General features: G+C 36.2%; 62 protein-coding genes (2 of these 62 cut by a window edge). All 62 read left to right on the top strand.

Features of this window, described 5'->3' with window-relative positions; genetic code table 11:
- Nucleotides 1–709, top strand: partial view of a type I DNA topoisomerase gene (gene topA, locus D8M05_RS04960; RefSeq protein ID WP_121129250.1) — the 3' end only. It extends 1,367 nt beyond the left edge of the window; only the last 709 of its 2,076 coding nucleotides appear in the window; the start codon falls outside the window, past its left edge; its stop codon occupies nt 707–709.
- A gap of 475 nt (nt 710–1,184) precedes the next feature.
- Nucleotides 1,185–2,111, top strand: a complete 927-nt coding sequence (gene xerC / locus D8M05_RS04955; RefSeq protein WP_121129249.1) for a tyrosine recombinase XerC — start codon at nt 1,185–1,187, stop codon at nt 2,109–2,111.
- 5 nt (nt 2,112–2,116) lie between these two features.
- On the top strand, nt 2,117–2,662 hold the full coding sequence (gene hslV / locus D8M05_RS04950; protein ID WP_121129248.1) for an ATP-dependent protease subunit HslV: 546 nt from the start codon (nt 2,117–2,119) through the stop codon (nt 2,660–2,662).
- Between the two features lie 18 nt (nt 2,663–2,680).
- Nucleotides 2,681–4,072: an ATP-dependent protease ATPase subunit HslU gene (gene hslU, locus D8M05_RS04945; protein ID WP_121129247.1), complete on the top strand. Its 1,392-nt coding sequence runs from the start codon at nt 2,681–2,683 to the stop codon at nt 4,070–4,072.
- Between the two features lie 27 nt (nt 4,073–4,099).
- Nucleotides 4,100–4,879, top strand: a complete 780-nt coding sequence (gene codY, locus D8M05_RS04940) for a GTP-sensing pleiotropic transcriptional regulator CodY (protein ID WP_121129246.1) — start codon at nt 4,100–4,102, stop codon at nt 4,877–4,879.
- Between the two features lie 337 nt (nt 4,880–5,216).
- Nucleotides 5,217–5,606 carry a flagellar basal body rod protein FlgB gene (flgB, locus tag D8M05_RS04935; protein ID WP_121129245.1) on the top strand — a complete coding sequence of 130 codons (390 nt, stop codon included), beginning with the start codon at nt 5,217–5,219 and terminating at the stop codon, nt 5,604–5,606.
- 2 nt (nt 5,607–5,608) lie between these two features.
- On the top strand, nt 5,609–6,064 hold the full coding sequence (gene flgC, locus D8M05_RS04930) for a flagellar basal body rod protein FlgC (RefSeq protein ID WP_121129244.1): 456 nt from the start codon (nt 5,609–5,611) through the stop codon (nt 6,062–6,064).
- A gap of 11 nt (nt 6,065–6,075) precedes the next feature.
- Nucleotides 6,076–6,384 (top strand): flagellar hook-basal body complex protein FliE, encoded by a 309-nt coding sequence (gene fliE / locus D8M05_RS04925; RefSeq protein ID WP_121129242.1) that lies wholly within the window; start codon nt 6,076–6,078, stop codon nt 6,382–6,384.
- A gap of 69 nt (nt 6,385–6,453) precedes the next feature.
- Nucleotides 6,454–8,046 (top strand): flagellar basal-body MS-ring/collar protein FliF, encoded by a 1,593-nt coding sequence (gene fliF, locus D8M05_RS04920; RefSeq protein WP_121129240.1) that lies wholly within the window; start codon nt 6,454–6,456, stop codon nt 8,044–8,046.
- Nucleotides 8,047–8,059: 13 nt separating this feature from the next.
- Nucleotides 8,060–9,073: a flagellar motor switch protein FliG gene (gene fliG, locus D8M05_RS04915; protein ID WP_121129238.1), complete on the top strand. Its 1,014-nt coding sequence runs from the start codon at nt 8,060–8,062 to the stop codon at nt 9,071–9,073.
- Nucleotides 9,066–9,824 carry a flagellar assembly protein FliH gene (gene fliH / locus D8M05_RS04910; RefSeq protein ID WP_183072701.1) on the top strand — a complete coding sequence of 253 codons (759 nt, stop codon included), beginning with the start codon at nt 9,066–9,068 and terminating at the stop codon, nt 9,822–9,824. The genes fliG and fliH overlap by 8 nt, the downstream gene beginning before the upstream one ends.
- Nucleotides 9,821–11,140, top strand: coding sequence for a flagellar protein export ATPase FliI (gene fliI / locus D8M05_RS04905; protein ID WP_121129234.1), 1,320 nt, complete (start codon nt 9,821–9,823; stop codon nt 11,138–11,140). The genes fliH and fliI overlap by 4 nt, the downstream gene beginning before the upstream one ends.
- Nucleotides 11,140–11,586 (top strand): flagellar export protein FliJ, encoded by a 447-nt coding sequence (gene fliJ, locus D8M05_RS04900; protein ID WP_121129232.1) that lies wholly within the window; start codon nt 11,140–11,142, stop codon nt 11,584–11,586. Before fliI ends, fliJ begins: the two co-directional genes overlap by 1 nt.
- Nucleotides 11,587–11,591: 5 nt before the next feature.
- Nucleotides 11,592–12,185 carry a MotE family protein gene (locus D8M05_RS04895; protein ID WP_121129230.1) on the top strand — a complete coding sequence of 198 codons (594 nt, stop codon included), beginning with the start codon at nt 11,592–11,594 and terminating at the stop codon, nt 12,183–12,185.
- A 33-nt stretch (nt 12,186–12,218) separates the two neighbouring features.
- Nucleotides 12,219–14,501, top strand: a complete 2,283-nt coding sequence (locus tag D8M05_RS04890; RefSeq protein ID WP_121129228.1) for a flagellar hook-length control protein FliK — start codon at nt 12,219–12,221, stop codon at nt 14,499–14,501.
- Between the two features lie 9 nt (nt 14,502–14,510).
- Nucleotides 14,511–14,984 (top strand): flagellar hook assembly protein FlgD, encoded by a 474-nt coding sequence (gene flgD / locus D8M05_RS04885; protein ID WP_121129226.1) that lies wholly within the window; start codon nt 14,511–14,513, stop codon nt 14,982–14,984.
- An 11-nt stretch (nt 14,985–14,995) separates the two neighbouring features.
- Entirely contained in the window at nt 14,996–15,370 is a 375-nt protein-coding gene (locus D8M05_RS04880) for a TIGR02530 family flagellar biosynthesis protein (protein WP_121129224.1), read from the top strand.
- An 82-nt stretch (nt 15,371–15,452) separates the two neighbouring features.
- Nucleotides 15,453–16,247 carry a flagellar basal body rod protein FlgG gene (gene flgG, locus D8M05_RS04875; protein WP_121129222.1) on the top strand — a complete coding sequence of 265 codons (795 nt, stop codon included), beginning with the start codon at nt 15,453–15,455 and terminating at the stop codon, nt 16,245–16,247.
- A gap of 43 nt (nt 16,248–16,290) precedes the next feature.
- Complete coding sequence (locus D8M05_RS04870) at nt 16,291–16,509, top strand: flagellar FlbD family protein (RefSeq protein WP_121129220.1); 219 nt, start codon at nt 16,291–16,293, stop codon at nt 16,507–16,509.
- Nucleotides 16,496–16,921, top strand: a complete 426-nt coding sequence (gene fliL / locus D8M05_RS04865) for a flagellar basal body-associated protein FliL (protein WP_342772239.1) — start codon at nt 16,496–16,498, stop codon at nt 16,919–16,921. Before D8M05_RS04870 ends, fliL begins: the two co-directional genes overlap by 14 nt.
- Nucleotides 16,922–16,965: 44 nt before the next feature.
- A complete protein-coding gene (fliM, locus tag D8M05_RS04860) occupies nt 16,966–17,961 on the top strand; it encodes a flagellar motor switch protein FliM (protein ID WP_121129216.1) in 996 nt (331 codons plus the stop codon).
- Entirely contained in the window at nt 17,951–19,138 is a 1,188-nt protein-coding gene (gene fliY / locus D8M05_RS04855; protein WP_121129214.1) for a flagellar motor switch phosphatase FliY, read from the top strand. The genes fliM and fliY overlap by 11 nt, the downstream gene beginning before the upstream one ends.
- A 25-nt stretch (nt 19,139–19,163) precedes the next feature.
- On the top strand, nt 19,164–19,526 hold the full coding sequence (locus tag D8M05_RS04850; RefSeq protein WP_121129213.1) for a response regulator: 363 nt from the start codon (nt 19,164–19,166) through the stop codon (nt 19,524–19,526).
- 13 nt (nt 19,527–19,539) lie between these two features.
- On the top strand, nt 19,540–20,184 hold the full coding sequence (locus tag D8M05_RS04845) for a flagellar biosynthetic protein FliO (protein WP_245985197.1): 645 nt from the start codon (nt 19,540–19,542) through the stop codon (nt 20,182–20,184).
- The gene (gene fliP, locus D8M05_RS04840; RefSeq protein ID WP_121129209.1) at nt 20,177–20,842 is read left to right on the top strand and encodes a flagellar type III secretion system pore protein FliP; all 666 of its coding nucleotides are present in this window, start codon (nt 20,177–20,179) and stop codon (nt 20,840–20,842) included. The genes D8M05_RS04845 and fliP overlap by 8 nt, the downstream gene beginning before the upstream one ends.
- A 36-nt stretch (nt 20,843–20,878) precedes the next feature.
- Complete coding sequence (gene fliQ, locus D8M05_RS04835) at nt 20,879–21,148, top strand: flagellar biosynthesis protein FliQ (protein WP_121129207.1); 270 nt, start codon at nt 20,879–20,881, stop codon at nt 21,146–21,148.
- Nucleotides 21,149–21,150: 2 nt separating this feature from the next.
- Nucleotides 21,151–21,930 (top strand): flagellar biosynthetic protein FliR, encoded by a 780-nt coding sequence (fliR, locus tag D8M05_RS04830; protein ID WP_121129205.1) that lies wholly within the window; start codon nt 21,151–21,153, stop codon nt 21,928–21,930.
- A gap of 1 nt (nt 21,931) precedes the next feature.
- On the top strand, nt 21,932–23,017 hold the full coding sequence (flhB, locus tag D8M05_RS04825; RefSeq protein ID WP_121129203.1) for a flagellar biosynthesis protein FlhB: 1,086 nt from the start codon (nt 21,932–21,934) through the stop codon (nt 23,015–23,017).
- Between the two features lie 20 nt (nt 23,018–23,037).
- Entirely contained in the window at nt 23,038–25,071 is a 2,034-nt protein-coding gene (gene flhA / locus D8M05_RS04820; protein WP_121129201.1) for a flagellar biosynthesis protein FlhA, read from the top strand.
- The gene (gene flhF / locus D8M05_RS04815; RefSeq protein ID WP_121129199.1) at nt 25,068–26,189 is read left to right on the top strand and encodes a flagellar biosynthesis GTPase FlhF; all 1,122 of its coding nucleotides are present in this window, start codon (nt 25,068–25,070) and stop codon (nt 26,187–26,189) included. Before flhA ends, flhF begins: the two co-directional genes overlap by 4 nt.
- Nucleotides 26,179–27,048: a MinD/ParA family protein gene (locus tag D8M05_RS04810; protein ID WP_121129197.1), complete on the top strand. Its 870-nt coding sequence runs from the start codon at nt 26,179–26,181 to the stop codon at nt 27,046–27,048. Before flhF ends, D8M05_RS04810 begins: the two co-directional genes overlap by 11 nt.
- A gap of 6 nt (nt 27,049–27,054) precedes the next feature.
- Nucleotides 27,055–28,122 carry a protein-glutamate methylesterase/protein-glutamine glutaminase gene (locus D8M05_RS04805; protein WP_121129195.1) on the top strand — a complete coding sequence of 356 codons (1,068 nt, stop codon included), beginning with the start codon at nt 27,055–27,057 and terminating at the stop codon, nt 28,120–28,122.
- A 164-nt stretch (nt 28,123–28,286) separates the two neighbouring features.
- Nucleotides 28,287–28,751 carry a chemotaxis protein CheW gene (locus D8M05_RS04800; RefSeq protein WP_121129194.1) on the top strand — a complete coding sequence of 155 codons (465 nt, stop codon included), beginning with the start codon at nt 28,287–28,289 and terminating at the stop codon, nt 28,749–28,751.
- A 4-nt stretch (nt 28,752–28,755) separates the two neighbouring features.
- Nucleotides 28,756–29,388 (top strand): chemotaxis protein CheC, encoded by a 633-nt coding sequence (locus D8M05_RS04795; protein ID WP_121129192.1) that lies wholly within the window; start codon nt 28,756–28,758, stop codon nt 29,386–29,388.
- Nucleotides 29,381–29,878 carry a chemotaxis protein CheD gene (locus D8M05_RS04790; RefSeq protein ID WP_121129190.1) on the top strand — a complete coding sequence of 166 codons (498 nt, stop codon included), beginning with the start codon at nt 29,381–29,383 and terminating at the stop codon, nt 29,876–29,878. The genes D8M05_RS04795 and D8M05_RS04790 overlap by 8 nt, the downstream gene beginning before the upstream one ends.
- Before the next feature lie 107 nt (nt 29,879–29,985).
- Nucleotides 29,986–30,756, top strand: a complete 771-nt coding sequence (locus D8M05_RS04785) for a FliA/WhiG family RNA polymerase sigma factor (RefSeq protein ID WP_121129188.1) — start codon at nt 29,986–29,988, stop codon at nt 30,754–30,756.
- A gap of 80 nt (nt 30,757–30,836) precedes the next feature.
- A complete protein-coding gene (locus tag D8M05_RS04780; protein WP_121129186.1) occupies nt 30,837–31,139 on the top strand; it encodes a hypothetical protein in 303 nt (100 codons plus the stop codon).
- 28 nt (nt 31,140–31,167) lie between these two features.
- Nucleotides 31,168–31,596 (top strand): DUF6115 domain-containing protein, encoded by a 429-nt coding sequence (locus D8M05_RS04775; RefSeq protein WP_147405154.1) that lies wholly within the window; start codon nt 31,168–31,170, stop codon nt 31,594–31,596.
- Nucleotides 31,597–31,786: 190 nt separating this feature from the next.
- Entirely contained in the window at nt 31,787–32,530 is a 744-nt protein-coding gene (gene rpsB, locus D8M05_RS04770; RefSeq protein ID WP_121129183.1) for a 30S ribosomal protein S2, read from the top strand.
- Nucleotides 32,531–32,617: 87 nt separating this feature from the next.
- On the top strand, nt 32,618–33,502 hold the full coding sequence (gene tsf, locus D8M05_RS04765; protein ID WP_121129181.1) for a translation elongation factor Ts: 885 nt from the start codon (nt 32,618–32,620) through the stop codon (nt 33,500–33,502).
- 279 nt (nt 33,503–33,781) lie between these two features.
- Nucleotides 33,782–34,504 carry a UMP kinase gene (pyrH, locus tag D8M05_RS04760; RefSeq protein WP_121129179.1) on the top strand — a complete coding sequence of 241 codons (723 nt, stop codon included), beginning with the start codon at nt 33,782–33,784 and terminating at the stop codon, nt 34,502–34,504.
- 2 nt (nt 34,505–34,506) lie between these two features.
- A complete protein-coding gene (gene frr, locus D8M05_RS04755; RefSeq protein WP_121129177.1) occupies nt 34,507–35,064 on the top strand; it encodes a ribosome recycling factor in 558 nt (185 codons plus the stop codon).
- Nucleotides 35,065–35,304: 240 nt separating this feature from the next.
- Nucleotides 35,305–36,066, top strand: coding sequence for an undecaprenyl pyrophosphate synthase (locus tag D8M05_RS04750; protein ID WP_121129175.1), 762 nt, complete (start codon nt 35,305–35,307; stop codon nt 36,064–36,066).
- Nucleotides 36,067–36,080: 14 nt separating this feature from the next.
- Nucleotides 36,081–36,869 (top strand): phosphatidate cytidylyltransferase, encoded by a 789-nt coding sequence (locus D8M05_RS04745; protein WP_121129173.1) that lies wholly within the window; start codon nt 36,081–36,083, stop codon nt 36,867–36,869.
- 80 nt (nt 36,870–36,949) lie between these two features.
- Nucleotides 36,950–38,224 carry an RIP metalloprotease RseP gene (gene rseP / locus D8M05_RS04740; RefSeq protein ID WP_121129171.1) on the top strand — a complete coding sequence of 425 codons (1,275 nt, stop codon included), beginning with the start codon at nt 36,950–36,952 and terminating at the stop codon, nt 38,222–38,224.
- Between the two features lie 144 nt (nt 38,225–38,368).
- A complete protein-coding gene (locus D8M05_RS04735) occupies nt 38,369–42,661 on the top strand; it encodes a PolC-type DNA polymerase III (RefSeq protein WP_121129169.1) in 4,293 nt (1,430 codons plus the stop codon).
- Between the two features lie 516 nt (nt 42,662–43,177).
- A complete protein-coding gene (locus tag D8M05_RS04730; RefSeq protein ID WP_245985196.1) occupies nt 43,178–44,038 on the top strand; it encodes an STAS domain-containing protein in 861 nt (286 codons plus the stop codon).
- A gap of 256 nt (nt 44,039–44,294) precedes the next feature.
- Nucleotides 44,295–44,765 carry a ribosome maturation factor RimP gene (gene rimP / locus D8M05_RS04725; RefSeq protein ID WP_121129167.1) on the top strand — a complete coding sequence of 157 codons (471 nt, stop codon included), beginning with the start codon at nt 44,295–44,297 and terminating at the stop codon, nt 44,763–44,765.
- A gap of 15 nt (nt 44,766–44,780) precedes the next feature.
- Nucleotides 44,781–45,872: a transcription termination factor NusA gene (nusA, locus tag D8M05_RS04720; protein ID WP_121129165.1), complete on the top strand. Its 1,092-nt coding sequence runs from the start codon at nt 44,781–44,783 to the stop codon at nt 45,870–45,872.
- Nucleotides 45,873–45,885: 13 nt separating this feature from the next.
- The gene (gene rnpM, locus D8M05_RS04715) at nt 45,886–46,164 is read left to right on the top strand and encodes an RNase P modulator RnpM (RefSeq protein WP_121129163.1); all 279 of its coding nucleotides are present in this window, start codon (nt 45,886–45,888) and stop codon (nt 46,162–46,164) included.
- Complete coding sequence (locus D8M05_RS04710; RefSeq protein WP_121129161.1) at nt 46,157–46,462, top strand: L7Ae/L30e/S12e/Gadd45 family ribosomal protein; 306 nt, start codon at nt 46,157–46,159, stop codon at nt 46,460–46,462. Before rnpM ends, D8M05_RS04710 begins: the two co-directional genes overlap by 8 nt.
- A 16-nt stretch (nt 46,463–46,478) precedes the next feature.
- Nucleotides 46,479–48,587: a translation initiation factor IF-2 gene (gene infB, locus D8M05_RS04705; RefSeq protein WP_121129159.1), complete on the top strand. Its 2,109-nt coding sequence runs from the start codon at nt 46,479–46,481 to the stop codon at nt 48,585–48,587.
- Complete coding sequence (locus D8M05_RS04700) at nt 48,584–48,862, top strand: DUF503 domain-containing protein (protein ID WP_121129157.1); 279 nt, start codon at nt 48,584–48,586, stop codon at nt 48,860–48,862. The genes infB and D8M05_RS04700 overlap by 4 nt, the downstream gene beginning before the upstream one ends.
- 43 nt (nt 48,863–48,905) lie before the next feature.
- The gene (gene rbfA / locus D8M05_RS04695) at nt 48,906–49,247 is read left to right on the top strand and encodes a 30S ribosome-binding factor RbfA (protein ID WP_121129155.1); all 342 of its coding nucleotides are present in this window, start codon (nt 48,906–48,908) and stop codon (nt 49,245–49,247) included.
- 89 nt (nt 49,248–49,336) lie between these two features.
- The gene (gene truB / locus D8M05_RS04690; protein WP_121129153.1) at nt 49,337–50,227 is read left to right on the top strand and encodes a tRNA pseudouridine(55) synthase TruB; all 891 of its coding nucleotides are present in this window, start codon (nt 49,337–49,339) and stop codon (nt 50,225–50,227) included.
- A 23-nt stretch (nt 50,228–50,250) separates the two neighbouring features.
- Nucleotides 50,251–51,189, top strand: coding sequence for a bifunctional riboflavin kinase/FAD synthetase (locus tag D8M05_RS04685; RefSeq protein ID WP_121129151.1), 939 nt, complete (start codon nt 50,251–50,253; stop codon nt 51,187–51,189).
- A 134-nt stretch (nt 51,190–51,323) separates the two neighbouring features.
- Complete coding sequence (gene rpsO / locus D8M05_RS04680; RefSeq protein ID WP_121129149.1) at nt 51,324–51,593, top strand: 30S ribosomal protein S15; 270 nt, start codon at nt 51,324–51,326, stop codon at nt 51,591–51,593.
- Between the two features lie 167 nt (nt 51,594–51,760).
- Complete coding sequence (locus tag D8M05_RS04675; protein WP_121129146.1) at nt 51,761–53,875, top strand: polyribonucleotide nucleotidyltransferase; 2,115 nt, start codon at nt 51,761–51,763, stop codon at nt 53,873–53,875.
- A 608-nt stretch (nt 53,876–54,483) separates the two neighbouring features.
- Entirely contained in the window at nt 54,484–55,437 is a 954-nt protein-coding gene (locus D8M05_RS04670) for a polysaccharide deacetylase family protein (RefSeq protein WP_121129144.1), read from the top strand.
- An 85-nt stretch (nt 55,438–55,522) separates the two neighbouring features.
- The gene (locus tag D8M05_RS04665; RefSeq protein ID WP_121129142.1) at nt 55,523–56,743 is read left to right on the top strand and encodes a M16 family metallopeptidase; all 1,221 of its coding nucleotides are present in this window, start codon (nt 55,523–55,525) and stop codon (nt 56,741–56,743) included.
- Nucleotides 56,744–56,815: 72 nt separating this feature from the next.
- On the top strand, nt 56,816–57,061 hold the full coding sequence (locus D8M05_RS04660) for a YlmC/YmxH family sporulation protein (protein WP_183072700.1): 246 nt from the start codon (nt 56,816–56,818) through the stop codon (nt 57,059–57,061).
- Nucleotides 57,062–57,193: 132 nt separating this feature from the next.
- On the top strand, nt 57,194–57,671 hold the 5' portion of the coding sequence (gene dpaA / locus D8M05_RS04655; protein ID WP_121129140.1) for a dipicolinic acid synthetase subunit A. It continues 407 nt past the right edge of the window; the window shows 478 of its 885 coding nt (coding positions 1–478); it begins with the start codon at nt 57,194–57,196; its stop codon lies off the right edge, out of view.

Below are 57,671 nucleotides of genomic sequence, written 5' to 3'. Positions count from 1 at the left end.
ACCTCCAAGATATACAGAAGCTAGGTTAGTAAAAACGATGGAGGAGCTTGGGATTGGTAGACCATCCACATATGCTCCAACCCTTGATACCATCCAGCGCCGAGGATATGTGACACTTGATAATAAACGTTTCATGCCAACCGAATTAGGAACGATTGTTAACGAAATAATGGAAGAGTTCTTCCCTGAAATTATCGATGTAGAGTTTACTGTGAAGATGGAAGGTGATCTCGATTCAATTGAAGAAGGGGAGAATAACTGGGTAAATATTATTGATGAATTCTATCAAGGTTTCCATAAACGGTTGGAAAAAGCTGAACAAGAAATGGAAAAAATAGAGATTAAAGATGAACCAGCTGGAATCGATTGTGAAAATTGTGGCCATGAAATGGTATATAAGATGGGACGATATGGGAAATTCCTAGCTTGCTCAAATTTCCCAGATTGTCGTAACACGAAACCAATACTCAAAGAAATTGGTGTAAAATGCCCGAAATGTAAAGATGGCAATGTTGTGGAGAGAAAGTCGAAAAAGAGAAGAACATTTTATGGTTGTGATAATTTCCCTGATTGCGATTTTGTTTCATGGGACAAACCGATAGCAAGGCCGTGTCCAAAATGTGATTCTTTACTTGTTGAGAAGAAGAACAAAAAAGGAGCACAGGTAGCTTGCACGAATTGCGATTACAAAGAAGAAGTACAAAGCTAATTTTTTGCTGCTTATCAAAATGATAAGCAGCTCTTTCTTGTTTTTTAGGCTCTATACGTAAAATTTTTTGCTGTTGATATAAAATGTTACATAACGAGAAATAAAATAATGCCTTTAGAAAACAGCCTTATTAAAAACTTTTCAGTAATTTTGCGAAAGATAAGAATAGTTTTTAGAGAACTTGTCTATAACGGTAATATTGCTTTATTCACAAAATATTCACGGAATCCAAATCTTAATAAAAAATCGATTTTCATTTAATTGACTTGCTATTTTTTTAGAGATATAATTACGATTTGTTGAGGAAGGTATCGATTAGTATTTAAAACATCTAATTGCATGACAAATCAAATAATTGTGTTATAATCACAATAGTAACTATGATTCAGAATCTTGCTATTTTTCAGTTTTAAACATTGCAAATAACTTATCCGTATGATATGATGTGTTAGCTGTTTAATTGGGGGCTATAAACATGAAGGCTTTCGTCGATGTATGTGATGAATTTATAGAGTATTTGCAAATAGAAAAAAATGCCTCACCATACACCGTAGCGTACTATCATGATGACTTAAAAAATTTTTTTGCCTTTTTAGAACAAGAGGGTATCGGGGACATAGCAGAAGTTGATCCAAAAGTAGTTCGCGTATTTCTAACTACACTCTATAGTAATCAATTAAGTAGAAGATCCGTATCAAGGAAGATATCATCGATTCGAAGCTTCTACAAATTTATGGAGAGGGAGAAACGAGTTTCTAGCAATCCTTTTATTCATTTGACCTTACCTAGAATGAGTAAAAAAATACCGTCATTTTTATATATGGAAGAACTCGAAAAACTGTTTGAAGTAAACGATACGACTCCACTTGGTCAAAGGAATCAAGCGTTGATTGAGACTCTATATGGGACTGGGATTAGGGTTAGTGAGTGTCAGGGACTGAGGTTAGCAGATATCGACTTTTCGATAGGTACAATGTTCATTAAAGGAAAAGGTCGGAAAGAACGATATGTTCCATTTGGAAGATTTGCAGAAATAGCCTTAGAAACATACATAAATGAAACTAGACCTAAACTACTCTTAAAGTCAAAGAATCATACAGATACGGTCTTTTTGAATGCAAGAGGAAACCCGCTTACAACAAGAGGAATAAGAGACATCCTAAATAAAATGGTAGAAAAAGCGGCATTAACGGTTCATGTCCATCCGCATAAGATTAGGCACACCTTTGCAACGCATCTATTAAATGAAGGTGCTGACTTACGAACTGTACAAGAATTACTTGGACATAAGAGACTTTCCTCTACACAAATTTATACACATGTAACCAAAGATTACATGCGTGATGTTTATATGAATAGCCATCCAAGGGCAAATGATTCGTATAATAGTTCAGAGGGGTGAAACCATTGTCAAATGAGATGCATGCAACAACAATATTTGCTATCAATCATAACGGCGGGAGCGCTATGTGTGGTGATGGACAGGTAACATTAGGTAACGCTGTTGTTATGAAGCATAAAGCAAAAAAAGTTAGGCGATTATTCAACGGTCAAGTGTTAGCTGGTTTTGCTGGGTCTGTTGCGGATGCTTTTACACTTTTTGAGAAATTCGAAGGGAAGTTACAAACGTATAATGGAAATATTACGCGTGCTTCCGTTGAGTTGGCAAAAGAATGGCGTAGTGATAAGGTGCTTCGGAAATTAGAAGCAATGCTTATTGTGATGAACAAAGAGCAAATGTATCTTGTTTCTGGTACTGGTGAAGTAATCGAGCCGGATGATGGAATTTTAGCAATTGGCTCTGGCGGTAATTTCGCTTTAAGTGCTGGTCGCGCATTAGCTAGACATTCCTCAGCGTTATCTGCTAAAGAAATTGCTCGAGCTTCTCTTGAGATTGCTGGTGAAATTTGCGTTTACACGAATGATCAAATCACGTTAGAGGTTCTCGAATAATTGAAGGGGGTAATCAACATGGGAATTGATTACACACCAAGACAAATTGTGGATCAATTGGATAAATATATTGTGGGACAGAAAAATGCAAAAAAATCTGTAGCCGTTGCTTTAAGAAATCGTTACAGACGGATGCAACTTGATGATTCATTAAAGGATGAGATTAATCCTAAAAATATATTAATGATTGGTCCTACAGGCGTAGGAAAGACGGAGATTGCAAGACGGTTAGCGAAACTAGTCGGTGCTCCTTTTGTAAAAGTTGAAGCAACAAAATTTACAGAGGTTGGTTACGTAGGTCGTGACGTTGAGTCCATGGTTCGTGATCTTGTTGAAATGGCGATGCGAATGGTGAAGGAAGTGAAAATGAGTGAAGTAAAAGATCAAGCGGAACGAGAGGCTAATAAAAAGCTTGTTCATTTACTACTTCCCGAAGTAAAAAAGCAGCCATCTATGAAAAATCCGTTTGAGCTTCTGTTTTCGAATCAATCCTCTGAAAACGATGAAGATTCATCGGATAAAGATGACGAGATTGTAACAAAACGCAAACAAATAAAGCAAAAGCTTGAGATGGGTGAGCTAGAAGATCATCTAGTAACAGTAGAATTGGAAGAAGTACCACCTTCTATGTTTGATATGCTTCAAGGTTCGGGTATGGAACATATGGGGATGAATATGCAAGATGTCTTTGGTCAATTTATGCAGGCGAAGAAGAAAAAAAGAAAATTATCTGTATCGGAAGCGAGAAAGTTACTGACACAGCAAGAAGCACAGAAGCTAGTAGATATGGAAGAAGCAGCACAAGAGGCAATAGAGCTTGCTGAGCAATCTGGTATATTATTTATTGACGAAATCGATAAAGTAGTAGGGAAGGATAGCAGTTCCGCTAATGTCTCTAGAGAAGGTGTGCAGCGTGACATTCTCCCAATTGTTGAAGGCTCAACTGTTGTGACGAAGCATGGACCAGTAAAAACGGACCATATGTTGTTTATAGCAGCAGGTGCTTTTCATATGGCGAAACCATCTGACTTAATACCTGAACTACAAGGACGTTTCCCAATTAGAGTGGAATTAGAAAAATTAACCGTCCATGATTTCAAGCAAATATTAACAGAGCCGTCTAACGCATTAATCAAACAATATCAAGCATTGTTACAAACAGAAGGTATAAATGTCGTATTTACTGACGATGCTATTGTTAGACTGGCAGAAATTGCATATCAAGTAAATCAGGAAACGGATAACATTGGTGCAAGAAGGCTTCATACTATTTTAGAAAAACTATTAGAAGATTTATCATTTGAAGCACCAGACATAACAATGGAGGAAATTAAGATTACTTCTAGCTATGTCGATGAAAAATTAAAATCTATTGCACAAAATAGAGATTTAAGTCAATTTATACTATAATGTTAACGAATGAAATGGAGGATTATCATGGAATTATTAGACAGAGCAAGAAAAATTAACGCAATGCTACAAAAAGCAACAGGGAAATCGGTGAACTTTAACGATATGTCCGCTTCTTTACGAGATGTAATCAGAGGGAATGTATATATTCTTAGCAGAAGAGGGAAATTGTTAGGATTTGCAGTAAATCAGGAAATTGAAAATGAACGCATGAAGAATATGTTGGAAGAAAGACAATTCCCTGAAGAATACACAGCAGGTCTTTTTAACATTCATGAAACAACAGCAAATCTTGATGTTGATAGCCAATATTCCGTTTTCCCAGTTGAAAACAAAGATTTATTTAAAAATGGTTTAACAACAATAGTACCGATTATCGGTGGTGGAGACCGTTTAGGAACACTTATTATTGGGCGTGTGGATGAAGACTTTAGTAATGATGATCTATTACTTGCTGAATACGGTGCAACTGTAGTAGGTATGGAAATTCTACATGAAAAAACAGAAGAAATTGAAATGGAAGCAAGAAGTAAAGCTGTAGTTCAAATGGCGATTAGTTCATTGTCTTATAGTGAATTAGAGGCAATTGATCATATTTTTGAAGAATTAAATGGTAATGAGGGACTTCTAGTTGCAAGTAAAATCGCAGATAGGGTTGGAATTACAAGATCTGTAATTGTAAATGCTTTAAGAAAACTGGAAAGTGCTGGAGTTATAGAATCACGTTCACTAGGAATGAAAGGTACGTACATTAAAGTATTAAATGATAAATTCTTAGTTGAATTAGAAAAACTACGTTCAAGATAATGAAAAACAATAAAAAAGAGCTAGACATATAGCTCTTTTTTTATTTGTAAATTTTTTGGAGTAATTCTTTACATATAATTCGATAATTCGACACAATATGTCATGCTAATACTTGTTAGAATATAGGAAGTTAGACAGCGTCTTGTTTTAAATATACTGAATAGATAGTCCATATGGAATGATGAAGAAGTCCTAGACTTATTTATCTATTTTATATGTAAATTGAAGGAAATTGTCGGATTTAGGTGGACTTTGACGAAAGTGTAAATTACAATTAGATTACATGAAATTAAAATGTAGTATTTTGTAATATTGGCAAGAGGCAGGAGGGATTAAAGTGGATATTTTTGGGAATACAATACGAACGTTAGAAAATTCACTTGATTACGCGTCAGCAAAAAATCAAACAATAGCAAATAATATTTCTAATGTGGATACCCCGAACTATAAAGCAAAAGATGTCATATTTAAAGACGCGCTAAATGATGCGGCAAACGCATTAGTAGTAAAGAAAACAAATGAAAAGCATATGTCATTAAATCAATCAAATTCCTCATATCAAACCATTACGCAAAATAACACCATGTTTAACCACAATGGGAATAATGTAGATATTGATAAAGAAATGGCGGAACTAGCTAAAAACCAAATCTATTATAATAGTTTAGTAGAACGCATTAATGGGAAATTTGGTAGTCTTCAGAAGGTAATAAGAGGAGGGAACTAAGTATGTCAATTTTTAATTCGATTAATACGAGCGCAAGCGCCTTAACGGCTCAACGTTTACGTATGGATGTCGTTTCCTCCAATATTGCTAATGCAGAAACGACACGTGCGACGATTAATGAAGATGGTCAATACGAAGCTTACAGACGCAAATTAGTTACATTAGAAGAACAGGGAACTCGGTTTGGCTCTTTTTTAGATAAAGCCTCTGGTACAAGCTCAGCAAGAAATGCAGGGGTGAAAGTTTCAGCGATAACGGAAGATGATGCACCATTTAAAGTGGTTTATAATCCTAACCATCCTGATGCCAATGAAGCTGGTTATGTTGAAATGCCAAATGTTGACCCACTTCAAGAAATGGTAGATTTAATGAGTGCTACTAGATCTTATGAAGCGAACATCACTTCATTAAATGCTAGTAAAAGTATGTTGATGAAAGCATTGGAAATAGGAAAATAGAGGAGTATTAAATGATGATTCCATTAATAAATGATGCATCACAGATTACGATAAATGAAACGACTAATCCTAAAAAGACAATAACTCCAGGGGCAGCTCAAGCGAATTTTGCTGACACATTAAAAGGTGCAATAGACAACCTTAATGATATTCAAATGGAGTCTGATAAAAAAACACAGGGGCTTGCCAGTGGGAAGGTAGATAATCTTCATGATGTCATGATTACTTCGCAAAAAGCTGGTATTGCACTTGACATGACTGTACAGGTTCAAAAAAAGGTAATCGATGCGTATAACGAAATTATGCGAATGCAAGTCTGATTTTGTTTATCCTACAGGCACAGTATATACAATGATAATATTACTTAATGCAATATGGTGGGTGACTTAATGAATGAAAATCTAACTAAATGGAAGAACTCGATTGTTTCTTTTTGGACGAAACGAACAAAAAGCCAAAAAGGAATTTTTATAGGATCTATCCTTTTGGTTTTGTTAATTATTGTAGGAACAGTATTGCTTACTACGAAAACGAATTTTGTAACGTTATATAGCAATCTTTCGTTACAAGAAGTAAATCAAATAAAAACAGAATTAGACGCTAGGGGTATTCCTTATGAATTGCAAAATGGTGGCACAACGATTTCAGTGCCGGGAGAACAAGTTGATGCATTGCTTGTTGACTTAGCAGGGCAAGGAATTCCGAATAGTGGTAACATTGATTATTCATTTTTTAGTGAAAACTCCTCATGGGGTGTAACGGATAATGAATTCGATGTGATGAAGCTTGATGCAATGCAGACTGAACTTGCAACCTTAATGAAGGGTATTGAGGGTATAAATGATGCGCAGGTAATGATTAATATGCCTGAAACACCAATATTTGCAAGTGAAACAACACAGGAAGCAAGTGCATCTATCGTATTAAATACAAAACCAGGATACCAATTTCAAGGTAATCAAATAGGCGCACTGTATCACTTGGTTTCAAAGGCTGTCCCGAATTTACCTGAAGATAATATCGTCATTATGAACCAGAATTTTGAGTATTTCGATCAGAATGCAACACAATATGGTACACAGGATGTTCATTCTTATCAGCAATCTGTAAAAAAAGATGTTGAAAAGGACCTTCAGCAACGAATACAACAGATGCTTGGTACGATGCTAGGTGCGGGAAATGTAATTGTTTCGGTAACAGCTGATGTAGATTTCACTCAAGAAAATAGAACGGAAGAACTGGTAGAGCCTGTTGATATTGAAAACATGGAAGGTCTCCCTGTAAGCATACAGTCTATACAAGAGTCGTATACAGGAGATAATGCAGCAGCAGGTGTGGCTGGAGCTGGTGAAGAAGACGTTACCAACTATCCAGGCACAGAAGACGGTTCGAACGGGGATTATGAGTTAGATAATGAAACGATTAATTATGAGTTCAATAGAATTCGTAAAGAAATTGTCGAAAGTCCGTATAAAATCCGTGACCTAGGAATCCAAGTCGTCGTTGATAATGCGCAAGATACGACTGATAGTGAAGTAGTGTACCTTACTCAGCAAGAACAGACGAATGTTGAAGAAGGCATTTCTTCGATTTTAAGTTCGATTATCGATACGTCCATTGATGGGGCGTATGGAGAAGTAGTTCCAGATGAGAAACTATCCATTGTATTCCAGGAATTTAATGGGGAACCAACAATTGCAGAAACAACAACCCCAGTCATCCCAACATGGATGTATATCGCAGGCGCTGGTTTACTAGTAATTATCATTATATTAATCTATCTATTAGTTCGAAATAGGAAACAAAAAGAAGAAGTTATCGAACAAACAGCGATTACACAAGAACCATCTAATGAAATCCCAGAAATGGAACAAAATCAGGATTCTGAGTCTATTATTCGCAAAAAGCAACTTGAGAAAATTGCTAAAGAAAAACCAGAAGACTTTGCGAAATTACTAAGAAGCTGGATCGGTGAAGATTAGGAGGAATGACGGTATGGCAAGGCAAAAAGGTGCATTGACTGGAAAACAAAAAGCTGCAATTCTTTTAATCTCCCTAGGTCCCGACGTTTCAGCTCAAGTATATAAACATTTATCTGAAGAGGAAATCGAAAAATTAAGTTTGGAAATTTCCTCTGTAAAAAAAGTAGATGCTAATTTAAAAGAAGAGATCATTGAACAATTTCATAATATTATACTTGCTCAAGACTATATTTCTCAAGGTGGAGTCGGTTATGCAAAGACGGTATTAGAAAAAGCTTTCGGAAAGCAGGAAGCCTCGAATATAATTAATCGTCTCACTTCTTCATTGCAAGTAAGACCATTTGACTTTGCTAGAAAAGCAGACCCACAACAACTTTTGAACTACATTCAAAATGAACACCCACAGACTATTTCTCTTGTTCTATCCTACTTGGATCCAGAACAAGCAGGGCAAATTCTATCAGCTCTTCCACAAGAGATGCAAGCAGATGTAGCAAAGCGTATTGCAACGATGGATTCAACTTCGCCTGAAATCATTAGTCAAGTAGAGCAAGTGCTAGAAAAGAATTTGTCTATGTCCTTGACAGAGGATTATACGCAAACTGGTGGAATTCAAGCTGTTGTAGAAGTATTAAATGGTGTTGATAGGAGTACGGAAAGAACGATCATTGATGCTCTAGAAATACAGGACCCTGAGCTAGCAGATGAAATTAAAAAACGGATGTTTGTATTTGAGGATATTGTTATCCTTGATAACCGTGCAATACAGCGTGTAATACGTGAAGTAGAAAATGATGACTTACGTTTAGCATTGAAAGTTGCAAGTGATGAAGTGAAAAATGTTATTTTCTCAAACATGTCAAATCGAATGGCAGAAACGTTCAAAGAAGAAATGGAATATATGGGACCTGTTAGGTTACTTGACGTCGAAGAAGCGCAAACAAGAATTGTTTCTACGATTCGTAGATTAGAGGATATTGGAGAAATTGTAATTGCTCGTGGTGGAGGGGACGATATTATTGTCTAATTTCCATAAATCAGTAAACAAAGATAAAAAAGTTATTGCAATTAAACCAATCGATTTTCTTATTAAAGAGAAGCAATTGGATCCGTCTTCTTATGAAGAAGAGTATCAAAGTATAGAAGATAAAATTGCTAAAGCGATAGAGCAATTGACCACTCTAGAGACACAACAGAAAGAATTGTTACAAGCTACTAAAACACAAATAGAGAAAGAGAAAAGTAATTGGCAAACGGAAAGAGCAAAATGGATCGAGGAAGCAAAAGAAGAAGGGTACAAGTCTGGCTATCTTTCTGGTCAACAAGATAGTATTAGTGAGTATAAAGGCTTATTAGAGAAAGCCAATACCATTACAGAGCAGGCTACGAAAGATTACCATACTACATTAGATAAAAGTGAAACAACGATTCTTCAGCTATCTATTTCCATTGCTGAGAAGGTAATGAAGCAAAAAATTACAGATGACCCATCGGTATTTTCGAATCTCGTTAAGACGGTAATTAAAAGTATAAAAGACAAGTCAATGATCACTATCTATACGCATCCAGATAACTATGAAATGATTCTAGAACAGAAGGATGAATTAATTCGTCTATTAGAAAATGATACCAAGCTTTCTATTTATGTTAAAGATGAGCTTTCTGAAAATGCATGCATTATTGAACATCCATTTGGTCGAGTAGATGCAAGTGTTGATTCACAACTAGAGCAAATTCGTAATATCTTACTCGATTTCCATGAGGAGAATAAGCAATGAATGTAGAAGCTTACCTTTCTTGTATCGAACAGGCTGATTCTTACAAATATTATGGGAAAGTCTTACGAGTAGTTGGGCTGATGATTGAGTCAGAGGGACCACAAGCAAATATTGGTGAAGTATGTTATATCCATCCTTCAAAGAAAGACAAAGAACCGATTTTATCAGAGGTAGTGGGGTTTAATAACGAGAAGATCATTCTCATGCCTTATGCTGAGGTAAATGAAATTGGGTCAGGATGTCTTGTTCAAGCAACAGGGAAAGCCCTAACGGTAAAAGTTGGCCGAAGTCTAATAGGGAATGTTGTTGATCCATTGGGAATGCCGCTTGATCGTACTCCCCTACCAAAAGGTCTCTCAAATTATGTAACAGAACAAGCGCCACCAAACCCCATGTTACGTCCTCCAATTTCTGAACCGATTCAAGTTGGTGTAAAAGCAATTGATGGATTATTAACAGTCGGTAGAGGACAGCGTGTTGGAATGTTCGCTGGTAGTGGGGTAGGTAAGAGTACCTTACTTGGAATGATTGCCCGGAACAGTGATGCAGATATTAACGTTATCGCACTGATAGGAGAACGTGGGCGTGAAGTTAGGGAATTTATTGAAAAGGACCTTGGTGAAGCAGGGTTGAAGCGCTCCATTGTTGTTGTGGCAACTTCTGACCAGCCAGCACTGATGCGTATTAAAGGTGCATATACGGCTACAGCAATTGCTGAATATTTCCGTGATTTGGGTTACCATGTGAACTTGATGATGGATTCTGTAACTCGTGTTGCAATGGCACAAAGGGAGATCGGCCTAGCAATCGGTGAACCTCCAACAACAAAAGGATACACGCCATCTGTATTTTCGATATTACCTAAACTGCTTGAACGCACTGGAACAAATGACTGTGGAACAATTACTGCCTTTTACACGGTGTTAGTTGATGGTGACGATATGAATGAACCAATCGCAGATGCGGTAAGAGGGATATTAGATGGTCATTTTGTGATGGACCGAAAAATAGCTGAACGAGGGCAATATCCAGCAATAAATGTACTGAAATCGGTTAGTCGGGTAATGAATCAAATTACGGGCGAAGAGCATCGAACCATAGCTAATGAGATTCGTTCATTAATGTCCATATACGAAGATAATCGAGAGTTAATCAATATCGGGGCATATAAACGTGGTACGAACCAGGAAATTGATCGTGCAATAGCTTTTCATCCAAAAATTCAAGCTTTTTTAAAACAGGATGTATTTGAATATAAGACACTAGAAGAGTCAGTTAACTTGATGACTTCTTTGCTTAATGGAGGCATTCACTAATGACTGGGACAGCGACTTTATCGAAAGTTTTAACGATTAGAGAAAACGAAAAAAAAGTTGCACAAAAAGCATACCACCAATCGATGGGTGTGTTTGAGGAAGTTGCTAAAGAACTCTATTTACTATTAAAGAAAAAAGAAGAAGCAGAACAGCAGTATGAACGATTTATTCAATCAACGGCACCAATAAATCAGATTAAGCAACTCGTTGACTATCTAGAGGTATTAACAACAGAAATATTATTTGTTCAACAAAAAGTAGAGGTTGCAAGAAATGATATGGAAAAAAAACAGGTGAAATTGTCTGATTCATACGTTGAAGTGAAAAAGTTTGAAAAAATCATCGACATTCGTAAACAAGATGAACGCGATGAGCTAAAGAGGAAAGAAGACGCTTTTATGAATGAAATTTCAATGAATCAATTTTTAAGCCACAAAAATAGGTGAAAATCATGGCAAAGAAAACAAATGATGAAAAGAGAAAAATGAATCCTTTTTTATGGTTCCTTTTCGCAATCGTCATCCCAATTTTAATCGTTATAACGCTTTTAATCATTATATTAAATATTGCAGGTTTTGATGTTACGAACTGGGCGAAAGAAAAAGGGAATGATGTTCCTGTTCTATCCAATGCAATTACAACGGAAGAAGAAGCAAATGTTGAGAAGAAAGAACAGCAATTTGAAGAAACGATTGTTAGTAAAGATGAAGAAATTGCTGGGTTACAACAGAATGTAACTGACCTTGAGTCAACAATTGCTAATTTGAATGAAAAAATAACACAATTAGAAAATGACCAAAATGTAAATGCAACAGTGGAGCAAGATGCTACAAAATCAGTAAATGAAGAAGTAAAGCTGGTTGCTAAATCTTATGAAGAAATGGATAGTAAGCAAGCTGCTCGAATTCTAGAAAATTTAAATAGAGGTTCTGCGGTTACAATCATCAAAGAAGTACCCAATGAGGTACGTGGAGCTATTTTGGAAGAGATGAATCCAGAGGTGGCAGCAGAAATCACGGAACAACTCATGATTACAGAACACTAAGATGAAGAAGTCACCTTGAAAGGAGGTGAGAAAATGAACGCAGTTGGAACGCTTATACCACGATTGCAATTTACAAATAGTAAAACAGACTCATGGAATAATGGTTCGAATTTATCTGATTCTTTATCATTTAAAAAAACATTGTTTGATAAAGAGTACACCGTATTAGCTGGTTTGCAGGATGAGCATAATCGGTCCCAAGATGGAACGTCAAATGTACAAAGTCCAGAGGAGGCAATTCATTTACTTGTTGAAAAGCTAATCAATGATATGGAGTTAATGAATGATACAAATGAACAGGACAATCTTATCGCCAAGTTTTCAACACTAGAGAATTTGGACGATGAAGTACTTGTAGCAATGCAAAAGTTAACAATGTTGATCACTAGTAATGCGAATGAAATGCATAATGGACTAGACAATGTAGAGGATAAAGGGAACCGAGTCCAAGAATTGTTTTCACATATGATAATAGAAGATGATACTCGTAGCATAATACCATACCTCGTTCAAATACTGAATCAGTTGGATACGACTGGTGCTTTAGCAGGTGTTAATGAAAATCAAAATCCTGTTATAGAAACGGTGGTAAAAAGTAATACAGTAGTGGAGATGAATCAAACTTTTCCTACATTGAATAGAAGGCAATATACGCTTTTGAATAATGGCGAGATATCCATTCCTGGTGAAACGATTATACCAGATGAGTCAATGACGAATCTGTTTCAGCAAAATCCTTCTTCAAATCAAATAGAACAACGATTTTATACAGATGATATGACACAATTACCAACTAATGTAGTGTCTAATGTGGAACGAATAAACACAATTTTGACGAAGGTAGAAAATGTAGTATCCAATATTAACCAAGAAGAAGATATCCTTAAGGCTGCCCCAGAAATATTAGCGCTTTTGAAGCAATGGACAAATGTAGCGAAAAGTACTGAAGCGGATTCACAAAGCATGAAACATACGGATCCCATAGAGAATACTGAAATAAAAAGTTTGCCAGTTTGGAAAGAAATTGTTCAAGCATATGAAAAAAGAGAAAAAATTGCCTCTAAAAATCTTTATCACATGGATGCAAGTGTTACTACAAAAGATGTAGTTAGATGGCTTGATAATGCTATAAATTTTGATTCCCAGCGCTCTAATCTAGGGAGTAATGTGAAGGAATTGGGAATAGCGAGTGCTTCTAATGTCCAACAAGAAAAGATAAATATCGATTTGTCTAATCAATTGTCTTACGTACAATCTGAAGCAGAGGAAATACTGTCTCATATTAAGACAGAACAAGATATTAAAAATGCCGCACCAAAACTTTTACAATTATTAGACCGGTGGAATGGATTCGTAGGAAATAGCGACGAGGAAACATTTCCAATCAAAACTCCTGAAACATGGCTAAGAGTAGATTCTAAAGAACAATCGGTATGGAAAGAATTTGTCCATGCAATAAAACAACAAGAACAGGCTATTGGTTCACAACAAAATGTGAGCAATGACGTAAGAATATCAAACATTGTAGCAGTTATCACAAAAGAAATGGATACTCAAAATAAGGTGAATATTAGTAATAATATCACACGATTTAATGAGATTTTTAGACAAGTAGAAGAAGTGATCAGTCAAATAAAAATAGAAGAAAACATTAAATCTGTTTCACCAAAACTTGAGGAACTGTTAAATAAATGGACTGATGTAGCGGAGAATAGCGAAACCGATCATCCCTTTGAATTGAAAAAATGGATCGAGAAATCAATTGAGAATCAACTGAAAATAAACACTGTATCAACTACAAATCCGAGTTCAGGTAATATTCATCCGATTTCTCAACTAGAACAATATGCTATTCACATAAACCAATCAAACAGTACCCTTGCGGTAGATCAGGAGTTTATGGAGAGGTTTGAGGGGATTGTTAAGAACAGTCAATTTCTAACAAAACCTTTTGCAATGAACCAATTATCGATTCGATTGAATCCGACTAACTTAGGTGATATGGTTGTTCGGTTCACACAAATGAACGGTGAAATGGCTGTCAAGATCATAGTAACGACGCAGGCCGCTAAAGAAATGTTGGAAGGAAATATTGGTCAACTGAAGCATATGTTTGCACCACAGCAAGTTGTTATTGAAAAGCAAGATGGAAATATTGTATTTAATCAAGAAACACAAAAGAATAATCAAGATCAACAATCACAAAAACATGACAATGAAGAGCAGTCAGATCAATCAGATGGACAAAGTCGTCAATCTACTGAATCTGAATTCAGGTCTTATTTTCAAGAATTATTAGTGAATGAGAAAGTGTAGGTGACCACAATGACTAGTATTGATCCATCATTGTATCTATCTAATCAAAGAACTACTAGAGAACCTAGCCCTACTCTGGATAAGGATGGATTCCTAAAAATATTAATGACCCAACTACAAAATCAAGATCCTACAGCGCCAATGGATGATAAAGCAATGGTTGAACAAATGGCAACTCTAACTTCATTGGAACAGATTACGAATATTGCAAGTACTATTGACAATTTTGTTCAAAGTCAATTAATGTCTCCGGTCATTGAGTATAGCCACATGATTGGAAAAGAAGTTTCCTATCAAGCTTATGATAAAGAGACTGGGGAAGAACTAGAAGTGACTACATCTAAAGTTGTTGCTGTTACACAAAGTGAGGGTTGGGCTATTTTGAAATTAAAAAATGGAGAAGAAATATATGCGGATGCCATATTAGAAGTAAGTGATGCTAATTCAGATACACCAAATTCTGATGAGGATGTACGAGAGTAAGGGGGGATCGTATGGACCCACGTATACATCAGGTGGCCGGGGAATATGCCTTGAAAAATCCTACGGTAGTTAAACCGAAGAATACACAAACATTACAGTTCAAGGATATTTTATCTGAGCAAAACCAAAAATTAAAAATTAGTAAACATGCAAGTGAAAGATTAAATGAAAGAAATATTCATATTGATGAGCATCAATGGCAGCAAATTGAAGCAAAAATGAGAGAGGCAAAGAAAAAAGGGATCACGGATTCATTAGTCGTAATGAATGACGCTGCATTATTAGTAAGTGCTAAAAATAATACCGTTGTCACCGCTATGGATAGAAAGGAAGCAACTAGTAGGATTTTCACAAATATTAATGGAACAATTTTAATGAATGATTAGGCTGGACCCATATGGGAGGCCGTTATAGCTGCCGATTGAATGAAGCAGCTCATATAAATTTAAAAATAAAGGGGAAAATAAAATGTTACGATCAATGTATGCAGGAATATCTGGAATGAAAAACTTTCAAACGAAATTAGATGTTATAGGGAATAATATTGCAAATGTGAATACTTCAGGTTTCAAAAAAGGTCGGGTTACATTTCAAGAAATGATGAGTCAAACTACTTCTGGAGCACAAGGCCCTACTGGCACAAAAGGTGGAATTAATGCTGTACAAGTAGGTCTAGGTGCACAGACAGGTTCCATTGATAATATGCATACCCAAGGTTTCTTGCAAACAACGAATAATCCATTAGACCTATCAATTGAGGGGGATGGAATGTTTGCTTTAACAGATGGGGAAACAACGTTTTACACACGTGCAGGGAACTTTTATTTAGACAGTGAAGGAAGTATAGTAAACCCTGATGGATTGTATCTTATCGGAGCAAATGGAGAATCTCCAATCACAATTCCTGATGGTGCACAAAGCTTTAGTATTCAAACAGATGGTACGGTTACGTATGTAGATGGTGCAGGTGACCCACAAACTGCTGGTCAAATTGGTCTCGCTAGCTTTTCTAATCCAGCTGGTCTGCAAAAAGATGGTAGCAATTTATTCTTAAACAGTGAAAATGCTGGTTTTAATGGACTAGTGGTTCCAGAACAAGACGGTGCTGCGTCGATTGTAAGTGGTGCCCTTGAAATGTCCAACGTCGACCTAGCTGAAGAGTTCACAGAAATGATTACTGCTCAACGTGGGTTCCAAGCGAATACGAGAATCATTACTACATCGGATTCTATCTTAGAAGAACTTGTTAACTTAAAACGATAATAAGGAGGTAGGGAGCATATATTAGTGTGCTCCCACCAATATCATGATTCCATTATTAAGATTAAACGGTAATCGATTTACCTTAAATGCATTACTAATTGAACAAGTAGAATCACTTCCAGATACAACCATTACGCTAATCAACGGGAAGAAGTTGGTAGTCAAGAATCCTGAGAATGAAGTAATTGGTCTCATAACAAATTACTATCAAAAAATAGGATTACAAAGTATACATAGAAATACAGGTGATGAAAGTGAGTAGACTGGTAAAAACAATGATGACATCTTTAGCTGTACTGTTAATCATTGCTATTGCAGCAATTATCGTAATTATCAATGTTAAAGGTGAAGATGACGAAGCTAAAGAACCTACAATTGATGAAATAATAGAGTATTCCTTTGAATCACCTGAGATTACAACGGATCTTGAAGATGGCACTTATGTCCGTGTACAATTTCAAATTTTGACAGATAGTGAAGATGCAAAAGAAGAAATCATGAAAAGGGAATTTCAACTTAAAAATATCTTGATTAAAGAACTTGCGATAATGACTGAAGAAGATTTTAAATCTGGTTTAGGTAACTTAGAAGATGTCTTGAGAACAAAGCTAAATGAAGTAATGATCGAAGGAAAAATTACCGATGTTTATACAATTAATAAGATATTGCAATAAAAAACAAAAGTGCAAGCGCCCTTTTATCGTGAGGTGACGAATTAATGGATGAAGTACTTTCACAGAATGAAATAGATGCACTACTTTCCGCCATCACTTCAGGTGAAATGGATGCAGAAGAGTTAAAAAAGGAAGAAAAGGAAAAAAAAGTTAGAGTATACGATTTTAAACGTGCACTTCGTTTCTCAAAAGACCAAATAAGAAGTATTTCAAGAATTCATGAGAATTATGCAAGGCTTTTGACGACTTTTTTCTCATCACAGCTTAGGACATATGTCGATATAAACGTTACATCTGTTGATCAAATCCCCTTCGAAGAATTCATTCGTTCCATACCGAAAATTACGGTATTAAACATCTACAGTGTTGCTCCTTTGGACGGAAGGTTAGTGATGGAAATTAACCCAAATATCGCTTATGCCTTACTTGACCGTATTCTTGGGGGGAAAGGAAACACCATTAGTAAAAGCAGTAGTTTAACCGAAATTGAGAAACTACTTTTAAACCAAATATTTGAAAAAGGTATTGAATGTCTTAGAGAGGCTTGGGAATCCGTTGCAGATATTGATCCAATACTAGAGGAATTTGAGGAAAACCCACAATTTATCCAAATGGTTTCCCCAAATGAGACGGTAGTAGTCGTTTCGCTAACTACAGTGATTGGTGAAACAAGTGGAATGATTAATATATGTATCCCACATGTTATTTTAGAACCGATTATTAGTAAGTTATCTGCACATTATTGGATGCAAGCAACGGAAAAGGATCAGAACCCAGAAACCTATGAGAAGATTTCCAAGCATTTGAAGAATACGCAGGTAGAAGTAAAATCCATACTAGGGGAGACAAATGTATCAATCCAAGAATTTTTACAGTTAAGTAAAGATGATGTTATCTCTCTAAACCAACCGATAGATCAACCATTAAAGTTTTTAGTTAATGATAAACTGAAATTTTATGTACAACCAGGTAAATTTAAAAATAAGTTATCGGTTCAAATACTTGAGGAATATAAAGGGGTGAACGAAAATGACGAATGAAGATGGTATGCTATCACAAGAAGAAATTGATGCACTACTTAATGTGAGTTCAGATAGTAGTGATGATTTAAATGAAAATCAGCAGTCAAAAACGGAGGATTATCTTTCCAGCATAGAAATTGATGCACTAGGAGAGATTGGTAACATATCTTTTGGTACTTCTGCGACAACATTATCAACGTTATTAAATAATAAGGTTGAAATTACAACGCCCATCGTTAGCATTATTGAGAAGAAAGATTTGGCGGATGCAGTTAATTTTCAACCAGTAAGTATTCAGGTGAACTACGTAGACGGTTTTATAGGGAAGAATGTTTTTGTTATTAAGGCGAAAGATGCAGCAATAATTGCTGACATTATGTTAGGTGGTGATGGGACAAACCCTGATCAGGAATTGTCTGAAATCCATCTAAGTGCAGTACAAGAATCCATGAACCAAATGATGGGTGCTGCGGCAACTAGTATGTCAACGGTGTTTGGTAAGAAAGTGGATATCTCTCCACCATCGATTATTGATGATACCAAAAATAATGAGGAGATTTTTGATGAAGAGGCATATGTAAAAATCTTCTTCAGATTGACTGTTGGTGACTTAATTGATTCAAACATGATGCAATTAATGCCAGTGAATTTTGCGAAACAGTTAGTTGAACAATTATTAAATCCTACAAGTAGTGAAGTGGAACCGAGTATAGAATCTGCAACAACTGTCGAAGCGCCATACACAAAAGAGCAAGACATTCATGAAAGCAGTTATTATACGCAAGGGAGTATAACAGAACAGGCAGTAACACCAAATAATTACGAACAACCTACAAAGCCACAGGTAATAGGTAATCCCTTAAACAAGACACAAGCAGATGTTCAAGAAGCCACTTTTTCAAACTTTGAAAAGGTAGCATTAAATAATCATGAACAACGAAACCTAGATATGCTTTTGGATATTCCATTAAATATTACGGTTGAACTTGGTCGTACGAAACGTGCAATTAAAGATATTCTAGATTTTAGCACAGGCTCAATTATTGAACTTGATAAGTTAGCCGGGGAACCAGTTGATATTTTAGTAAATAATAAATTAATTGCTGAAGGTGAAGTTGTTGTAATTGAAGAAAACTTCGGTGTTCGTGTTACAGATATTATAAGTAAGTCTGACAGATTAATGAAACTTAAATAAGTTCTAACATAGGAGGAAGAAAAAGATGGGGAAACGAATTTTAATTGTTGATGATGCAGCATTTATGCGAATGATGGTTAAAGATATTCTTACAAAAAATGGTTTTGAGGTTGTTGGGGAAGCACAAGATGGGTTACAAGCTATCGAAAAATATAATGAACTAAAACCAGATCTTGTTACAATGGATATTACGATGCCTGAAATGGATGGAATTACTGCTTTAAAGAAAATTAAGGAAGTAAACCCAGAAGCAAAAATTATTATGTGTTCAGCAATGGGACAACAAGCAATGGTTATTGATGCTATACAAGCTGGTGCAAAAGATTTTATTGTAAAGCCATTCCAAGCTGATCGTGTAATTGAGGCTATTCAAAAAGCGTTAAGTTAAGAAACGAGTGAGCATGTTGTTTAAAAAGTGTTGTTTTGTCTTATGTTTCATAACGATGTTATTCTCAAGCCCTTTCGTACATTCGGTACATGCAAATCCAACGAATGTGCTGGACTGGATAGAGGAAGACGCAGATGAAGAAAAACAAGAAGAGGTTAATGAATTAGAACCGAATGAAACGGATACTGTAGTGGAACAGGTTTCAAGCTCAGATTCGCTGGCATTCAATATCGTCAGGATGATCTTTGCACTATTATTAGTGCTTGCACTTATATTCGTTATCAGTAAGTTGCTTGGAAGAAAAAACAAATTATTTAATCAAGTAAAAGCAATGGAAAACCTAGGTGGAATTAATGTAGGAACGAACAAATCAATCCAGATTGTTCGAATCGGAACAAAATTATATTTGATTGGTGTAGGAGAAAATGTTGAGTTACTCCAGGAAATAACGGAAAAGGAATTGATTGATCAACTTATGATGGATAACTCATCTGAGTCTCAAGATTCCATCTTATCTATGTTCAAGCCCAAAACAGACGGTGATACAAATAGAAATAGCAATACTGATTTCAAAAAATTATTCTCTAAGGAATTAACAAAGTTGAAACAAAATAGGGAGAAGTTAGTAGCTAAGCAAAAGGAAGATCATCATGAATGAATTTATTGACATGTTTGCGTCAGAAGACCCTTCCAATGTAGCGACTTCTGTTAAGTTAATCTTATTGTTAACCGTTTTGTCACTGGCACCTGGTATCTTAATATTAATGACAAGCTTTACGAGAATTATTATTGTATTGTCTTTTGTCCGCACATCTTTGGCAACGCAGCAAATGCCACCAAATCAGGTACTAATTGGGTTGGCACTTTTCTTGACGTTTTTCATTATGGCACCAACATTTGGTGAAGTATACGATGAGGCACTTGAACCGTTATTTGCTGAAGAAATTTCATTGGATGAAGCGTATGAAAATGTGGCCAGTCCAATGAAGGAATTTATGGCAAGGCATACGAGGCAAAAAGATTTGGCTCTGTTTATGAATTATTCACAAGTTGAACAACCTGAAACGCTGGATGATATTCCACTTACCACACTCGTACCTGCTTTTGCAATTAGTGAATTAAAAACTGCATTTCAAATGGGCTTTATGATTTTCATTCCGTTCTTAATTGTTGATATGGCTGTAGCGAGCATTCTTATGTCGATGGGTATGATGATGCTACCTCCAGTAATGATATCATTACCATTTAAAATACTATTGTTTGTTTTAGTGGATGGTTGGTATTTGATTACCCATTCATTATTATCAGGTTTTTAATTCGATTGTGAATATAAAAAGAGAGGACGATCGAACATGAGTAGTGAATATGTTTTAGCGTTAGCGGAGGAAGCAATTTATACGCTAATTATCACAACGGGTCCATTACTAATTTTAGCTGTTGCTGTTGGACTATTAATTAGTATCTTTCAAGCAACAACGCAGATCCAAGAGCAGACACTCGCATTTGTTCCAAAAATATTGGCTGTATTAGTTGGGTTAGTTTTTCTAGGTCCGTGGATGCTTTCGACACTGGTTGAATTTACAGCCAATCTATTTCAAAATTTAAATCAGTTTGTAGGGTAGTCATGCTTGAATTAATAAATATAAACAGTCTTCCTGTGTTTTTATTGGTTTTTGTTCGTATATTAGCTTTTTTTGTTACGATGCCATTGTTCTCTTATCGAACAATACCCTTGCCATTTAAAATAGGTTTTAGTTTCTTCTTGGCAATGATTATGTTCTATACCATTGACACCCAGGCAGTAATTGTAGACGAAATGTTTATTTTCTTAATTGTAAAAGAAGCATTAGTAGGTCTATTAATTGGACTGGTTGCTTACATTGTCGTCTCTGCCATACAAGTTGCTGGTGGATTTATTGATTTTCAAATGGGATTTGCAATTGCGAATGTCATGGATCCACAAACTGGAGCGCAAAGCCCAATAACAGGTCAGTTCTTATATATTATTGCCCTATTATTCTTATTATCTGTTGATGGGCATCATTTGATCATTGATGGTATCTTTAATAGTTATCAATTCGTACCAATTGATAACTTTATTCCATTTGGAAATAGGTCAATTCCCGATTTTGTTATCAATGCGTTTAACATGATGTTTATTATTGCCTTTCAAATAGCAATTCCAATTGTAGGATGTCTATTTTTGGTGGATTTAGCATTAGGCATTATTGCAAGAACTGTCCCTCAATTGAATGTATTCGTTGTTGGCTTACCATTAAAAATTATCGTTAGTTTTTTAGCTCTTTTTGTTTTCTTAAGTTTATACGTAAGCCTTGCAAAAAACTTATTTCATACGATGTTTGAAGTGATGAGAGGTCTTATGCAATTATTCGGAGGTGGTTAACTTGCAACTAAAGCTAGATTTGCAATTTTTTGCAGGTGAAAAAACAGAAAAAGCTACCCCGAAAAAAAGGCAAGATGAACGTAAAAAGGGAAAGGTCGCAAAAAGCCAAGACATTAATGCTGCAATCCTGCTTCTACTATGTTTTGCTACTTTGATTATTTTTGGAAAGAACATTTTAAGTACGTTTTCTGAGATGTATAAACATACCTTTACAGAGTTTATTCACTGGGAGGTAACTGAAAAAACGGTCCAGCAAGTGTTTACTGGTGCTGCTATCGAAGTAGCAATCATGTTAGCTCCAATCTTAATCATTGCAATTATTGCAGGTGTTGCAGCTAATTTAATGCAGATCGGTTTTTTATTCACAACAGAATCTTTGAAATTTGATTTAAAGAAAATCGACCCTATTCAAGGAGCGAAACGAATATTTTCTATTCGGGCGTTTGTAGAACTGATTAAATCATTGTTTAAAATTGTGTTGGTTGGTGCAATTACCTTCTTCATTATCTGGATAAATATAGATGAAATGCTGATGACTGCTTTTACGAACGCGGAAAGTGCCCTTCATTTTTTTGCTAATGTTACGATAATCATGGTCATCTCCGCGATAATAGCATTATTATTTATTTCTATTTTTGATTATAGCTACCAGCGCTATGACTTTGAAAAGAACATGAAGATGTCTAAACAAGATATTAAAGATGAATACAAGAACATGGAGGGAGATCCCTTCATCAAATCAAAAAGGAAACAAAGGCAAAGAGAAATTGCTACACGAAGAATGATGAGTGACGTTCCGAACGCAGATGTAATTATAACCAACCCGACACACTTTGCGATCGCAATAAAATATGATGAAAAAGTCGCAAGTGCACCATATGTTTTAGCAAAAGGTGTGGATAGAACAGCATTGAAAATAAAAGAAATAGCTAAGGCACATGATATTACGATGGTTGAAAATAGACCACTTGCCCGTTCTCTTTATCAAGCGATAGAGATTGGTGATGTAATACCGGAAGAATTTTTCCAGGCTGTTGCAGAGATACTGGCGTATGTTTACCGTTTAGAGAAAAAATCGAATGTTTAAAGCAATGAGGAGAGACATTAATGAAAGCTCGTGATTTATCCGTTTTAATTGCCGTAATATTAATTATTGTTATGTTAGTCGTCCCATTACCTGGGGCGCTCTTAAGTGGACTTCTTTTAGTCAATATGATTCTGGCACTTATCGTTATTTTAGTAGCTATGAATACAAAAGAACCCCTTGAATTTTCTGTATTTCCGACTCTCTTATTGCTTTTAACATTGTTTAGGCTGGCATTAAATGTTTCAACAACCAGATCGATTCTTTCTGATGGTACTGCTGGTGGAGTTGTAGAGACGTTTGGTTCATTTGTAATTGGGGGGAATCCACTCGTAGGTTTTGTTGTCTTTATTATTCTTGTTATTATTAATTTCCTAGTTATTACAAAGGGTTCTGAGCGTGTATCTGAAGTTGCAGCTCGATTCTCATTAGATGCAATGCCAGGGAAACAGATGAGTATTGACGCTGACCTAAATGCTGGTCTCATTTCTGAGAAAGAAGCGAAAGAAAGACGAGAAAAGGTTGAAAAAGAAGCGGATTTCCATGGTTCTATGGATGGTGCAAGTAAATTCGTTAAGGGTGATGCAATAGCAGGGATTATTATTACGCTTATCAATATTGTTTTTGGTATCATTATCGGCATCGTTCAAATGGGGCTGCCATTTAACGAAGCAATCAATACGTTTACGAGGCTTACTGTAGGGGATGGCCTTGTTAGTCAAATACCAGCTTTGCTTATCTCAACTGCAACTGGAATTGTAGTTACGAGGTCTGGTGGAGTCAATAATCTCGGTACTGAGGTTTCTGGGCAATTATTACAATACCCGAAATTACTTTACATTGCTGCTGGAACGATATTTTTACTTGGTTTAACACCAATTAACTTTTTCTTGACAACGATTCTAGCGGCTTTCTTAGCTTTAAGTGCATATATGTTGGAAAAACGAATGAAACATCCTGAAATACCAGATGTAGAAGAAGAAGTGCAGGCAGAGAGTTCACAAATGAAATCTCCTGAAAATGTTATTGGATTATTAAATATGGATCCAATTGAATTTGAGTTTGGTTATGCTTTAATACCACTTGCAGATGCAAATCAAGGCGGAGATTTACTAGACAGAGTCGTTATGATTCGTAGGCAATTAGCTCTCGAGCTTGGTGTTGTTATTCCAGTTGTTCGTATAAGGGATAACATTCAGCTTGGACCGAACGAGTATCGTTTGAAGATTAAAGGAAATCCCGTTGCTTCAGGGGAATTAATTCTGGATCATTATTTAGCAATGGCACCTGGTATGGATGATGATGAATTAGAAGGAATTGATACAAAGGAACCAGCATTTGGATTACCAGCGAAATGGATAAGTGAAGACTTAAAAGATGAAGCAGAACTATCTGGATATACTGTTGTGGATCCTCCGTCTGTTGTATCAACACATATAACCGAAGTAATCAAGCAACATGCACATACTTTATTAGGTAGACAGGAAACGAAGCAGCTTATCGATCACTTGAAGGAAAGTTATCCTATATTGGTGGATGAGGTTACACCCGAGCCACTTAATGTTGGTGATATTCAAAAAGTTCTTGCTAAATTGCTAAGAGAGAATGTTTCCATTCGAAATCTACCTATTATTTTTGAAACACTTGCTGATTTTTCGAAGTTAACGAATGATACGGAATTACTCGGAGAATATGTAAGACAAGCTTTATCAACACAAATAACGAAACAATATATAGCGAATGATACATCGCTAAATGTGATTACAATCTCTGGGAGAGTAGAAAAAATAATTGCCGAGAATATAAAACAAACTGAGCACGGAAATTATTTGTCCTTGAATCCTGAATTACAACAAAATATCATCACTTCTGTACATGAAGAAGTTGAGAAATTGTCGCTTCAGGAAGAAACGCCAATTGTCATTTGTTCCCCAGCTATTCGAATGTATTTAAAGCAATTATTGGATCGGTTTTTACCTCAAGTTGTTGTATTATCTTATAATGAATTAGAACCTAGTGTTCAAGTTCAAAGTGTTGGAGTGGTGAATATAGCATGAAAATAAAAAAGTATATAGCTCCTACTATGCCAGAAGCGATGAATGAAATCCGAAAAGAATTAGGGCCAGATGCCGTTATATTGAATTCTAAAGAAATCCAACAAGGTGGTTTTCTTGGTTTCTTTAAAAAGAAAAAAATAGAAGTAGTTGCGGCACTTGACCCAAACCCAATCCCTACTAAAAAAGAAATGAAAGTATCACCTATCAAAAAGCGGGAAACGAAACCGCTTATAAGCCAACACTCCAATGAAGTGTTATTAAAGGAAATTCAAAACTTAAAAAAAGTAATTGATTCTAGCAGAAAAGAATCGACTGAATACTTTCCACTCGATTATCAATTGGTATACCAATATCTGCTTGAGCAAGAAGTAGACCCTGAAATTGCAAGAGAAGTGGTAGACAAAGTAGTAAAACAGCATGAAGAACTTCATGCTTCTCCAGATTCAGGTCAGATTAAAGCGGATACCCAATTGGCAATTAGAAAATTATTTGAGTCCTATACGATTAAAGGAATCGAAGCGAATAAACAGGTCATTCAGTTTGTAGGTCCAACAGGTGTCGGAAAAACGACCACAATTGCCAAAGTAGCAGCAAATATGATGTTAAATGAGCATAAAAGGATAGCCTTTATCACTTCAGATACTTACCGAATAGCTGCTATTGACCAACTGAAAACGTACGCAAGAATATTAAATGTTCCTATTGAGGTTGCTTACACCGTTGAAGACTATAAAAATGCTGTTTTGAAGTTTAAGGGGTACGATGCAATCCTTGTTGATACAGCTGGAAGAAACTTTCGTGAGGAGAAGTATGTAAAAGAGCTAAAAAATAGCATGAATGTAAATACAGAGATTGACACCTATCTCGTATTATCGTTAACCGCAAAACCAAAGGATATTATGGAAATCTATGATCAATTTCATCACATCCCTCTGAAAGCAGTTATATTTACAAAGGTGGATGAGACGAGGCAGTATGGAAGTCTTTTAAATATAACCCGAACAAAACAGATACCAATCGTATACGTAACAAATGGGCAAGATGTTCCGAATGATATCTTGCAGGTTACTCCTGAGATGATTTCAAAGCTTATAATAGGTGATCCAAGTGATAAATGATCAAGCAGCACGACTTAGAAGACAAATAGAGAACAATAAGAATCCTAAACAGGCCAAAACCCTTTGCATTATTAGTGGGAAAGGCGGTGTTGGTAAGTCTAACATAGCTGTTAACTTTTCATTAGAACTTATTAACAATGGGAAGAAAGTATTGCTAATTGATTTAGATGTCGGAATGGGGAATGTTGACATTCTCCTCGGATTACATGCTAAAAAAACAATATTCGACATGTTTCACGAAAACCTATTGATTCATGATATTATAGAGGTAGGACCTAATAATTTAGCATATATCGCTGGCGGTTCTGGTTTACAAGACTTTTTTTCCATGGATGAAAATAAGAAAAGTTTCTTTATAACACAATACAATGAACTAGTAGATATGTTTGATTTTATCATTTTTGATATGGGTGCTGGCATACAAGCAGAAAGTTTATTTTTTATCTTATCAGCAGATGAATGCATTGTAGTTACTACCCCAGAACCGACTTCAATAACTGATGCATATAGTGCCATCAAACATGTAATTAGCAATCAGAGAAATATGCCGATTTACGTCATTATGAATCGCTCCATCTCAAAAAAAAGTGGAAAGCAAGCTTTAAACCGCTTTAGCGGAGTTATTGAGCAATTTCTACAGATTAAAGTTAGGCAACTAGGGATCCTTCCAGATGACAAAGCGGTTGTTCAATCTGTCATTAAACAGGTACCATACTTATTGTTAAACGAGCGTTCAGATGTGTCTAAAGCATTAAAAGAATTAACATTTAATTACTTATCTGACGGGGAAGGAATGGATAAGGATCGTAGTGCTTCATCCTTCGTAAAAAAACTAAAACAATATTTAATGGAGAGGTAATCAGTTATGGTGCGGATTCGAGTGATTGTTGTTGATGACTCAGCATTTATGCGCAAAGTGGTTTCAGATATATTAGAAAGCGACAATAGAATAGAAGTAATTGCAACCGCGAGAAATGGGGAAGATGGATTGAAAAAGATCGAATCCCTTTCCCCTGATGTTGTTACAATGGATGTACATATGCCAGTGATGGATGGTATCACTGCATTAGAAAAGCTAATGATCGGTAATCCGATACCGGTAGTTATGTTAACGAGTGTATCAGAACAGGATACTTCTAAGACGATAGAGGCTATGTCAAAAGGTGCGGTAGATTTTATTAAAAAGCCATCTGGGCCTATTTCATTAAATATCGATTCCATAAAAGATGAAATTATAGCAAAAGTAATAAGTGCGTCTGAAGTCAGATTAAATAAATCTGAACGAGCTGTAGAATCACGATTAACAGTGGCGGTAGACCATAAACCAGCGGAACAAATTTATGATGAAACAATTGTATCCATCGGCTCATCCACTGGTGGTCCTAGAGCACTTCACCAAGTGATGAGTGATTTACCTGGAGATTTTAGACCTCCCATTCTAATTGTTCAACATATGCCAGCTGGCTTTACGAAATCTTTAGCGAATCGGTTGAATGGATGCACGGAAATACATGTTAAAGAAGCAACTGACGGGGAACGTATCAAAGACAATACAGCCTATGTTGCCCCAGGCAGCTATCATATGGAGGCTGTACATATTGGTGGTGTGATGAAAATAAAACTCACTACTGAAAAACCTAGGAATAACCATCGACCGAGTGTTGATGTACTCTTTGAATCCGTGGCCAATCTAAATAAAATTAATAAAGTTGCGGTCATACTAACTGGAATGGGTAATGATGGATCCGCTGGGATTATTCAGCTAAAGAATAGAGATAAGAATTCTATTATTATTGCAGAATCAGAGGCAACATCCGTCGTTTATGGAATGCCAAAAGCAGCGGTAAAAACCAATTGTGTTAATTATATTGAAGACCTAGGACAAGTTGGAGCGAGAATATCCAACGCTGTGAAAGTATTTGAACGGAATTAGAACAGTTTAGTTCGGGAACGAAATGTGATACAAGGCGCTTTTCACTTTTTTAATCGCAATTGATATAAGCTATATCAACTACTAATTAAATTTCAATACAGTGAAAGAAGCAACAATTAAATAGACACAGCTTTCTACAAACAAATAGCAAAGGAGATGTAAGAATGGAAAACGAACAATTAATGGAACAGAAGGTAATCGTATTTCAATTGAAAGATGAAGAGTACGCTGTAAGTGTGGAGCAAGTTGGCTCTATTGAAAGAAGTATTCCAATTACCCGCGTGCCTCAAACACCAAAATATGTGAAGGGTGTAATTAATTTGCGTGGGGTGGTAACACCAGTTATTGACTTAAGACATCGCTTTGGAATGGGCAACGCTGAGATGAATGAATCTACTCGTATCATTATTGTTTATTTAGATGATATGGAGGTTGGATTAATTGTTGATTCTGCCAATGATGTTATCGATATCCCTACCCGCAAAATTGAGCCTGCTCCTGAGGTAATTGATTCTGTTCATGTGGATTATATTGATGGTGTTGTTCAGATTGACAACCGACTTCTTATTTTGCTTAACCTAAATAAAGTATTAAAAAATGAAAACCTCCAAGAAATGTTAGAAGGATAAACGAATGAAATATGAAAGTTTGTCAAGTATAGAAAAAGATGCTCTACGTGAAATTGGAAATATCGGGGCCGGTAATGCAGCTACTTCCATGTCAAAATTAGTTAATAAAAAGATCGATATGCAGGTACCTTCAGTAAAAATTGTCGGTTACGATGAAATGATGGAATTAATTGGTGGACCTGAGGAAACCATTGTTGCAATGCTATTCCAAATTAAGGGGGATGTACTTGGAACAGTTTACTTTATTCTCTCTCTTGAGGAAGCGGAAGCACTTATAAAGAAAATCATAAATGAAGATGATTTCTCATTTTTAAATGATGAGGAAAGCAATGAGATGGCAATATCAGCTTTACAAGAAATAGGAAATATTGTTACAGGTTCCTATCTAACAGCATTATCTGATTTTACAAACATAAACATGCAACCTTCTGTACCTTATTTAAGTATTGACATGGCTGGTGCTGTCTTAACAGTCGGTTTGCTCGAAATATCGCAAGTATCAGACTACGCTATCATTATAGATACAAGGATAAGTAGTGATTTAGGTGATGGCATACATGGGAATTTCTTTTTATTACCAGAGCCCGAAACATTGCCTAAATTATTTCACGCGCTAGGTATAAAGACAGATGAATGATACAAAAACAATTGTAAAAGTAGGTATTGCTGATTTAAACCTTGTTACAGCACCAGACATTATTCGAACCTCAGGACTTGGGTCCTGTGTTGGGGTTGTTATTTATGATCCGACAAAGAAAGTAGCTGGATTATCGCATGTTCTTCTTCCAGATTCCAAGCTTGCCAAACAAGCGAATTTCAATACATATAAATTTGCTGATACAGCTGTACCCATATTAATTGATAAACTCTTAAAAAGAGGAGCAAGAAAATATGCTTTAAAGGCAAAAATAGCCGGAGGGGCACAAATGTTCAACTTCACTTCAACCTCTGATATAATGCGAATTGGTGCAAGAAATATAGAAGCTGTTCAATTGGTTTTAAAAGAAAACCAAATTCCAATCTTATCTTCAGATGTTGCTGGAAATGTGGGGAGAACAATTGAATTCGATCCAAGTACATCTATGTTAAAAATTCGTAAAGTAAATAAAGACGAATTCTATATCTAATCAAATGCTAATCGTTCGTTCAAAAAGGAAGATACAAAGCACGTGTCATTTTTCGAGACTTTTTGAACATCCTATAATTACAAGGATGAAGGAGGAGAAAATACAATATGGTAAATACGAATACTCCTCTAGAACAAGAGCTTTGGAATGAATGGATAAATAATAGAAGCAATCATGCAGCCAATGAATTAATCGCAAACTATCATTATTTAGTGAGCTTTCATGTAGAGAGGATTTCTAGTCATCTTCCTAACAGTGTAAGCAAAGAAGATATTAGAAGCTTAGGCCTTATCGGGCTATATGATGCGCTCAAAAAATTTGAACCGAATCGTGATTTGAAATTTGATACCTATGCATCCATACGAATTCGTGGTGCGATCATTGATGGATTAAGAAAAGAAGACTGGCTCCCACGATCACTTCGAGAAAAGGTAAAGAAAGTAGAAAAAGCACATCAACAATTGGAACAAAAAAATCAACGATCACCAAGCTCTGAGGAAATTGCAGAATTAGTTGGAATATCCCCTGGAGAAGTGGAGCAGGTTGTAAAAGATGGGTTATTTGCAAATGTTCTCTCCATTGAGGAGAAACCAAAGAGTGGTTCAAGAGAAGGGGTTAGAGAGGGTATTGGATATTCCCTTCCTGATAGCCCTAAGGAAAATCCTGAAAGTAAAGTGGTTCAGAAAGAAGTAAAAGATGAGTTGGTTGCGAGTATTAAAGCGTTAAATGAAAAAGAACAACTTGTTGTAAGTTTATTTTATTTTGATGAATTAACCTTTACAGAAATAGGGCAAGTACTTGATTTAACAACTTCAAGAATTTCACAAATCCATAAAAAAGCAATATTTAAAATAAGGAAAGCATTAAGTAAAGTTTGATTTTCCTTGAGGGGCCAATTAGTAGGATGCTTTTAAAGGTCCTTCATTAAGCATTCCAAATATACGGGAGTGATTCTAACTTGAGTTTAAAACTAGTAGAGTTGCAAGTTGCGCTTCCCAGAACACAAGATGCAGGAAAACTCAGTGAGCAATTACAGAAACAAAATCAATATCATCAAGATTTGCTTGCTGCTGTCGGATTGAAACAGGAAGAGTTAAAAAGAAAGCGTATTAGTGAAACAGAAGAATTACAGAAAATGCACTTGAAGAAAGAAAACAAAAGCGACCAGGATGACAAGAAAGAAAACGAATTAAAATCAGAGGATAACGATGAGAGGTTAATGCATCCTTATTTAGGAAATCACATTGATTTTAACGGTTAAAAGATTAGGGTTAGAAGGGATTATTTTAATGACATCTTTCTTATTTATTGTTAGTTTCTTGTTACATATCATAGCTATCTATATCATTATTCAATTATATTGGCAGATCCAATCACTGAAGAATACAGATTCCAGTGAGATTAATGACCTTCTTAAGTCATATGTTCAAGAAATAAAAGATGAAAATAAGCGTTTACAAAATACATTGAATGAAAAAGCATCGAATAAAGAAGTGTCATTACCTGACTCAGCGGGTACAAAACTAGATGTTACAATTGAAGAGGAAGTACCAGTCCCGTTTAAGGAAGATGTCGTTCAGGATTACGTTGAAGCTTCTTTGGAATCAAAAGTTCTAGGGCTATATCACCAAGGGCTATCAGTTACTGAAATAGCCAAGAAATTAGATTGTGGAAAAACCGAAGCAGAACTTATTATCAATTTAAATAGAAATATGTAGATTTAACTTGATTACCAGAAGGCAATATGATATATTAACTTCTGGTGTAAATACTTTTATTTGAAAACAAATAAATAAGTAAGAAATACACACGTTTAGTAATTCATGTTGGTGGTGCCGTCACATGTCTGATGGTCTCTATATGAAGATGATCTAAACGGAGGAAAAAAACCATTTAGGAGGAAATATTATGTCAGCAATTTCTATGAAACAACTTTTAGAAGCTGGTGTACATTTTGGACATCAGACTCGCCGTTGGAATCCGAAGATGAAAAAATATATCTTCACAGAACGTAACGGTATTTATATTATCGACCTACAAAAAACAGTGAAAAAGGTTGATGAAGCGTACAATGTCGTAAAAGATATTGCAGCTAATGGTGGTACCATTCTTTTCGTTGGTACGAAAAAACAAGCTCAAGACTCTGTTCGCGATGAAGCAATTCGTTCTGGTATGTACTATGTTAACCAACGTTGGTTGGGTGGTACACTTACAAACTTCGAAACAATCCGTAAACGTATTAACCGTTTGAAGGATATTGAACGTATGGAAGAAGACGGAACTTTTGAAGTACTTCCTAAAAAAGAAGTAGTAAATCTTTTAAAAGAAAAAGAACGTCTTGTGAAATTCTTAGGTGGAATTAAAGAAATGGATCGTCTTCCAGATGCTTTATTTGTAATTGATCCACGTAAAGAGCGCATTGCTATTGCTGAAGCGCACAAATTAAATATTCCTATTATCGGAATTGTAGATACAAACTGTGATCCTGATGAAATCGATTATGTAATCCCAGCGAATGACGATGCAATTCGTGCGGTAAAACTTTTAACTTCAAAAATGGCTGATGCTATTTTAGAAGTGAAACAAGGCGAAGAAACAGAAGAAGTCCAAGCTGCTACAGAAGAAACAGAAACAGTTTCAGCTGGAGAATAATTTGATGCTTAAGGTGATAAGAGGATAAGAGCCTTTTATCACCTTTTTTAAAAGAAAAATCAATGTAGATTTAAGGAGGAAATAATCATGGCAATTACTGCAAAAATGGTTAAAGAACTACGTGAAAAAACTGGTGCGGGAATGATGGATTGTAAGAAAGCACTTCAAGAAGTAGATGGTGACATCGATAAAGCAATTGACTTCTTGCGTGAAAAAGGGATTGCTAAAGCTGCTAAAAAAGCTGATCGTATCGCTGCAGAAGGTTCAACTTACATAGAAGTTGATAATAATGAGGCAGTTCTAATTGAAGTTAACTGTGAAACAGATTTTGTTACAAAAAATGACCAATTCAAAAACCTACTATCCGATTTAGCAAAGCATTTATTAAGTCAAAAGCCAGCAACGGTTGAAGAAGCACTTACTCAAAAGCTTAATGGTGAAGGTGAAGTAGTTGAGACTTATATTAATTCAGCTATCTCTAAAATTGGAGAAAAAATTTCTTTAAGACGTTTCACAATCTATACGAAAACAGATAATGATTCATTCGGTTCGTACCTTCACATGGGTGGACGTATTGGTGTATTAACGGTGTTAGAAGGCACAACAGAAGAACAGGTTGCTAAAGACATTGCTATGCATATTGCAGCTGTAAATCCTCGATATGTGTCACGTGATGCAGTTAGTGAAGAAGAAGTGAATCATGAGCGTGAAATATTAAAACAACAAGCATTAAACGAAGGCAAGCCTGAAAATATTGTTGAAAAAATGGTTGAAGGCCGTTTAAATAAATTCTTCCAAGAAATTTGTTTACTAGATCAAGATTTTGTTAAAGATCCAGATCAAAAAGTTAAAAAATATATTGCAAGCAAAGGTGCTACCGTTCAATCATTTGTTCGTTATGAAGTAGGCGAAGGAATGGAAAAACGCGAAGAGAACTTTGCAGAAGAAGTTATGAGTCAAATTAAAAAGTAAATAACGAAAGCGGAAGTGCCCGTTAATCTGCGTAAGGACTTTCCCTAGGTGTGTTGGGATTCGATAAAATCGAACATTCCTACGTAGGATATAAAGGAAACTCTTTGGAACCATAGTGGTTAAGGAAGTTCGACAAGTCGGACTGTTAACGTACGGAGTAAGGGGAGAATCGCTAACAGCACGGGCTATGTAGCTGGAGTGGAAATAGGGGACAACTTTGTTCCCTTTTTCAACATGTTTGGCAAAGTATCAGTAGATAAATTTTCTTTGGAGGTTATTATGACAACAGCACGATACCGTAGAATTGTGTTAAAATTAAGTGGTGAAGCATTAAGTGGTCAGCAGGGCTTTGGTATAGAGCCAAAAATTATTCAATCAATTGCATCCCAAGTGAAGGAAGTTGCAGAACTAGGTGTAGAAGTTGCTGTCGTTGTTGGCGGTGGAAATATCTGGCGCGGAAAAGTTGGTAGTGAGATGGGAATGGATCGTGCTACTGCAGATTATATGGGAATGTTGGCTACTGTGATGAATTCACTAGCGCTTCAAGATGGCCTAGAAACCATTGGAATCGAATCTCGCGTTCAAACAAGCATCGAAATGAGACAGGTTGCTGAACCGTACATAAGAAGAAAAGCCATACGTCATCTAGAGAAGAAACGTGTTGTTATTTTTGCAGCTGGTACTGGAAATCCATATTTCTCAACAGATACGACGGCTGCACTTAGGGCTGCAGAAATTGAGGCAGAAGTTATATTGATGGCTAAAAATAATGTTGATGGAGTCTATACAGCTGATCCGAAAATTGATAAAAATGCTACTAAATATGATTCACTTACCTATATGGAAATGTTGAATGAAGGCCTTGGTGTAATGGATGCGACCGCGTCATCATTATGTATGGATAATGATATACCATTAATCGTATTTTCTATTACGGAAGAAGGAAATATTAAAAAAGTTGTTCAAGGTGAAACCATTGGTACAACTATAAGGGGGAAATAAACATGTCTGAAGCGATTATGAAAAGTATGCGTCAAAAAATGGAGCAAGCAGTACAAGCATTTTCAAAAAGTCTTGCAACAGTCCGTGCAGGACGTGCAAATCCTAGTTTACTTGATAGTGTTTATGTTGATTATTATGGTGCAGCTACACCACTTAATCAGTTAGCTAATATCTCTGCACCTGAAGCAAGATCACTCATTATCACTCCATATGATAAAACGGCACTTTCTGATATTGAAAAGGCAATCCAGAAAGCAGACCTTGGTTTATCACCATCAAATGATGGGAATATTATCCGTATAAGTATTCCACCACTAACAGAAGAAAGAAGAAAAGATTTAGTTAAAGTTGTTGGAAAGTATGCGGAAGAGTATCGTGTACAAGTACGTAACGTGCGAAGAGATGCGAATGATCAACTTAAAAAAGAAGAAAAAAAGGCTGCATTAACGGAAGATGAATTAAGAAACGCGCAAGATGACGTTCAAAAAGAAACAAATAATCATATTGCTAAAATCGATCAACTTGCAAAAGATAAAGAAAGTGAAATTATGGAAGTATAAGCAAGGTTTCGTGCTTGAGCCTTTATTTAACATCAAAAAAGGTGTAGAATAAGTAAAAGAGCCCTCTTCTCTAAGGGGGCTTTTCCATTCATCGCAAAATGATACACATGCTAAATGAAAGAATTATTGTGTCACCCTTTTATTTTAATGAGTGGGTTATTATAAGTGCGTAATATAATGTTTAACTCCATCATAAGTTAAAAAGAAGGGATTTACGCAATAATATTCGGAGGACAAAATATGTCGATGAAATTTCCTTTTATAAAAAATAATAAACAAAAAGAAGAGACAGATGTTGAACTTGACCATGTACCAGAACATGTTGCAATTATTATGGACGGAAATGGGCGCTGGGCAAAAAGAAGAGGACTTCCACGGGTTGCAGGTCATAAAGAAGGGGTACATGCAGTAAATAAAGTAGTAAGAGCCTCTGCAAAAGCTAATGTAAAAATTCTAACATTATATGCTTTCTCAACGGAAAATTGGAAGCGACCGAAGTCGGAAATAGACTTCTTAATGAAATTACCAAAAGAGTTCCTCCATATCTATTTACCTGAAATAATGGAGAACAACGTGAAGATTCAAACGATAGGTGAGTTTGATGCATTGCCAGGTCATACGAAAGAGGCTGTGCAGTATGCCATTGATAAGACGAAAGATAACGATGGTTTATTATTAAATTTTGCATTAAACTATGGTGGTAGATATGAAATCATGAGAGCAATTAAGCAAATTTTGAATGATGTGGATTGCTCGAAACTATCTGTAGATGCATTAGATGAGAACATTTTTAACAATTATTTGTATACAAATGGACAAAAAGATCCTGATTTATTAATACGAACAAGTGGTGAACAACGATTGAGTAATTTCTTATTATGGCAATCAGCTTATACAGAATTTTGGTTTACTGATACACTATGGCCAGATTTTGATGAGAAGGTATTGTGGCAGGCATTAGAAGAATTTCAGCAACGAAAAAGACGCTTTGGTGGATTGTAGGGGGTTATGAAAGAATGAAGCAGCGAACAATTACAGCGATAATTGCACTCCTAATTTTTGTACCTTTAATTATAATCGGTGAATGGCCCTTTACATTATTCATATACTTAATCGCATCGATTGGTCTAATAGAATTAATACGAATGAGAAGTATTGGTAATTACTTTATGCCGAGTCTTCTAGGTCTCCTCTTACTGTGGTTGATATTATACCAAGATTCATGGAATATCATTTCGGACATACCAAAATTTGAATTAATTACCTTCCTTATTCTCCTTTTACTAGCTTATACCGTGTTAGTGAAAAATAAGTTCACATTTGACCATGCTGGATTTGTTCTTCTAGCAACTTTTTACATAGGATTAGGGTTCTTTTATTTAATTGAAACCAGAACTGGGGATAGTGGACTAAAAAATATCTTTTTTGCATTTTTAATCATTTGGTCAACAGATACGGGGGCATATTTAGTTGGTAGGAAGTTTGGTAAGAGAAAGTTATGGCCAACAATAAGCCCGAATAAAACTGTTGAAGGTGCTTTAGGTGGTATTTTACTAGCGTGTATTGTAGCAGGTATTTTTCATACTATCACTCCTTTTTCACATTCATTCATTATCGTTATTCTGGTTGCGATCTTAGCGTCTATATTTGGACAAGTTGGTGACCTTGTTGAATCAGCACTAAAGCGTAATTACGGTGTGAAAGACTCAGGAAAAATACTTCCTGGCCATGGAGGGATACTAGATCGTTTTGATAGCTTGCTTTTTGTTCTACCTTTATTACACATCATTCATTTCTTCGTTTGATGGTATTTAAAGTATATTAAATTTGATAGAAATCATTAGTTGTAGGGTTTAGGAATCCAACTAAAAGGATGGTGCTATTGTTGACCACAGTTATTGCGTTTATATTTATGTTTGGCTTACTTGTGTTTGTGCATGAGTGGGGACATATGATTTTTGCTAAACGAGCTGGAATGTTAGTCCGAGAGTTTGCGATTGGCTTTGGACCAAAAATTGTCTCATTTACAAGAAATGAAACACTTTATACCATTCGCTTGATCCCTGCTGGTGGTTATGTACGAGTTGCTGGTGAAGACCCAGAGATTATTGAGTTAAAGCCTGGGCATCACATCGGATTAGAATTCAATAATCATGGAAAAGTAGAAAAAATTATCGTCAATAATAAGTCAAAACATCCAAATGCTCGTGTAATTGAAGTAGAAAAAGTAGACCTTGATCATCAGCTAATCATTGAAGGTTATGAACTCGATAATGATGAGGAAAGACTAACATTTGAGGTGGATCGTAAAGCATTCTTCATTATGGATGAAAAAGAAACACAGATTGCTCCATATGATCGACAATTTGCATCAAAAACAGCTGGTCAACGTGCAATGCAATTATTTGCTGGTCCGCTGATGAATTTTATATTAGCTATCCTTCTTTTTGTGATTTTGGGATTGGTCCAAGGTATACCTGTAGAGGAAGCGAAATTGGGTGAAATCATTTCAGATACTCCTGCAGAAGAAGCTGGTTTCATGGAAAATGATGAGGTCATTAAAATAGAAGATAATTCTATCTCTACTTGGGAAGAATTTACAACTATTGTAAGAGAAAACCCCAATGAAGAATTAACGATGACAGTGCTTAGAGATGGACAAGAACATACACTATCTGTTGTTCCAACTGAAGCTCAAGCTGTCGATCAAAAAGGAGAAGAAATATCAATTGGCCAAATTGGTGTACGTGCTGGTTTTGAAAAATCCGTCCTTGGAACGTTACAGTATGGATTTGAACAAACCTATAGTGTAACGAAATTGGTTCTGACCAATCTTGGAATGCTAATTACAGGTCAGGTACCGATTGATGTTCTGTCAGGACCAGTTGGCATTTATGATGCAACAGACCAGGTTGTACAATCTGGATTTATGAATTTAATTATGTGGACAGCGATGTTGAGTGTTAACTTGGGAATTATAAATCTTGTCCCGTTACCTGCTCTAGATGGTGGAAGGTTATTATTTGTCGGACTTGAGAAGCTTCGCGGTAAACCGGTGCCACCTGAAAAGGAAGGGATATTCCACTTCGTTGGATTTGCCCTTTTAATGTTATTAATGTTAGTCGTAACATGGAATGACATACAACGTCTATTTTTGTAATAAATAAATGCGAGAACCCTTGCCCATTGAGTGGTGGCAGGGGTTCTCATTATTTGGTAGTATTTTTATGTTGAAAGGTTTTATAGGTAAGGCGTACAATTAGATTAATAGTAGTTTAGACCTGTTCGTTTTAGGGGGAGAAAAATGGATATATCAAAAAAGGAGAAAATGGCTCTATTGTTGAAACAGCTTCAATTACCAGATGAGTTTACGACAAACCATTTTCATGAAAGCTATATTGAAAAGATAGAGGTATATAAGCAGACGAAAACGTGGCATTTTAAAATATACAACCAAAATATACTTCCGCCAAATGTTTATCAATTATTTCTTTCAAAACTCAGAGAAAGCTTCCAACCTATTGCAAATATTGATTTAACCCTTGATTCTGGCAATAAGAATTGTGAGGATGATATTGTTAGTGGTTATTGGCAAATTTTTATTTCTTCTATAACGAATCTATCACCAGCATATAAGGATTTAGTTCAAAATCAAGTTCCTAAGGTAAATAATAATAAGATTGTGTTGACTGCAAGGAATGAAGCAGAATCTAAAGCTTTGAAAAAAAGATTAGAAGAAGAATTTAAAATCTATTGTAAAAAAGTTGGAATGTTGTCTTATGTATTAGATATAGAAGTGAAAACAGACATAGCTGATATTCAACGATTTAAAGAAATCAAGGCACAGGAAGATAGAGCTATTGTCATGAAAACCGTACAAGAAAAAGAAAAACGAGATCAAGAAAAATCAGTACACGAGGAAAGTGGCCCACTGATGCTTGGATATAACATAAAAGACGAAGCAATTCTAATGGAGGAAATTCTTGAGGAAGAGCGACGTGTTGTTGTACAGGGATACATCTTCTCTGCGGAAATTCGGGAGCTTCGTTCGGGTAGAAGTTTACTCATAATTAAAGCGACGGATTATTCTGATTCATTACAGATTAAAATGTTCTCGAAAAACGATGAGGATGCTGCTAAATTTAAATCTGTTAAAGAAGGAATGTGGATTAAAGCAAGAGGTAGCATACAAACGGATATGTATTCCAATGAATTAGCAATGATGGCAAATGATATTGCTGAAGTTAGAGTTGAAACTCGGATGGATACAGCTAAAGAAGATGAAAAACGGGTTGAATTACACGCCCATACAACGATGAGCCAAATTGATGCAGTTGTTTCGCCTACTGCTCTCGTTACACAAGCAGCAAAATGGGGACATAAAGCTGTCGCGATTACTGATCATGCTGGTGTTCAAGGTTTTCCAGATGCTTATGCTGCAGGTAAAAAGAATAATATTAAGGTTTTATATGGCGTAGAGGCAAACTTAGTTGATGATGGTGTTCCAATCGCATATAACGTTTGTGATTTAGAGCTAGAAAATGCTACGTATGTTGTATTTGATGTAGAGACTACTGGACTTTCGGCGGTTTATGATACGATCATTGAACTTGCTGCAGTTAAGATTCATAAAGGAGAGGTTATTGATCGATTCGAAGCTTTTGCCAATCCGCATCATCCCTTATCACAAACAACAATTGAGTTAACGGGAATAACAGATGACATGGTCCGTGATGCACCTGAAATAGAAGACGTGTTAAAGGACTTTCATAAGTGGATGGAAGACAGTGTGTTAGTAGCTCATAATGCAAGCTTTGATATGGGATTCTTAAATCAAGGTTTAAAACGAATCAATTATGAAGAAGCAAATAACCCCGTCATTGATACACTAGAGCTTGCAAGATTTCTTCTGCCTGAATTGAAGAATCATCGATTAAACACATTATGTAAACATTTGGATATTGAATTAACACAGCACCACAGAGCAATCTATGATGCTGAAGCTACGGGATACCTTTTATGGAAGCTCGTGCAGCGGTTGCCCGAAAAAGAAATAACAAATCATAATCAGCTTAATAATCATATGGGTGAAGGAAACGCATATCAGCGCTCTAGACCGTTTCATGTTACGTTACTTGCACAAACTGAAATTGGTCTAAAGAACTTGTATAAGCTAGTATCATTTGCGCATATAGACTACTTTTATCGTGTACCTCGTATTCCTCGTTCTCTATTACAAAAGCATCGTGAAGGATTATTGGTAGGAACCGCTTGTGATAAAGGGGAAGTCTTTGAAACAATGATGCAGAAATCACAAGAAGAAGCTGAAAAAGTAGCAGGATTCTATGACTACATCGAAGTCCAGCCACCAACTAATTATATTCATTTAATTGAAAAAGATCTTGTACAAAATGAAGCACAAGTACTAGATATTCTTTCAAAAATCGTTGAATTAGGTGAACGCCTTAATAAACTCGTGGTAGCAACAGGAAATGTACATTATCTTGAGGAGCATGATAAGATATACCGCCAAATTCTTATTAAATCACAAGCTGGAAACCCTTTGAATAGGCAAACACTACCAGATACACCATTCCGTACAACAAATGAAATGCTCGCGTGTTTTAGCTTTTTAGGGGAAGAAAAGGCCAGAGAAATCGTAATAACGAATACAAATAAATTGGCGGATGCAATTGAGGAATTCTCACCAGTGAAGAACGATTTGTATACACCTACCATTGAGGGTGCTGAAGAAGAAATAAGGGAACTATCTTATAATCGTGCAATAAGTATTTATGGTGACCCAGTGCCAAAAATAGTTAGTGATCGTTTAGAAAAAGAATTAGATAGTATCATTGGTAATGGTTTTGCTGTTATCTATTTAATTTCTCAAAAATTGGTGAAAAAATCATTGGAAGATGGGTACTTGGTAGGCTCACGGGGCTCTGTTGGTTCGTCACTCGTAGCAACGATGACGGAAATTACTGAAGTAAATCCACTCCCACCACATTATGCATGTAAGGAATGTCATTATAACGAATTTATTAATGACGGTTCGGTCGGTAGTGGATTTGACCTACCAGACAAAGATTGCCCAAATTGTGGTGCTTCCTTAATGAAGGATGGACAAGATATTCCATTTGAAACGTTCCTTGGATTTAAAGGAGATAAAGTACCAGATATCGATTTGAATTTCTCTGGTGCCTACCAACCACGAGCACATAATTACACAAAGGAACTATTTGGTGTTGATTATGTGTATCGCGCTGGAACAATCGGTACAGTAGCTGAAAAAACTGCTTATGGGTATGTTAAAGGTTTTGCGTCTGACAATAATTTAGTTTATAAAAATGCGGAAGTTGATAGACTAGTGAAAGGCTGCACAGGTGTGAAACGGACAACAGGGCAGCATCCAGGCGGCATTATCGTTGTACCTGGTGATATGGAGATTTTTGATTTCACACCTATACAATTTCCAGCCGATGATCGAAATAGTGAATGGAGAACAACGCACTTTGATTTCCATTCGATTCATGATAATCTATTAAAACTTGATATTCTTGGACACGATGATCCCACAGTGATCCGGATGTTACAAGATTTAAGTGGAATCGAGCCAAAGACAATACCAACAGATGACCCAGAGGTAATGAAAATATTTTCTGGACCAGAATCACTCGGTGTTACTGCAGACCAAATAAACTGCAAAACAGGTACATTAGGAGTGCCAGAATTTGGTACGAAATTTGTTAGACAAATGCTTGAAGACACAAAGCCTTCAACATTCTCTGAGTTATTAATTATCTCAGGGTTATCTCATGGTACGGATGTATGGTTAGGGAATGCACAGGAATTGATCAATGATGGTATTTGCGAACTATCTGATGTAATCGGATGTCGTGATGATATTATGGTTTATCTAATGCATAAAGGGTTAGAACCATCGCTTGCCTTTAAAATCATGGAGTTTGTCCGAAAAGGGAAAGGCCTACAAGATGAATGGATTGTCGAAATGAAAAAACATAATGTGCCAGATTGGTATATTGATTCGTGTAAAAAAATAAAATATATGTTCCCGAAAGCCCATGCAGCTGCATATGTATTAATGGCTATTCGGATTGCATATTTCAAAGTGCATCATCCAATCCTTTTTTATGCTGCATATTTTACCGTACGTGCTGACGACTTCGATTTAGATTCCATGAATAAAGGATCTGCTGCTATTCGTAAGCGTATGGAGGGGATTTCGGTAAAAGGAAATGATGCTTCTCCTAAGGAAAAGAATCTGTTAACCGTATTAGAGGTAGCACTAGAAATGTGTGAACGTGGATTTTCTTTCAGTAAGGTAGACCTTTATAAGTCAAGTGCTTCAGAATTTATTGTCGATGGAAATAGTTTAATTCCGCCATTTAATGCAATTGATGGACTAGGAACCAACGCTGCAATAAATATCGTGAAAGCCCGTGAAGAAGGGGAATTTCTATCGAAAGAAGATTTACGAGAACGCAGTAAAATTTCTAAAACCGTATTAGAATACTTGGATAATATGGGATGTCTTGAAGGCATGGCAGAGAAAAACCAACTATCCTTATTTTAAATGCTGTTTTCAAATTAGAATGGGATTACCTTTACTCGTTCTACCGAATAGAATTGTTGTTTTTGTTAGATAGGATGTAAACTGCGCAGTAAGTGCTGTGTTGATTTCCGTTCTGGGCAGTACGCGCACCTTAGGGCACGGCTTCAGCCCTCCTCGGAAGAAAATCACTTCCTGCGGGGTCTTCAGACACGTACTTTTCCCGCAGGAGTCGACTGCCCTCCACTCCAATCAACAATGATAATAGTGCTAAACCATGATGTACTTGAGTAAAGAGCAATTAGTGTGTTTCCGGAACGGCGTGATTTAGCATATCCCTTTAAGTTATGCAGTAGTTTATATCAATTACAAACTATAAAAAGCAACAATTTCTATGAAAAGAGTTTTAAATTAAAACAGAGCAAGTCCATTTGGGCTTGCTCTGTTTTTAATTATTTTATTTCTAAAACATGGTATAATATATAAATATTCCAAACATATCATGAAGAGGATTAATTCTGTAAAGTAGGTGTGGGAGAATTGGATTATGTATATAACAAGGATAGTGGGGTAAAACAATTTTTAATGGATAATCGTGCAATCTTTGAAGAGCAATTGCTAAAAGAAGCAGATACTGTCCGGGAAAAGATAGAAGAGATAAAGTTACTAGGAAATATTAATTTACTTGAAAACGCACATAAGCTAATAATTTATTCGATCAATGGGCAGGAAGAAGATGTTATCGTCTTCGGCAAAAAAGAGGGTATTGCCTGGGCGGAGCATAAATTAACATTGAAGTTTAAAATTGAGTGGGTACAGGCCATTCGAAAAACATTACTTCATTTTATTGAGGAATATGACAAATTAAATGATAAACCGTATAACAACGATTTATTTACGCTTTTAAAACAAATAAATGTTCTAATTGATAAATTTTTTAAAGGATTCTTTTTAAGCTATTCCGGTTATAAGGATGCATTGTTAGAATCACAAACGAAATTAGTAGAAAATTTATCCGTACCAATTATACCTATATCCACTTCTATAAGCATTCTCCCATTAATCGGAGCAATGGATGATTTACGAATAAGTACGATTGAAGAGAAAGTATTATTGGCTATAAAAGAAAAGCGTATTCAAACATTAATTATTGATTTATCGGGAATTTCTTCTCTGAATTTTGAAGAGATTCAACAATTTATGAAAATGATGGATGGAATCAGAATGATGGGGTGTCAAATAATTATTACAGGTATACGTCCAGAAGTAGTAAAGAATGTTGTAACAACAGGTTTATCTTTTGGGAGAGAAATGGAAGTTAGAGCAACCCTAGAGAAAGCATTAAAGGATTATTTAAAGAATGATACAGTGTTAGAAGAAAGCTCAATTCCTACTACCTAATTTGTCATAATCCTTCTGTAAAGGCTTCGTCCTTGCATCGATTATTTTTTTGTGATATATTCTTAGTGGTAAGTAATGATACGAAACATTTCAGGAGAGTGGGTCTTTTGCCCACTCTTTCTTCGTACTTCTACTCTGTTCAGGAAACCTCTCCCTTGCCGCTCATATTTGGCAAGGGTTTTGTATTGAATAGATAGTTTTACTTGATTAGTTCATAATAAGAAATAAAACAAGACTTGATAGAAGGAGGATGAATGTGAGTTCTCATGTGATAGATACAACAGAAGAGTTAGTAAAACCTATTATAGAAGCGAAAAACTTAGAATTAGTGGATATCGAATACGTAAAAGAGGGTAAAAACTGGTTTCTACGCGTCTATATTGATAAACCAGGTGGAATCGATATTGCTGAATGTGGTGAGGTTTCAGAACAGTTAAGCGAAAAGTTAGATGAACACGATCCGATAAAAGATCCGTATTTTCTAGAAGTATCCTCACCAGGGGTTGAACGCCCACTTAAGACGAAAGCTGATTTCGAAAAAAATATAATGAAAAATGTTTTTATTAAATTATATGAACCAATTGAAGAAAAAAAAGAGTATGAAGGTATGATGAAAGATTTCCAAGGAGATATAATCACATTAGAGTACAAGGTAAAAACAAGGACAAAACAAGTAGAAATACCTTACGAAAAAATAGCTAAGGCAAGGCTTGCGGTAGTTTTTTAAAGGGGGATAAGGAAAGTGAGCAGTCAGTTGTTTGACGCAATTGAAAATTTATCAAAGGAAAAAGGTATAGACAAAGACGTTCTTCTAGAAGCTTTAGAAGCTGCTCTTATATCGGCATACAAAAAGAATTTTAAATCTGCCTCTAACGTAAGAGTAGAGCTTAATGAAGAAACTGGTAATATGAGAGTATACTCTAGGAAAATCGTTGTTGAAGAAGTGGAAGACTCCCAACAAGAAATCTCTATAGAAGAGGCGAGACTTGAAGACCCTAACCATGAAGTGGATGATATTATTGAAGTAGAGGTAACACCGAAAGACTTCGGCCGTATTGCCGCTCAGGCTGCAAAACAAGTAGTTACACAACGTGTTAGAGAAGCGGAACGTGGTGTAATATTCTCTGAGTATATCGATAGGGAAGATGATGTCATGACCGGAATCATCCAACGAAAAGACGCACGTTTCGTTTATGTGAACCTAGGAAAGATTGAAGCGAAACTGGCTGAAGCAGAACAAATGCCTACTGAATCATATGATATTCACGACCGTCTTAAAGTTTACGTTACGAAAGTGGAAAATACAAGCAAAGGACCGCAAATCTACATTTCAAGATCACACCCAGGTTTATTAAAGCGCCTTTTTGAAATGGAAGTTCCAGAAATTTACGATGGGACAGTTGAAATTAAATCAGTTGCTAGAGAAGCTGGAGATCGCTCTAAGATATCTGTTTATGCCAAAGATCCAGAAGTGGACCCAGTAGGATCTTGTGTTGGACAAAAAGGGCAGCGCGTTCAAGCAATCGTAAATGAATTAAAGGGTGAAAAGATTGATATTGTACAGTGGTCAGAAGACCCTACAGTCTACGTTTCTAATGCCCTAAGTCCTTCGAAGGTTGTTAGTGTACTAGTTGATGAAGAAGAAAAGGCAACAACAGTCATTGTTCCAGATTATCAGTTATCACTAGCGATTGGTAAACGTGGTCAAAACGCAAGACTTGCCGCGAAGCTTACGGGATGGAAGATCGATATTAAGAGTGAATCTGATGCTATAGCAGAAGGACTGATTACAACAGAAACTTATTCTAACGAAGAGGAAGATTTGTTCGAATAAGGAGGTATTAACGGTGGTTAAGAAAAGGAAAATTCCAGAACGAAAATGTGTCATTACAAGTGAAATGAAACCAAAAAAAGACCTTATCCGCATTGTTCGGAACAAAGAAGGGGAAGTATTTGTTGATTCGTCTGGTAAAAAGAATGGCCGTGGTGCATATTTATCAAAGGATTTAACTGTCATTTTACAAGCTGAAAAAACAAATGCATTAAATCGCCATTTAGATGCGGATGTTGATCCATCTATCTATGAAGAATTGAAAAAATTAGTCGGTGGAACAACAAATGAATAAGAAGTACCTAAATATGATAGGGTTAGCATATCGTGCAAGGAAATGTTCACTAGGAGAAGAGACAATCATTAAAGATATTAAAATGCAAAAAGCAAAATTAGTAGTAATTGCGAGTGATACGGGTCCACAGACCAAAAAAAGATTAACAGATAAATGCAAATTTTATAATATACCTTTTGTGATGGTAGAAGATGATCGGGAAACAATATCCAATGCTTTAGGGAAATCACAAAGAGTAGCTGTCGCAATATTAGACGCAGGATTTGCAGGTAAAATTATGACGTTAATCGGGGAATAAATTCGGGGGTGAACGTATGAGTAAAATACGTGTATATGAATATGCAAAACAAAATAATACAACAAGTAAAGATGTAATCAACTATTTAAAAGAAATTAATGCTGAAGTTTCCAACCATATGTCAACAATAGCACCAGAAGTTAAAGGGAAACTTGATGAAAAATTTAGCAAAAAACAGGATACGCAGAAGAGTAAACAAGAAAATACCAATAATAAACCTGTGAATAAGAATAAGCCGGAAGTAAAGAAAGATAAGAAACCAGTAAATAACGGGAAACGGGACCAACCAAATAACAAGAAAAATAATAAGAAACAAAAAGGTCCAAAAAAAGCAAGACCAACCAATAATCATCAACCTGTAGTAAAAGTAACACCGAAGAAAATAACGTATAGTGATACGCTAACGGTTAGTGATTTAGCTGATAAACTAAATAAAGAACCTGCTGAACTTATAAAGAAATTAATGTTCTTAGGTGTGATGGCTACCAAAAATCAAGATTTAGATGATGATGCTGTTGAATTAATTTGTAGTGAATTTGACGTAGAGGTTGAGAAGGAAATTATTCTAGAAGATACCGATCTTGATAAATATGTTGCCCCAGATGATGAAGCTAGTCTAATTGAAAGACCTGCTGTTGTTACGATTATGGGACACGTTGACCATGGTAAAACAACTACACTTGATGCAATACGTCATACGAAAGTAACAGCAGGTGAAGCTGGGGGAATTACCCAACATATTGGTGCTTATCAAGTTGAGGTTGAAGGGAAGAAGATTACTTTCTTGGATACACCTGGCCATGCTGCATTTACAAGTATGCGTTCTCGTGGTGCGCAAATTACGGATATCGCTATCTTAGTCGTAGCTGCAGATGATGGTGTTATGCCACAAACTGTTGAAGCGATCAATCATGCAAAGGCTGCAGAGGTTCCGATTATTATTGCTGTAAATAAGATGGATAAAGAGGCTGCAAATCCTGATCGCGTCATGCAAGAATTAACAGAATATGAACTCATACCTGAAGCTTGGGGCGGTAGTACAATTTTTGTAAATATCTCTGCTATCAAAAACGAAGGTATCGATGAGTTATTAGAAATGATTCTTCTTGTTGCTGAAGTTGAGGAGTTAAAAGCCAATCCAAAAGCAAATGCATTTGGATCTGTTATTGAAGCAGAACTAGATAAAGGGCGAGGTAGTGTTGCTACATTACTCGTACAAAATGGTACATTACGTGTTGGTGATTCTATTGTAGTCGGTAATACATTTGGCCGTGTGCGCGCAATGATTAATGATCTTGGTGTACGTGTTACTGAAGCAGGTCCATCAACACCAGTTGAAATTACTGGCTTACATGACGTCCCGCAAGCTGGTGACCAATTCCTTGTGTTTGAAGATGAGAAACAAGGCCGCCAAGTTGGGGAAGCTCGTCAGCAAAAAGCAATTGTTGAAAATCGCTCAGGACAAGCGAAAGTTAGCCTTGAGGATCTATTTGAGCAAATAAAACAAGGTGAAATGAAAGAATTAAACATAATCATTAAATCGGATGTACAAGGTTCAACGGAAGCACTTGCTTCATCTCTACAAAAGATTGATGTAGAAGGCGTTAAAATTAATATTATTCATTCGGGTGCAGGTGCAATTACAGAATCAGATATAATATTAGCCTCTGCTTCTAATGCAATTATTATTGGTTTTAATGTTCGTCCAGATGCAAATGCTAAGAATGCAGCTGATCGAGAAAATGTAGATATTCGCCTACATCGCGTTATTTATAAAGCAATTGAAGAAATTGAATCAGCAATGAAAGGCTTACTTGATCCAGAATTTGAAGAGAAGGTCATTGGTCAAGTTGAAGTACGTGAAACATTTAAAGTATCGAAAGTAGGTACAATTGCTGGAAGCTATGTAACAGATGGTAAGATTACTCGTGACGCTGGAGTAAGAGTTATCCGTGATGGCGTAGTTATCTATGAGGGAGAAATTGATACATTAAAACGTTTCAAAGATGATGTGAAAGAAGTAGCACAAAATTATGAATGTGGTATAACAATCACGAACTTTAATGATATTAAGGTTGGAGATGTTATCGAAGCATATAAAATGGAGGAAATCGAGCGTTCATGATTCTATATGCTGAAGTGGAGTGTATGATGTACGAAGGGAACTCTTTAAAGTTTAAACGATCGATTATCAAGCGAGTGATGGCTAAGCTAAAAAATAGTTGTAATGTAGCAGTAACCGAATTAGACTACCATGATTTGTGGCAACGGACGAAATTTGGAATAGTTACAATATCACGCAACTTAGACCATGCGGAACAAGTAATCGGGGAGGTACTCCGTATAATCGATACATTTCCAGAACTTGAGCGTACAATTACGAATGTAGAACGACTATAAAATCCCTTCTTTTTATAACAGGCATTTTAACGAGGTGAATATAATGGCTGAATTACGTGCAAATCGCGTAGCAGAACAAATGAAAAAAGAATTAGGGGAAATTCTTACGAGAAAAATTAAGGATCCTAGAGTCGGCTTTGTTACCGTTACAGATGTTGAGGTAACTGGGGACCTTCAGCAAGCGACAATATATATTTCTGTTCTAGGTGATGACAAGCAGAAGAAGGATACGCTACTTGGACTTGCGAAGGCGAAGGGGTTTATTCGCTCAGAAATTGGTCAGCGCATCCGTTTACGAAAAACACCTGAACTGACATTTGAATTTGATGAAGCTTTTGCATATGGAAATCGAATCGATTCTATATTGCGTGATTTGAATAAGTAATTGTTTTACGGATCTGACTCGTTTTGGTATATATTGCGAGTCAGATTTTTCCATGCTTTAATTTATTGTATTACCTGGAGGTGAACGGAATGAATGGAATCTTACCATTATGGAAGCCAAGTGGCATGACATCACATGATTGTGTGATGAAAATACGCAAGTTGTTTCACACCAAAAAAGTAGGACATACTGGCACACTTGACCCAGAGGTAGTAGGTGTTTTACCTATTTGTATCGGACAAGCGACGAAGATTGTCCCATTTCTAACAAATACGACGAAAACATATGTAGCAACGGTTAAACTTGGTTCCGCTACAGATACGGAAGATGCTACTGGCACTATAATCGAGGAAAAAAAAGTGAGCAAGTCACCAGCTAGGGATGAAATTCTACATGTACTAAACAATTTCAAGGGTATGATTACACAAATCCCCCCAATGTATTCAGCAGTAAAAGTAAACGGGAAGAAACTGTATGAATATGCAAGAATGGGGAAAGTGCCGCCTGAACGTCCTAAAAGAAATATTACTATTTATGAAATAGAATTGTTATCGAAGGAAATGGATACTTTTCAGATTAGAGTAGTTTGTTCAAAAGGGACCTACATACGTACACTTTGTGTTGATATTGGAAAAGCGTTAGGATATCCTGCCCACATGCAGGATTTGGTAAGAACAGAAACTGGGACATTTACAAAGAAAAATTCCATAACTTTTGATATGATAGAGGAAGCTGTGGTTGCTGGTAGGCAAGATGATTTATTAGCCCCTATCGTCTCTGGGCTAAGTCATTTAGATACATTACATGTTGATGGACAAACGAAAGAGAGAGTGTTATACGGTCAAAAGCTCTCTAAGCCTGATAAAATCATGCAAACAGATCCATTTGTTGTAATGCACAACGGGCAATTGTTAGCAATCTATCAAAACCACCCTGAAAACGAAGAACAAATAAAACCAGTTCGTGTTTTTAGTGAGTGAGAAGGAAGTATAGGTGAGCGTATATGAGAACATTTGAATTAACTTATCCGCATTCATTGGTTTTAGAGGAAATTCCAAATACTGTAACAGCTATAGGTTTCTTTGACGGGATTCATCAGGGACATCAAAAAGTAATCCATACAGCAATAAAAGAAGCCAAAAACCGTAACATGGAAAGTGCTGTTATTTCTTTTCATCCACACCCGTCCGTCGTATTAAAAAAAGGTACTCATGATGTGAAATATTTAACCCCAGTAAAAGAAAAGAAGGAAATCTTGCGCAGCTTAGGTGTGGATCGACTTTATATTATAGAGTTCAACCCTGAATTATCGAAGCTATCACCGCAGGAATTTATTGATCACTTTATTATTGGGTTAAACATAAAACATTTGGTAGCAGGATTTGATTACACGTTTGGCTTTAAAGGTAGTGGAAATATGACTAACATCAGTGATTACACCCGAGGAGAATTTACATTCACTACAATCTCTGAGGTAACAATGGGCGGGGAGAAAGTGAGTTCAACAAGAATAAGGGGACTACTGAAGTCAGGTCAAGTTGACGAAGCAAATAAGTTACTCGGAAGAGCCTTTAAATTGGATGGAATCGTTATTCGCGGAGACAGGCGTGGAAGAGAGATTGGTTATCCAACAGCGAATATTCAGGTGAATCCAGATACCATCTTACCAAGGTCAGGGATATATGCTGTAAAGGTTTTGTATAAAAATGAAACATATGAAGGTATGGCAAATATAGGGACAAACCCTACTTTTACTGCTGATAGAGAAGATTTATCTATCGAAGTAAATATTTTTGATTATAATAATGACCTGTATGGGGAAGCGTTATACGTTGAATGGTATAAATTTATGCGTGATGAAGAGAAATTCTCGTCAGCAGAAGCGTTGATTGAACAAATGGAATTAGATGAAAAAAACATTCGTGCATACTTTTCTATGTAATGTCATACATATAAAACTTGCTTTTTTAATGAAAAAGCGTTATGCTTGTAAACGTAAAACCGTCCCTTGGCATATCGTTACTCCGACGTTTGCTAGGAGATTGGGGCTATAGATTTTATATGGAGGTGTACCAAATGGCTATTACACAAGAGCGTAAAAACGAAATAATCAGTGAATACAAAGTTCATGATACAGACACTGGTTCACCAGAAGTACAAATTGCTGTACTTACTGCTGAAATCAATGCGCTTAATGAACATTTACGTGTTCATAAGAAGGATCACCATTCACGTCGTGGTCTTTTGAAAATGGTTGGTAAACGTCGTAATTTACTTACCTACTTACGTAATAATGACGTAACTCGTTATCGTGAGTTAATTAAAAAACTTGGCTTACGTAGATAAGTTTAGAAGCAGGAGCAATCCTGCTTCTTCTATTATCTATAAGTAAAATAGGTACATAAGGATAAAATACATAATAGCTAAAGCTTATAAACGTTAGTAAATTTACAATTATGTTTTTAAACGATAAAATAAGAGATAGAATGTAGTATTGAAAGGAGCACTATATCGTGGCAGAAGAAAAGCAAATATTCTCGACTGAAATTTCTGGTAAGAAATTCACTGTTGAACTAGGAGAATTAGCAAAGCAAGCGAATGGGGCATGTATGATTCATTATGGTGATACCTCTGTACTAGCTGTAGCTACCGCATCCAAAGAGCCAAAGGACTTACCATTCTTCCCATTAACGGTGAATTATGAGGAACGTCTATATGCAGTAGGTAAAATTCCTGGAGGCTTTATTAAACGCGAAGGTAGACCGAGTGAGAAGGCAATTTTAACCTCTCGTTTGATTGACCGTCCAATTCGTCCGATGTTTCCAGATGGCTTTAGAAATGAAGTACAAGTGATTAGTATCGTTATGAGTGTGGATCAGGATTGTTCTTCTGAAATTGCTGCAATGATCGGTTCATCGATAGCATTAAGTACGTCAGATATTCCATTTGAGCAACCAATTGCAGGAGTACATGTAGGGAGAATTGATGGTGAATTCATCATCAATCCAACAATTGAGCAGCAAGAGAAAAGTGATATCGAATTAACGGTTGCTGGAACAAAAGATGCAATCAACATGGTAGAAGCTGGAGCAAATGAAGTTCCGGAAGAAATTATGTTAGAAGCAATCATGTTCGGACATGAAGAAATTAAGCGTCTGGTTGCATTCCAAGAGGAGATAGTTAAAGCTGTTGGAGTGGAAAAATCAGAAGTGAAATTATTTGAAGTAGAAGCTGATTTAGCTGCGAAAGTTGAAACAGAAGCAAAGGAAAAAATTATTACAGCAATCCAAGTGAAAGAAAAGCATGCAAGAGAAGATGCGATTAAACAAGCAAAAGATGAAGTACTTGAGGGTTACGCAGAAGCAGAACCAGAAGTAATCGGACAGGTTAAGAATATGTTAGATAAAATGGTGAAGGAAGAAGTTAGACGCCTAATCACTGTTGAGAAGATTCGTCCAGATGGAAGAAAAATCGATGAAATTAGACCATTATCATCACGTGTAGGCGTACTTCCTAGAACACATGGTTCTGGATTGTTCACACGCGGGCAAACACAAGCCTTAAGTGTATGTACACTTGGTGCTTTAGGTGATGTTCAAATTCTTGATGGTTTGGATTTAGATGAGTCGAAACGTTTTATGCATCATTACAATTTCCCACAATTTAGCGTAGGGGAAACGGGACCAATTAGAGGACCAGGTCGTCGTGAAATTGGACATGGTGCGCTTGGAGAAAGAGCACTTGAAAAAGTTGTACCATCAGAAAAAGACTTCCCGTACACGATTCGCTTGGTTTCAGAAGTATTGGAATCAAATGGTTCAACATCCCAAGCTAGTATTTGTGCAAGTACGTTAGCAATGATGGATGCGGGTGTTCCAATTAAATCTCCAGTTGCAGGTATTGCGATGGGTCTAGTTAAATCCGGTGAACATTATACTATTTTAACTGACATCCAAGGCATGGAAGATGCTTTAGGTGATATGGACTTTAAAGTAGCTGGAACGGAAAAAGGTGTTACAGCCCTTCAAATGGACATTAAAATTGATGGATTATCGAAAGAAATTTTAGAAGAAGCGTTAACGCAAGCGAAAAAAGGCCGCATGCAAATTCTTGATTCGATGATGCAAACGATTGACCGTCCAAGAGGAGACCTTTCTAACTATGCACCGAAAATCTTGACTATGTCGATTAAACCGGATAAAATTCGTGATGTTATTGGACCTAGCGGTAAACAAATTAATAAAATCATCGAAGAAACTGGTGTTAAAATCGATATTGAACAAGACGGTAGTGTCTTTATTTCTTCTATTGATTCTGAAATGAATGCAAAAGCGAAGAAAATCATTGAAGATATTGTGAGAGAAGTAGAAGTTGGCCAAATTTATTTAGGAACGGTTAAACGAATTGAGAAATTCGGTGCTTTTGTAGAGATATTTAAAGGAAAAGATGGTTTAGTCCATATCTCTGAATTAGCTGAGGAACGTACAAATAAAGTAGAAGACGCCGTTTCAATTGGTGATCAAATATTGGTTAAAGTAAAAGAAGTAGATCGTCAAGGTAGAGTAAATCTATCAAGAAAAGCTGTAATATTAGAGGAAAAAGAAAAACAAGAAAAAGCGAAACAATAATTATTTCGAAACGCAGAAAGAAGCTGTATATGCAGTTTCTTTTTTTATTTGCTATTTTTTACTCCGTAATCGATGTAAAGAGTTGATATATTTAATTCAGTATTGTGTGAAGCACATCGTTCCGGAAACACACTTCGCTTTCCACGGGCGGCTGGTGAGCCTACTACGTGCTATCGCACTCCATAGTCTCACCTAGGCCTGTCCTCCCGTAGGAGTCTTCGTGTGTTTCCTCCACTGAGTTTAAGTTACTAACCATTATCTCCTTTGATACGGAAAGTCAAAAAGCATCGTACTACTTCACTAGTCTGGGTGAGTGTAGGGCGGTGACTCCTGCGGGAATAGCACGTGTCCGAAGACCCCGGAAGAAGCGTTCTGTGCTTCTGAGGAGGCTGAGGCCGTGCCCGCGGAAAGCATCCGCCCGGAGCGATCCCAGACGGCGAGATGTGCTCCGATTTAAGATAATCTGAATTAAGTTAGTTTGGAGTTTATACATTTTCTGACCTAACCACAATCTTATAGAGAACAACTTTAATTTTACCTCCGAGGTTTGTAAACCTCTATTCATACCTTGTCCTCTTCCTGCATAACTTTTATTAGGAGGGGTGGGTATGAGTCACTTTCAGAGATATGTAAATGTATGTTTGTTTATAATAATAGTTGGTTTATCGCTTAATACAGCGTATTACAATCCGTTTCATTCTGACGAGGAAGTGGTTACGACATTGTCACAAGTTGTTAAAAGAGAAGATCCTTTATATAAAGAAATTGTAGAGAAGAGCGCAAACTATATTGAGGCTCCTCAAAATGCTTATATTGATGAAGTTTGGAAAAAGATACCTGGTAGAAATGGTTTAGAAGTGGATATTGATAAGTCTTATGAAAAAATGATAGAAAAAGAAAAATTCGATGAAACACTTTTAGTATATAGACAAGTTCCACCAGAAATACGGTTACAAGACCTGCCAGCCTCACCAATATATCGAGGGCATCCAGAAAAAGAAATGGTCTCCCTTCTTGTCAATGTATCTTGGGGAACAGAATACATACCAAACATTTTAAAAACCTTGAACGAGGAAAAAGTTAAAGCAACATTTTTTATCGAAGGAAAATGGGCTAAAGAAAATGCAGAATTGGTTAAAATGATTAAAGAGGAAGGTCATGTTATAGGTAACCATGCATATAACCACCCAGATATGGCTAGAATATCAAATCAAAAGATTGTAGAACAATTAACACAGACAAATGAAATCCTTACTGCGATTACAGGAGATAAGCCAAAATGGTTTGCTCCACCAAGTGGTAGTTTCAATGAGCAGGTTATCATGTCTGCTAACCACTTAGAAATGCAAACGATATTATGGACGCTAGACACAATTGATTGGAAGAATCCCTCTGTAAGTGTTATGATAAACCGAGTAAATACTAAACTTCATCCGGGAGCAACCATACTTATGCACCCAACAGAAGCGATAGCAAATGGCCTTGATGAAATTATTGAAACAATTAAGGAAAGTGGCTATCGTATTGGTACGATAGAGAAACTTTTAAGTGAAGAACGATAGGACTTGTATCTTTATGGAATAATGCTAGAGGTGCAAACGAAACCTAAGACTATTCGTTAGCTACACATAACTAGGAGGAAATGGCTTGATACAAAGACATACTTGTAATAATGGAGTAAGAGTAGTATTAGAAAACATACCATCTGTCCGTTCGGTTACGATTGGAATATGGGTATTAACTGGGTCTAGAAATGAAAACGATAAGAATAATGGAATTTCGCATTTTATTGAGCATATGTTTTTTAAAGGAACCAACACCCGAAGTGCCCAAGATATTGCGGAAGCGTTCGATTCAATTGGTGGCCAAATAAATGCATTTACTTCAAAAGAATACACTTGTTATTATGCAAAAGTATTAGATACACATAAGGAATACGCTCTAGATATTCTTACAGACATGTTCTTCAACTCAGCATTTGATGAAGAAGAAATGGAGCGAGAGAAGAAGGTTGTCTATGAGGAAATTAAAATGTATGAAGACACACCAGATGATATTGTTCATGACTTGTTGGCAAGGGCATCATTTGGCGAGCATCCACTTGGATACCCGATTCTTGGAACAGAGGAGAATTTGCAATCTTTCTCCCCAAATGATCTAAGAAATTATATAAAGCAAGGGTATGCGCCTGATAATGTGGTAGTCTCTGTTGCTGGCAATGTTGAAGAAGCCTTTATTAAAAAAGTTGAAAGTAATTTCGGATCCTATCAATCAAATGGAAGAAATGAAGATATTAGTAAGCCTCGCTTTTTAGCTAATACAATTGAACGGCATAAAGATACAGAACAGGCACATTTTTGTCTTGGATATAATGGCATGGCTGTTGGTGCGGACAATACTTATAGTTTAGTCGTAATGAACAATGTTCTTGGTGGTAGCATGAGCTCTCGCCTATTTCAGGATGTCAGGGAGAAACAAGGACTAGCCTATTCTGTGTTTTCTTATCATTCATCATTCTTGGATAATGGGATGCTTACCATCTATGCAGGAACGGGTAAAGAACAATTATCCCTATTAAAGGATACGATTAATCAAACCGTTGATAAATTGATCAAAGATGGATTAACAGATAAAGAGCTAAAAAATAGTAAAGAGCAGTTAAAAGGTGGATTAGTACTCGGTTTAGAAAGTACGAATAGCAGAATGAGTCGTAATGGTAGAAATGAGTTATTACTTAAACGCCACCGAACAATTGATGAAATGATACAGGAGATTGATGCAGTAAACCATGAATCCATCAAAGAAGTAATTCAAACGACATTTTCTAGTCCTGCATCCATGGCATTGATTGCACCTAAGGGAGAATAGCATTTATTTCCTAACATAGTCCAGAATACTTGGCATATATATGGAGTAACGAGTAGAATGGGGGCACATATCATGCGCTTTGGAGAGATTAGCGGAAAGGAAATCGTTAGTTTAAATGAAGGTGTCAGGTTAGGAATTCTAGGACAAACAGATTTAGAAATTGATGAAAAAACAGGACAGATTCATGCGTTTATCATTCCAAACTATAAATGGTTTGGGTTAAAAAAAGAAGGCGCAGAAACGAAGATACGTTGGAGTTCCATTAAGAAGATCGGTGAAGATATGATTATGGTTGAAACAGATAAATTATACGGGTAATTTTTAAAGACTAGTTTCCTCGGGAACTAGTCTTTTTTACTATTTTAATTTGTACAATCACTCTAGGGAAGTAAGGACATAAGCTATAGGGTAAAGGTATAGGAACTGTATGTATGGAGGGTGTATATTATAATGAATCGATTGATTGCCATAATAGGTGGCGATGCACGATACCTTGAATTAATTAAACAATTACAAATGTTAGAAGAAACAACGATTATACTGGTAGGATACGATAAATTAGACCAAGGTTTTACTGGATTAAAACAAGTGGACTTTAATGAGTTAGAATTGGACACTTTGGATGCTATTATATTACCAATAACTGGAACAGATAGTGATGGAAATATTGCAACGGTATTTTCGGATCAACAGATTAAATTAACACACGAATGGTTTAGGAATTTAAAGAAATCCGTGAAAGTATTTACAGGTATTACCAATGATTTTTTAAATGAAGTGACGAAAGAAGAAAACATTGATTTCATTTCGTTATTTGACAGGGATGATGTGGCAATTTATAATTCCATACCAACTGCTGAAGGCGCAGTTATGATGGCCATTGAACATACGGATTATACGATACATTCTTCCCGTGTGATTGTTAGCG

It is taken from the genome of Oceanobacillus bengalensis, from assembly GCF_003628445.1.
GTDB lineage: Bacteria > Bacillota > Bacilli > Bacillales > Amphibacillaceae > Oceanobacillus > Oceanobacillus bengalensis.
This window is presented reverse-complemented; position numbering and strand designations above follow the sequence as displayed.

Bases quoted from the DNA above. Each gene is read 5' to 3' on its own strand.
- xerC (WP_121129249.1), top strand. From the start codon at position 1,185: ATGAAGGCTTTCGTCGATGTATGTGATGAATTTATAGAGTATTTGCAA.
- D8M05_RS04805 (WP_121129195.1), top strand. From the start codon at position 27,055: ATGGTGCGGATTCGAGTGATTGTTGTTGATGACTCAGCATTTATGCGC.
- D8M05_RS04670 (WP_121129144.1), top strand. From the start codon at position 54,484: ATGAGTCACTTTCAGAGATATGTAAATGTATGTTTGTTTATAATAATA.
- fliF (WP_121129240.1), top strand. From the start codon at position 6,454: ATGAATGAAAATCTAACTAAATGGAAGAACTCGATTGTTTCTTTTTGG.
- fliG (WP_121129238.1), top strand. From the start codon at position 8,060: ATGGCAAGGCAAAAAGGTGCATTGACTGGAAAACAAAAAGCTGCAATT.
- D8M05_RS04890 (WP_121129228.1), top strand. From the start codon at position 12,219: ATGAACGCAGTTGGAACGCTTATACCACGATTGCAATTTACAAATAGT.
- D8M05_RS04800 (WP_121129194.1), top strand. From the start codon at position 28,287: ATGGAAAACGAACAATTAATGGAACAGAAGGTAATCGTATTTCAATTG.
- D8M05_RS04710 (WP_121129161.1), top strand. From the start codon at position 46,157: ATGAATAAGAAGTACCTAAATATGATAGGGTTAGCATATCGTGCAAGG.
- flgG (WP_121129222.1), top strand. From the start codon at position 15,453: ATGTTACGATCAATGTATGCAGGAATATCTGGAATGAAAAACTTTCAA.
- hslU (WP_121129247.1), top strand. From the start codon at position 2,681: ATGGGAATTGATTACACACCAAGACAAATTGTGGATCAATTGGATAAA.
- rpsO (WP_121129149.1), top strand. From the start codon at position 51,324: ATGGCTATTACACAAGAGCGTAAAAACGAAATAATCAGTGAATACAAA.
- pyrH (WP_121129179.1), top strand. From the start codon at position 33,782: ATGACAACAGCACGATACCGTAGAATTGTGTTAAAATTAAGTGGTGAA.
- fliQ (WP_121129207.1), top strand. From the start codon at position 20,879: ATGAGTAGTGAATATGTTTTAGCGTTAGCGGAGGAAGCAATTTATACG.
- fliI (WP_121129234.1), top strand. From the start codon at position 9,821: ATGAATGTAGAAGCTTACCTTTCTTGTATCGAACAGGCTGATTCTTAC.
- D8M05_RS04845 (WP_245985197.1), top strand. From the start codon at position 19,540: ATGTTGTTTAAAAAGTGTTGTTTTGTCTTATGTTTCATAACGATGTTA.
- fliE (WP_121129242.1), top strand. From the start codon at position 6,076: ATGATGATTCCATTAATAAATGATGCATCACAGATTACGATAAATGAA.
- fliP (WP_121129209.1), top strand. From the start codon at position 20,177: ATGAATGAATTTATTGACATGTTTGCGTCAGAAGACCCTTCCAATGTA.
- flgC (WP_121129244.1), top strand. From the start codon at position 5,609: ATGTCAATTTTTAATTCGATTAATACGAGCGCAAGCGCCTTAACGGCT.
- rpsB (WP_121129183.1), top strand. From the start codon at position 31,787: ATGTCAGCAATTTCTATGAAACAACTTTTAGAAGCTGGTGTACATTTT.
- D8M05_RS04775 (WP_147405154.1), top strand. From the start codon at position 31,168: ATGACATCTTTCTTATTTATTGTTAGTTTCTTGTTACATATCATAGCT.
- fliM (WP_121129216.1), top strand. From the start codon at position 16,966: ATGGATGAAGTACTTTCACAGAATGAAATAGATGCACTACTTTCCGCC.
- tsf (WP_121129181.1), top strand. From the start codon at position 32,618: ATGGCAATTACTGCAAAAATGGTTAAAGAACTACGTGAAAAAACTGGT.
- D8M05_RS04880 (WP_121129224.1), top strand. From the start codon at position 14,996: ATGGACCCACGTATACATCAGGTGGCCGGGGAATATGCCTTGAAAAAT.
- D8M05_RS04785 (WP_121129188.1), top strand. From the start codon at position 29,986: ATGGTAAATACGAATACTCCTCTAGAACAAGAGCTTTGGAATGAATGG.
- infB (WP_121129159.1), top strand. From the start codon at position 46,479: ATGAGTAAAATACGTGTATATGAATATGCAAAACAAAATAATACAACA.
- D8M05_RS04790 (WP_121129190.1), top strand. From the start codon at position 29,381: ATGAATGATACAAAAACAATTGTAAAAGTAGGTATTGCTGATTTAAAC.
- D8M05_RS04870 (WP_121129220.1), top strand. From the start codon at position 16,291: ATGATTCCATTATTAAGATTAAACGGTAATCGATTTACCTTAAATGCA.
- D8M05_RS04660 (WP_183072700.1), top strand. From the start codon at position 56,816: ATGCGCTTTGGAGAGATTAGCGGAAAGGAAATCGTTAGTTTAAATGAA.
- D8M05_RS04735 (WP_121129169.1), top strand. From the start codon at position 38,369: ATGGATATATCAAAAAAGGAGAAAATGGCTCTATTGTTGAAACAGCTT.
- D8M05_RS04895 (WP_121129230.1), top strand. From the start codon at position 11,592: ATGGCAAAGAAAACAAATGATGAAAAGAGAAAAATGAATCCTTTTTTA.
- fliJ (WP_121129232.1), top strand. From the start codon at position 11,140: ATGACTGGGACAGCGACTTTATCGAAAGTTTTAACGATTAGAGAAAAC.
- D8M05_RS04685 (WP_121129151.1), top strand. From the start codon at position 50,251: ATGAGAACATTTGAATTAACTTATCCGCATTCATTGGTTTTAGAGGAA.
- D8M05_RS04750 (WP_121129175.1), top strand. From the start codon at position 35,305: ATGTCGATGAAATTTCCTTTTATAAAAAATAATAAACAAAAAGAAGAG.
- codY (WP_121129246.1), top strand. From the start codon at position 4,100: ATGGAATTATTAGACAGAGCAAGAAAAATTAACGCAATGCTACAAAAA.
- flhF (WP_121129199.1), top strand. From the start codon at position 25,068: ATGAAAATAAAAAAGTATATAGCTCCTACTATGCCAGAAGCGATGAAT.
- frr (WP_121129177.1), top strand. From the start codon at position 34,507: ATGTCTGAAGCGATTATGAAAAGTATGCGTCAAAAAATGGAGCAAGCA.
- D8M05_RS04850 (WP_121129213.1), top strand. From the start codon at position 19,164: ATGGGGAAACGAATTTTAATTGTTGATGATGCAGCATTTATGCGAATG.
- flgD (WP_121129226.1), top strand. From the start codon at position 14,511: ATGACTAGTATTGATCCATCATTGTATCTATCTAATCAAAGAACTACT.
- fliL (WP_342772239.1), top strand. From the start codon at position 16,496: ATGAAAGTGAGTAGACTGGTAAAAACAATGATGACATCTTTAGCTGTA.
- D8M05_RS04795 (WP_121129192.1), top strand. From the start codon at position 28,756: ATGAAATATGAAAGTTTGTCAAGTATAGAAAAAGATGCTCTACGTGAA.
- fliR (WP_121129205.1), top strand. From the start codon at position 21,151: ATGCTTGAATTAATAAATATAAACAGTCTTCCTGTGTTTTTATTGGTT.
- truB (WP_121129153.1), top strand. From the start codon at position 49,337: ATGAATGGAATCTTACCATTATGGAAGCCAAGTGGCATGACATCACAT.
- fliY (WP_121129214.1), top strand. From the start codon at position 17,951: ATGACGAATGAAGATGGTATGCTATCACAAGAAGAAATTGATGCACTA.
- D8M05_RS04745 (WP_121129173.1), top strand. From the start codon at position 36,081: ATGAAGCAGCGAACAATTACAGCGATAATTGCACTCCTAATTTTTGTA.
- D8M05_RS04700 (WP_121129157.1), top strand. From the start codon at position 48,584: ATGATTCTATATGCTGAAGTGGAGTGTATGATGTACGAAGGGAACTCT.
- flhA (WP_121129201.1), top strand. From the start codon at position 23,038: ATGAAAGCTCGTGATTTATCCGTTTTAATTGCCGTAATATTAATTATT.
- rbfA (WP_121129155.1), top strand. From the start codon at position 48,906: ATGGCTGAATTACGTGCAAATCGCGTAGCAGAACAAATGAAAAAAGAA.